This is a genomic window from Haloarcula rubra, assembly GCF_019599465.1.
Taxonomy (GTDB): domain Archaea; phylum Halobacteriota; class Halobacteria; order Halobacteriales; family Haloarculaceae; genus Haloarcula; species Haloarcula rubra.
The window spans coordinates 1-57243 of the sequence record NZ_RKLR01000006.1 but is presented as its reverse complement, the minus strand read 5'-3'; the positions used below and the strand labels follow the sequence as shown (position 1 = coordinate 57243).

At 62.7% G+C, this 57243-nt stretch carries 51 protein-coding genes and 5 pseudogenes (1 of these 56 only partly in view); 34 read left to right on the top strand and 22 right to left on the bottom strand.

Annotated features, from left to right (window positions below):
• From EGH21_RS14910 to EGH21_RS14885, 6 genes are all read left to right on the top strand, one after another.
• Window positions 1-936, top strand: partial view of a hypothetical protein gene (locus tag EGH21_RS14910; RefSeq protein ID WP_220619277.1) — the 3' portion only. The gene continues 507 nt to the left of window position 1, outside the view; 936 of the gene's 1443 nt are visible here — the last part of the coding sequence; the start codon falls outside the window, past its left edge; its stop codon occupies window positions 934-936.
• 60 nt (window positions 937-996) lie between these two features.
• Entirely contained in the window at window positions 997-1914 is a 918-nt protein-coding gene (locus tag EGH21_RS14905; RefSeq protein WP_220619276.1) for a glycosyltransferase family 2 protein, read from the top strand.
• A 94-nt stretch (window positions 1915-2008) separates the two neighbouring features.
• Window positions 2009-3007 (top strand): DUF1616 domain-containing protein, encoded by a 999-nt coding sequence (locus tag EGH21_RS14900; protein ID WP_220619275.1) that lies wholly within the window; start codon window positions 2009-2011, stop codon window positions 3005-3007.
• Window positions 3008-3105: 98 nt separating this feature from the next.
• On the top strand, window positions 3106-3681 hold the full coding sequence (locus EGH21_RS14895; protein WP_220619274.1) for a metal-dependent hydrolase: 576 nt from the start codon (window positions 3106-3108) through the stop codon (window positions 3679-3681).
• Between the two features lie 187 nt (window positions 3682-3868).
• On the top strand, window positions 3869-4543 hold the full coding sequence (locus EGH21_RS14890; RefSeq protein WP_220619273.1) for an alpha/beta fold hydrolase: 675 nt from the start codon (window positions 3869-3871) through the stop codon (window positions 4541-4543).
• A 45-nt stretch (window positions 4544-4588) separates the two neighbouring features.
• Window positions 4589-5635: an NAD-dependent epimerase/dehydratase family protein gene (locus EGH21_RS14885; protein ID WP_220619272.1), complete on the top strand. Its 1047-nt coding sequence runs from the start codon at window positions 4589-4591 to the stop codon at window positions 5633-5635.
• A 21-nt stretch (window positions 5636-5656) separates the two neighbouring features.
• Here EGH21_RS14885 and EGH21_RS14880 read toward each other — a convergent pair whose 3' ends face one another.
• The 6 genes from EGH21_RS14880 to EGH21_RS14855 form a co-directional block, all read right to left on the bottom strand.
• A complete protein-coding gene (locus EGH21_RS14880) occupies window positions 5657-7645 on the bottom strand; it encodes a DUF2206 domain-containing protein (protein WP_220619271.1) in 1989 nt (662 codons plus the stop codon).
• Window positions 7642-8574 (bottom strand): glycosyltransferase, encoded by a 933-nt coding sequence (locus EGH21_RS14875; protein ID WP_220619270.1) that lies wholly within the window; start codon window positions 8572-8574, stop codon window positions 7642-7644. The genes EGH21_RS14880 and EGH21_RS14875 overlap by 4 nt, the downstream gene beginning before the upstream one ends.
• A 4-nt stretch (window positions 8575-8578) precedes the next feature.
• Window positions 8579-9655 carry a DUF354 domain-containing protein gene (locus tag EGH21_RS14870; protein WP_220619269.1) on the bottom strand — a complete coding sequence of 359 codons (1077 nt, stop codon included), beginning with the start codon at window positions 9653-9655 and terminating at the stop codon, window positions 8579-8581.
• Window positions 9652-10680, bottom strand: a complete 1029-nt coding sequence (locus EGH21_RS14865) for a glycosyltransferase family 2 protein (RefSeq protein ID WP_220619268.1) — start codon at window positions 10678-10680, stop codon at window positions 9652-9654. Before EGH21_RS14865 ends, EGH21_RS14870 begins: the two co-directional genes overlap by 4 nt.
• Window position 10681: 1 nt before the next feature.
• The gene (locus EGH21_RS14860; RefSeq protein WP_220619267.1) at window positions 10682-12034 is read right to left on the bottom strand and encodes a nucleotide sugar dehydrogenase; all 1353 of its coding nucleotides are present in this window, start codon (window positions 12032-12034) and stop codon (window positions 10682-10684) included.
• A gap of 398 nt (window positions 12035-12432) precedes the next feature.
• Window positions 12433-13275, bottom strand: coding sequence for a DsbA family protein (locus tag EGH21_RS14855; protein WP_220619266.1), 843 nt, complete (start codon window positions 13273-13275; stop codon window positions 12433-12435).
• Between the two features lie 326 nt (window positions 13276-13601).
• Here EGH21_RS14855 and glmS point away from each other — a divergent pair, with 326 nt between their 5' ends.
• From glmS to EGH21_RS14830, 5 genes are all read left to right on the top strand, one after another.
• The gene (glmS, locus tag EGH21_RS14850; protein WP_220619265.1) at window positions 13602-15419 is read left to right on the top strand and encodes a glutamine--fructose-6-phosphate transaminase (isomerizing); all 1818 of its coding nucleotides are present in this window, start codon (window positions 13602-13604) and stop codon (window positions 15417-15419) included.
• An 11-nt stretch (window positions 15420-15430) separates the two neighbouring features.
• On the top strand, window positions 15431-17188 hold the full coding sequence (locus EGH21_RS14845; protein WP_220619264.1) for an asparagine synthase-related protein: 1758 nt from the start codon (window positions 15431-15433) through the stop codon (window positions 17186-17188).
• A gap of 307 nt (window positions 17189-17495) precedes the next feature.
• Entirely contained in the window at window positions 17496-19283 is a 1788-nt protein-coding gene (locus EGH21_RS14840) for a helix-turn-helix transcriptional regulator (RefSeq protein WP_220619263.1), read from the top strand.
• 492 nt (window positions 19284-19775) lie between these two features.
• Window positions 19776-20504 carry a DUF7344 domain-containing protein gene (locus EGH21_RS14835; RefSeq protein WP_220619262.1) on the top strand — a complete coding sequence of 243 codons (729 nt, stop codon included), beginning with the start codon at window positions 19776-19778 and terminating at the stop codon, window positions 20502-20504.
• Window positions 20505-20577: 73 nt separating this feature from the next.
• Window positions 20578-21147, top strand: coding sequence for a DUF7344 domain-containing protein (locus tag EGH21_RS14830; protein WP_220619261.1), 570 nt, complete (start codon window positions 20578-20580; stop codon window positions 21145-21147).
• Between the two features lie 115 nt (window positions 21148-21262).
• On the opposite strand, the gene EGH21_RS14825 is transcribed toward EGH21_RS14830, so the two are convergent.
• The 3 genes from EGH21_RS14825 to EGH21_RS14815 form a co-directional block, all read right to left on the bottom strand.
• Window positions 21263-21577 (bottom strand): HalOD1 output domain-containing protein, encoded by a 315-nt coding sequence (locus tag EGH21_RS14825; protein ID WP_220619260.1) that lies wholly within the window; start codon window positions 21575-21577, stop codon window positions 21263-21265.
• 86 nt (window positions 21578-21663) lie between these two features.
• Window positions 21664-23802: a bacterio-opsin activator domain-containing protein gene (locus EGH21_RS14820; protein ID WP_220619259.1), complete on the bottom strand. Its 2139-nt coding sequence runs from the start codon at window positions 23800-23802 to the stop codon at window positions 21664-21666.
• Between the two features lie 121 nt (window positions 23803-23923).
• Complete coding sequence (locus tag EGH21_RS14815) at window positions 23924-24904, bottom strand: hypothetical protein (RefSeq protein WP_220619258.1); 981 nt, start codon at window positions 24902-24904, stop codon at window positions 23924-23926.
• A gap of 228 nt (window positions 24905-25132) precedes the next feature.
• Here EGH21_RS14815 and EGH21_RS14810 point away from each other — a divergent pair, with 228 nt between their 5' ends.
• The 4 genes from EGH21_RS14810 to EGH21_RS14795 are packed head-to-tail and all read left to right on the top strand — an operon-like array spanning window position 25133 to window position 28566.
• Window positions 25133-25975: a DUF4129 domain-containing protein gene (locus EGH21_RS14810; RefSeq protein ID WP_220619257.1), complete on the top strand. Its 843-nt coding sequence runs from the start codon at window positions 25133-25135 to the stop codon at window positions 25973-25975.
• Complete coding sequence (locus EGH21_RS14805) at window positions 25968-26606, top strand: DUF7269 family protein (protein ID WP_220619256.1); 639 nt, start codon at window positions 25968-25970, stop codon at window positions 26604-26606. The genes EGH21_RS14810 and EGH21_RS14805 overlap by 8 nt, the downstream gene beginning before the upstream one ends.
• Window positions 26603-27874, top strand: a complete 1272-nt coding sequence (locus tag EGH21_RS14800; protein ID WP_220619255.1) for a DUF58 domain-containing protein — start codon at window positions 26603-26605, stop codon at window positions 27872-27874. Before EGH21_RS14805 ends, EGH21_RS14800 begins: the two co-directional genes overlap by 4 nt.
• Window positions 27871-28566, top strand: coding sequence for a DUF7519 family protein (locus tag EGH21_RS14795; protein ID WP_220619254.1), 696 nt, complete (start codon window positions 27871-27873; stop codon window positions 28564-28566). Before EGH21_RS14800 ends, EGH21_RS14795 begins: the two co-directional genes overlap by 4 nt.
• A 21-nt stretch (window positions 28567-28587) precedes the next feature.
• Here the strand turns inward: EGH21_RS14795 and EGH21_RS14790 are convergent, their stop codons facing one another.
• Window positions 28588-29547 (bottom strand): AAA family ATPase, encoded by a 960-nt coding sequence (locus EGH21_RS14790; RefSeq protein WP_220619253.1) that lies wholly within the window; start codon window positions 29545-29547, stop codon window positions 28588-28590.
• 359 nt (window positions 29548-29906) lie between these two features.
• Here EGH21_RS14790 and EGH21_RS14785 point away from each other — a divergent pair, with 359 nt between their 5' ends.
• Together EGH21_RS14785 and EGH21_RS14780 are read left to right on the top strand one after the other, a co-directional pair.
• Window positions 29907-30839, top strand: coding sequence for a hypothetical protein (locus tag EGH21_RS14785; protein WP_220619252.1), 933 nt, complete (start codon window positions 29907-29909; stop codon window positions 30837-30839).
• A 346-nt stretch (window positions 30840-31185) separates the two neighbouring features.
• On the top strand, window positions 31186-31332 hold the full coding sequence (locus EGH21_RS14780) for a hypothetical protein (protein WP_220619251.1): 147 nt from the start codon (window positions 31186-31188) through the stop codon (window positions 31330-31332).
• A gap of 110 nt (window positions 31333-31442) precedes the next feature.
• Here the strand turns inward: EGH21_RS14780 and EGH21_RS14775 are convergent, their stop codons facing one another.
• Window positions 31443-32078 carry a helix-turn-helix domain-containing protein gene (locus EGH21_RS14775; protein WP_220619250.1) on the bottom strand — a complete coding sequence of 212 codons (636 nt, stop codon included), beginning with the start codon at window positions 32076-32078 and terminating at the stop codon, window positions 31443-31445.
• An 82-nt stretch (window positions 32079-32160) separates the two neighbouring features.
• Here EGH21_RS14775 and EGH21_RS14770 point away from each other — a divergent pair, with 82 nt between their 5' ends.
• Window positions 32161-33054 (top strand): alpha/beta fold hydrolase, encoded by an 894-nt coding sequence (locus tag EGH21_RS14770; protein WP_220619249.1) that lies wholly within the window; start codon window positions 32161-32163, stop codon window positions 33052-33054.
• A gap of 1714 nt (window positions 33055-34768) precedes the next feature.
• Here EGH21_RS14770 and EGH21_RS14765 read toward each other — a convergent pair.
• Entirely contained in the window at window positions 34769-35635 is an 867-nt protein-coding gene (locus tag EGH21_RS14765; protein ID WP_236035581.1) for an SDR family NAD(P)-dependent oxidoreductase, read from the bottom strand.
• A gap of 285 nt (window positions 35636-35920) precedes the next feature.
• On the opposite strand from EGH21_RS14765, the gene EGH21_RS14760 reads away from it, so the two are divergent.
• The 3 genes and pseudogenes from EGH21_RS14760 to EGH21_RS14750 all read left to right on the top strand — a co-directional run bounded on the left by EGH21_RS14760 (window position 35921) and on the right by EGH21_RS14750 (window position 38220).
• The gene (locus EGH21_RS14760; RefSeq protein ID WP_220619248.1) at window positions 35921-36187 is read left to right on the top strand and encodes a HalOD1 output domain-containing protein; all 267 of its coding nucleotides are present in this window, start codon (window positions 35921-35923) and stop codon (window positions 36185-36187) included.
• Window positions 36188-36742: 555 nt separating this feature from the next.
• Window positions 36743-36961: pseudogene (locus EGH21_RS24705) on the top strand (hypothetical protein); the annotation flags it as partial.
• 110 nt (window positions 36962-37071) lie between these two features.
• Window positions 37072-38220 carry a tyrosine-type recombinase/integrase gene (locus EGH21_RS14750; RefSeq protein ID WP_220619247.1) on the top strand — a complete coding sequence of 383 codons (1149 nt, stop codon included), beginning with the start codon at window positions 37072-37074 and terminating at the stop codon, window positions 38218-38220.
• Between the two features lie 86 nt (window positions 38221-38306).
• Here EGH21_RS14750 and EGH21_RS14745 read toward each other — a convergent pair whose 3' ends face one another.
• Window positions 38307-38678: a DUF6788 family protein gene (locus EGH21_RS14745; RefSeq protein WP_220619426.1), complete on the bottom strand. Its 372-nt coding sequence runs from the start codon at window positions 38676-38678 to the stop codon at window positions 38307-38309.
• Window positions 38679-39080: 402 nt separating this feature from the next.
• Between EGH21_RS14745 and EGH21_RS14740 the strand changes: the two genes are divergently transcribed.
• The 4 genes from EGH21_RS14740 (at window position 39081) to EGH21_RS14725 (ending at window position 42764) form a co-directional block, all read left to right on the top strand.
• Window positions 39081-39920 (top strand): ParA family protein, encoded by an 840-nt coding sequence (locus EGH21_RS14740; protein WP_220619246.1) that lies wholly within the window; start codon window positions 39081-39083, stop codon window positions 39918-39920.
• Complete coding sequence (locus tag EGH21_RS14735; protein ID WP_220619245.1) at window positions 39917-40345, top strand: DUF7970 domain-containing protein; 429 nt, start codon at window positions 39917-39919, stop codon at window positions 40343-40345. The genes EGH21_RS14740 and EGH21_RS14735 overlap by 4 nt, the downstream gene beginning before the upstream one ends.
• An 888-nt stretch (window positions 40346-41233) precedes the next feature.
• Window positions 41234-41383, top strand: a complete 150-nt coding sequence (locus EGH21_RS14730) for a hypothetical protein (protein WP_220619244.1) — start codon at window positions 41234-41236, stop codon at window positions 41381-41383.
• 7 nt (window positions 41384-41390) lie between these two features.
• Window positions 41391-42764, top strand: coding sequence for a glycine cleavage T C-terminal barrel domain-containing protein (locus tag EGH21_RS14725; RefSeq protein WP_220619243.1), 1374 nt, complete (start codon window positions 41391-41393; stop codon window positions 42762-42764).
• 431 nt (window positions 42765-43195) lie between these two features.
• On the opposite strand, the gene EGH21_RS14720 is transcribed toward EGH21_RS14725, so the two are convergent.
• The 4 genes from EGH21_RS14720 to EGH21_RS14705 all read right to left on the bottom strand — a co-directional run bounded on the left by EGH21_RS14720 (window position 43196) and on the right by EGH21_RS14705 (window position 47343).
• Entirely contained in the window at window positions 43196-44431 is a 1236-nt protein-coding gene (locus EGH21_RS14720; RefSeq protein ID WP_220619242.1) for an MFS transporter, read from the bottom strand.
• Window positions 44415-45080 carry a helix-turn-helix domain-containing protein gene (locus EGH21_RS14715; RefSeq protein WP_220619241.1) on the bottom strand — a complete coding sequence of 222 codons (666 nt, stop codon included), beginning with the start codon at window positions 45078-45080 and terminating at the stop codon, window positions 44415-44417. Before EGH21_RS14715 ends, EGH21_RS14720 begins: the two co-directional genes overlap by 17 nt.
• A 728-nt stretch (window positions 45081-45808) precedes the next feature.
• Window positions 45809-46126, bottom strand: a complete 318-nt coding sequence (locus tag EGH21_RS24055; RefSeq protein WP_236035568.1) for a hypothetical protein — start codon at window positions 46124-46126, stop codon at window positions 45809-45811.
• An 809-nt stretch (window positions 46127-46935) separates the two neighbouring features.
• On the bottom strand, window positions 46936-47343 hold the full coding sequence (locus EGH21_RS14705; protein ID WP_220619240.1) for a helix-turn-helix domain-containing protein: 408 nt from the start codon (window positions 47341-47343) through the stop codon (window positions 46936-46938).
• Window positions 47344-47471: 128 nt separating this feature from the next.
• On the opposite strand from EGH21_RS14705, the pseudogene EGH21_RS14700 reads away from it, so the two are divergent.
• Window positions 47472-48020, top strand: a pseudogene (locus tag EGH21_RS14700) (DUF8170 family protein).
• A 36-nt stretch (window positions 48021-48056) separates the two neighbouring features.
• Here EGH21_RS14700 and EGH21_RS14695 read toward each other — a convergent pair.
• Window positions 48057-49030: pseudogene (locus tag EGH21_RS14695) on the bottom strand (IS1595 family transposase); the annotation flags it as partial.
• 65 nt (window positions 49031-49095) lie between these two features.
• Here EGH21_RS14695 and EGH21_RS14690 point away from each other — a divergent pair.
• A pseudogene (locus EGH21_RS14690) lies at window positions 49096-49614 on the top strand (site-specific integrase); the annotation flags it as partial.
• 154 nt (window positions 49615-49768) lie between these two features.
• On the opposite strand, the gene merB reads toward EGH21_RS14690, so the two are convergent.
• From merB to EGH21_RS14675, 3 genes are read right to left on the bottom strand one after another with little or no spacing between them, the layout of a single operon-like run.
• A complete protein-coding gene (merB, locus tag EGH21_RS14685) occupies window positions 49769-50293 on the bottom strand; it encodes an organomercurial lyase (RefSeq protein ID WP_220619239.1) in 525 nt (174 codons plus the stop codon).
• Window positions 50241-50864: a hypothetical protein gene (locus tag EGH21_RS14680; RefSeq protein ID WP_220619238.1), complete on the bottom strand. Its 624-nt coding sequence runs from the start codon at window positions 50862-50864 to the stop codon at window positions 50241-50243. Before EGH21_RS14680 ends, merB begins: the two co-directional genes overlap by 53 nt.
• Window positions 50865-50878: 14 nt before the next feature.
• On the bottom strand, window positions 50879-51250 hold the full coding sequence (locus EGH21_RS14675) for an SHOCT domain-containing protein (protein ID WP_220619237.1): 372 nt from the start codon (window positions 51248-51250) through the stop codon (window positions 50879-50881).
• 222 nt (window positions 51251-51472) lie between these two features.
• Between EGH21_RS14675 and EGH21_RS24050 the strand changes: the two genes are divergently transcribed.
• The 7 genes and pseudogenes from EGH21_RS24050 to EGH21_RS14650 all read left to right on the top strand — a co-directional run bounded on the left by EGH21_RS24050 (window position 51473) and on the right by EGH21_RS14650 (window position 57016).
• Entirely contained in the window at window positions 51473-51694 is a 222-nt protein-coding gene (locus EGH21_RS24050; RefSeq protein WP_236035566.1) for a hypothetical protein, read from the top strand.
• Between the two features lie 194 nt (window positions 51695-51888).
• Entirely contained in the window at window positions 51889-53904 is a 2016-nt protein-coding gene (locus tag EGH21_RS14670) for a heavy metal translocating P-type ATPase (RefSeq protein ID WP_236035579.1), read from the top strand.
• Between the two features lie 104 nt (window positions 53905-54008).
• Window positions 54009-54176, top strand: coding sequence for a DNA-binding protein (locus EGH21_RS14665; RefSeq protein ID WP_004048632.1), 168 nt, complete (start codon window positions 54009-54011; stop codon window positions 54174-54176).
• Between the two features lie 74 nt (window positions 54177-54250).
• A complete protein-coding gene (locus tag EGH21_RS14660) occupies window positions 54251-54814 on the top strand; it encodes an exodeoxyribonuclease VII large subunit (protein WP_236035565.1) in 564 nt (187 codons plus the stop codon).
• Window positions 54815-55029: 215 nt separating this feature from the next.
• Window positions 55030-55722 (top strand): annotated as a pseudogene (locus EGH21_RS24560) (PQQ-binding-like beta-propeller repeat protein); the annotation flags it as partial.
• Between the two features lie 21 nt (window positions 55723-55743).
• The gene (locus EGH21_RS24555) at window positions 55744-56076 is read left to right on the top strand and encodes an outer membrane protein assembly factor BamB family protein (RefSeq protein WP_328765664.1); all 333 of its coding nucleotides are present in this window, start codon (window positions 55744-55746) and stop codon (window positions 56074-56076) included.
• A 115-nt stretch (window positions 56077-56191) separates the two neighbouring features.
• Window positions 56192-57016, top strand: a complete 825-nt coding sequence (locus EGH21_RS14650; protein ID WP_220619235.1) for a helix-turn-helix transcriptional regulator — start codon at window positions 56192-56194, stop codon at window positions 57014-57016.
• A 109-nt stretch (window positions 57017-57125) separates the two neighbouring features.
• On the opposite strand, the gene EGH21_RS14645 is transcribed toward EGH21_RS14650, so the two are convergent.
• Window positions 57126-57243 (bottom strand): integrase core domain-containing protein (locus EGH21_RS14645; protein ID WP_220618984.1); only part of this gene is annotated, 118 nt, incomplete at its 5' end.

Below are 57243 nucleotides of genomic sequence, written 5' to 3'. Positions count from 1 at the left end.
AACGGATTCCGTCTCTCCGACGGCGCCGACTGGCAGACCCAGACGCCGGGTGACCTCTGGCGCGGTCCGACCGGTATCCTCGTCAACAACCACTCGGGGTCGCTGCGACTGGAACACTGCATCGTCCGGAACTATCCCGACAACGGGCTGTACGTCACCGGCGACGGTTCCGTCTCGGTCGTCAGGGGACTGTTCCAGAACAGCGGGCCGGTGAACGTCCGCATCGGGGCCGACCGGGCAACCGTCGCGGGAACGGAGTTCGTCACGGACCAGCGCTCACCGAACTACCTCGCGCAGATTCCGCTCCGCTTCGACTACGCGAACCACGTCGAGGTTCGTGACGTCTCCGTCGACCTGACGGCGCCGAACGGTGACGCGATTCAGTTCCTCGACGACGTCGACGACGCCACCGTCAGCGATACGGACATCGACATCGCCGATGTCCCCGCCGCCGGTATCGTCGCCAAGTCGGGGTCGGGCCCACTCGCTATCGTCGACGTAGAAATCGATATCGACTGTAGTGCGAACGCGCTCCGCTTGTTGGGGAACGGGGGCTCGGTCGTAGTACAGGACAGCCGTATCGCCGGTGGGGCTTCGGGGGAGGAGCTCCGTCACGCGGTTCGGTGCGAGCGAGACGACTGTGAGTTCCGGGCGCTGACTGTCGACCAGTGGGGCGGCGGCAAACGCCGCGGACTCGCACTCCTCGGTGAGGACTACACCGTCTACAAATGTCGCATCCGCTGTTCAGACCGCCCGGTGTCCGCCTACGGGGACGACATCTGGATCGAGGACAACTACCTCGACTCCTACAGCGGCGACGAGTCGATTCGCATCGGGCCGGACGCCACCTCCGTCCGCATCAAGAACAACGAACTCCCCGACGGGATTCAGGACGCCGGCGGCAGTGACGTCTCCGTCACCGGGACGACCTACTGAGACGACGGGTTCCGGCTTATCGGGTGGGTAATAAACTCCCCCCGGTGTGTTCGCTCGGACATGCCGACCGTAAGCGTCGTCATTCCGACGTATAACCGCTCTGACGTGCTGCCCCGCGCCGTCGACAGCGTCCTCGACCAGACCTACGAGGACTTCGAGTTGGTCGTCGTCGACGACGGGTCCGACGACGGGACGCTCTCACTCCTCGACAGCTACGACGACCCACGGCTCAGGGTGGTCACCCACGGGACCAACCGGGGCGCGAACGTCGCACGGAACACCGGTATCGAACACGTGAACGGTGAGTTCGTCGCGTTCCTCGACTCGGACGACGAGTGGCACCCCGAGAAACTGGGCCGCCAACTGGCCCGCTACCAGTCCGCTCCCGACGAGTGTGTCGCGGTCTACTGCGATTTCGAGTACGACCTCGACGGGACCAGAGGACAACTGTTGTCCGCGGCCGCGTCGGTCCTCTCGAGAGCCGACGACGACGGCCGCCCGAAGGAAGGCGGCAAAGAGCTCTCTGGCGAGATTCTCGCCGACTATCTCCACTCCGGCGCCGGGTCGACCCTCCTCGTCGAGACGTCCGTCGCACGTGCCATCGACGGGTTCGACGAGGAACTGGACCGCTTCCAGGACCCCGATTTCCTCCTTCGGGTCATCCAGGAGGGGTACCTCGGATACGTCGACCGACCGCTCGTGACGCGCCACGAGACCGGCTCTCCGCCCGCCGAGACGGTCGAACGCGCCGACGAACAGTTCATCGCGAAGCACGCCTCGCTGGTCCGAGCCGCAGAGCGGGACGGCTACGACGTACAGGCGGCCCACGACCTCCTCCTGACGAAGCTCTACTTACAGGAAGGCGACTTCGTCGACGCCGCGCGGCACCTCAAGAACGCTCGCCTCGAACCCCGACACCTCCCCGGCGTCCTCTGGAGTGCCGGGTCGGGTCTCAAGGACGCGGCGAGTTCGGCGTAGTGCGCGGGTACCTGTCAGTCGTCCGTCTCGCGATTCGGGTGTATTGGCCTTATCCGACGAATAATAAGGGCCCGTTGGAGTGTACGACGTAGCAATGTCACCGCTGGACCGATGGTACGTCGACCTCTCCTTGGTCGCGTTCGCGACAGGGCTGGCAGTACTCACGGTCGCGTTCGGCGTGACCGGAGTACTCCGGACCGCCGTCGTCGTACCGCTCGTAACTGTCTTGCCCGGATACGCCTTCGTCTCGTTTCTCTACCCAGCCGCGGGGAACTCGGCCGTACGGACCTTCGACGAGAACCAACGCGGGTTGCGTAATCCGCTCCCGACGAAGGAGGGTATCGACGCCCTCGAACGGTTCGTCTTCGCCGTCGTCACGACGCTGTTCATCGTGCCGCTGGTGGCCGTCGTCGCCAACTTCACCCCGTGGGGTATCACGCTGTACCCACTGCTGTTCGGGACGACTGGCCTCACGCTCCTGCTGACGGTGGGTGGCCTGATACGACGGTACCGACTGCCGGCCGAGCGGCGCTACACGCCGCAGATTTCCGAGTTCCTCTCGAACGTCACGTACTCCGACGCGAGCAACGCCTTCGGGACGGCGGACAGCAGACGCCGCCTGTTCAACGTCGCCCTCGGTGTGAGTCTGCTCTTGCTGGTGTCGAGCGTCGGGTACGCTGCGGTCAACCCGCCACAGCAGGACGGGTTCACGGAGTTCTACGTCAACACCGACAACGTGACGGGCGACACCCAATCGATGTACCCCGCCCAGTTCGTCGCTGGCGAGACGCGCACCCTCTCGGTCAACGTCACCAACCAGGAGCACGAACAGATGCAGTACGAGGCGGTGGTCCACGTCCAGCGCACCAACGGGACCGGCGCCGACGCGCAAGTGGTAGAGAGCAACCGCGTGGCCGCACAGTCCGTGACCGTCGACCACGCCGAGACGCGTACGGTAAACTTCGAGGTGTCGCCCTCCATGCGGGGGTCCGACCAGCGGATGGTCGTCTATCTCTACCGCGGACAGGCTCCCGACGACCCGACGATGGAGTCGGCCTACCAGTCGCTCCGACTGCCGATTACAGTCGCCTGAACTCCAATGACGATACTACCTACTCGATACGACGACGCGATACATGACGCTTCGACGCCGACGACTGCACTGCCAACACCGGCCCTGGCCTGACCACGATGTGGCCATGGGAACACGTCGCCGTCGGTTACCTGCTGTACTCGGGCTACGTCCACCTCCGGTACGGCGAGTCGCCGGGGACGCTGCCGGCGCTCGCCGTCGGGTTCGGCGCACTGTTTCCGGATCTCGTCGACAAACCGCTCGCGTGGACGTTCGAGCTATTCCCGAGCGGCGTCTCCGTCGCCCACTCCGTCTTCACCGCGACGGCGCTGTCGCTCGCCGTCGTCGTCCTCCTCGGCAAACTGGGGCACAGGGCGGTCGGAACCGGGTTCAGCGTCGCCTACCTCGCCCACATCCCCGCCGACGCCATGTATCAAGTCGTCGTCGGGAACCCGCTCCGTCTGGAGGCCTACCTGTGGCCGCTCGTGACCATCCAGAGCTCCGGGCAGGGGGGATTCCTAGACAACGCGCTCTACTACTTCGTCCGCTTCCTCTTCTTCCTCGGGACGCCGCGGGGACTGCTCTTCCTCTCGCTGGAGGTCGCGCTGCTCGGCACGACGCTGCTGGTCTGGTGGGCCGACGACTGTCCCGGACTCGGGATTCTCCCGTTGCCGGAGCGTCCGTCCGTCGACTGACCGGCGACGGCCTCCGGTACGCCTCCGTTAGCGCGACGCTCTCCGAGTCGGCTGGGCCGCACGGACGCATTATCGGCAAGATAAGTAATCACACACTCGCCGAACCGTGGTTGTGGACACACCACTATCTCGCCGTCAGTTGCTCGCCGCGGCCGGTGTCACGCTGACGGGAGCGACTGCGGGGTGTATGGGACCGGATGGCTCGAACGAGGGCGCTTCACCCACCACCACCGAAACGACGAGTGACGCGACGGCGTCGTCGTCGGCTACCGAATCGACGACGACCACTGGCTCAAGCGACGTCTCGTTCGACACGTCCGGCGGGGCGACAGTCGAGGGGACGCTCTACGGGGCTGGCGACTGTGGGGTCGTCCTCGTCCCGCAGATCAACCTCGACCGGGAGAGTTGGCGACCGCAGGCAGAGCGACTGGCCTCGAACGGATGGCTGGCGCTCGCCATCGACGAGGGCGAACAACGGGTGGCCGCCGTCAGGGCCGCCGTCGAGTTCTTGCGGTCCGAACGGGCGGTGTCGTCCGTCGTCCTCGTCGGTGCGAGTACCGGCGGCGCCGCTATCGTCGGTGCCGCCGCCGAGATACCAGACCGCGTCGACGGTGTGGTGACCCTCTCTGCGGCCGGCGGGGCAGAGCGGGCCGGCGCGCTGACCGGGCAGAAACTGTTCGTGGTCAGCGAGGGTGACGAGCAGCGGTTCGTCGACATCGCCACCCGACTCCACGACGATGCGTCCGACCCCAAACGACTGCTGACCTTCGACGGGGCCGCACACGGGCAGCGACTGTTCGAGAGCGAGCACTCGGCGGCCGTCTGGTCGGCGATGTTCGACCTGCTGGGAGACGCCTGTTGACAGTGACGGAGCTATCGTTATGTTGGTGTAGATACAACTTCTCGCATGGTTTCCGCGCTCGTCGTGGGCGGAACCGGCTTCGTCGGCCGCCACACGGTAGCCGAACTGCTCGACCACGGGTACGACGTGACGGCGTTCAGCCGTCGTCGCCGGGCCGAATCGGCCGATAACTTAGACGCCGTCACACACGTCACGGTCGACCGAACGGACACCGAAGCGTTCCGGTCGGCAGTCGACCGGACCGACCCGGACGTCGTCGTCGACTGCGCGCTGTTCCACCCGGAGGACGCCCGGGTCGCCGTGGAGACGTTCGCCGACGTCGACGCCTACGTCTACGTCTCCAGTGGCGGGGTATACGCCCGAAAGGACATCCCGAAACGTGAATCTGACACGCCGCTCCACTCGTATTCTCCGACACACGGCGACGACGACACGATGGCTAGCTACGGCCCCAGAAAGGCCGAGTGTGACCGTATCGTTACCCGTGCGGCCGAGGACGGCGTGGCCGCCACCAGCGTCCGACCGACGATGGTGTACGGCCCGAAATCACTCGACGGCTGGGACGGGTCCGTCTCGTGGGCACCCGACCGACCGGGCATCCAGAACCACCACGAGTACTGGATACACCGCGTCGCCGACTACGACCGCGTCGTCGTGCCGGGTGACGGGACCGCCATCTGGCACCGCGTCTACGTCGAAGACGTCGCGAGTGCCCTCCGCGTCGTGGCCGAGGACGGCACCCCCGGCGAGGCGTACAACGTCGCCGACCGACTCGTCCTCACGATGGAGGACGTCGTCGATCTCGTCGCCGAAACGCTCGACACGTCCGTCGACGTGGTCCACGCGAGTCGCCGCGAACTCGAAGCGGTCGGGCTCACGCCGGACGATTTCGTCCTCTATCACCACCTCGGACACAACTACCCCCACGTGCTGTCGACGTGCAAACTCGCCGCGCTCGGCTGGGAGTCGACGCCCGTCGAAGAAGCCATGGAACGGACTGTCGAGGACGCACTCGCGAGCGAGCGCGACGGCAGCGCCTTCGATCCCGGCCGAGCGGCGGAAGAACGGTTGCTGGACGCTGTCGCGGAGTGATCGGGCGCGAAAATTGGTCCGTCAGGCGTCAGTCGCCGGCGACGTGACGCACATCTCGACGGCAGAGTTGCTGTAGATGACGGCCTGATTCGATCGGCAGATTCGCTGCTGGGGGATGTTTCGAATCTCGCCGATACCGTTGCTGTTGATGAAGTAGGTGGCCGCCTCCGTCTGCTCCTGCCGGTAGACGGTGATGTCGTGCGTGACCGGTTCGCTGTCGTTTATCCGGGCGGTGTCGGCCGGATACGACCCAGTCCGCATGAACAGCGTCTGATAGGGGTGGTCCGTGAACACGACTTGGTCCGGACGGAGGTTGTCCCCGTCGGGGGACCCCGTCATCTCGCCGATGGTGTACGCGGCGTCTATCTCGGCCTCGGTGTAGGACAACTGCGCCTCCTGATTCTCGAAGACGGGGTTGTCGATGGTCCCGTTGCTGGACATGACCATCACGCTGGGGAACACGAGGACGAAGATGAGTACCACGACGGCCACCGTTCGCCTGTCGAGTTCGATGGCGAGGTGCCTGAGTCCGATAGCCGTCAGCAGGGCCAGCGGTGCGTACAGGAATGCGAACCACCGCTGTGGGATGAAGTTTCGGATGCCGAACATCGGAAGCCCGAGGACGAACACGAGCATTATCGCCGAGGCCGCCAGGAGCGTGAACACGGATTGCTGTGCGCGCTGGCGGTTGACGACGTACAGACATCCGACGAAGGTCCCGAACAGCAACAGCAGGAATCCGATGGTGTCGACGTACGTCGCGACGGTCTCGATGAGCGTCGGCCCCTGACTCGCTGCCGCCGCGCCCGCGCTCCCACCGGACGGTCCGGCGAGGTTCAGGACGCCCGCGCTGGAGGCGAGTGTCTCCTGCAGATAGCTGAGCACCGTCACGAGGAACGAGTTCCCGTTGTACGGCGTGAACGACCAGAGGAAGGTGATGAACCCGGCGTCGAACGCCAGCAACCCGGCGATGTTCAGCGGATTCCGCACTCTGAACACGTCCGGGTCGAGCGGCGACCGGCTGAAGATGCTCAGTTTGAGCACCAGATACGCGGCGAGTCCGGCACCGAGGAGTACCAGCATGATGAACGACGACACCTGGTGGGTGAGGATGACCGCGGTGGTGAACAGCACCAGCAGGCCGAACTCCCTGAGTCCGTAGTCCGTCCGCATGACCCGGACCAGCCAGTACAGCACGCCGAGGAACAGTATCAGTCCCATGCTGGTCGGGATGATGTGGATGCCCCACTCGATGACGTAGTCACCGAACGAGAACAGGGCCGTGGCCAGGGCCGCCCACCGTGGCTCGACGAGCAGGTTCGCGATAGTGAAAACGACCAGAATCGCCACCGGCATCGCGAGGCCGAGCGAGAGGTACAGGGCCAAGCGCAAGGGCACGTCTGCAAGCAGCGACGTAGCGACCACCAGCAGGTGGTACAGCGGCGACGTGTAGTGCTTGTTGTCCGCGATAGCTTCGAGCGTGCCAGCGGCCTTGATGTTCCCGGCCAGTTGGGTGATGTGGGTCCAGATGTCGATGCCGATGAGCCCCGGCGTCACGTACAGCGCACTCAGGCGGAGGACGGCCGCGAGCAGGACGATTTGGAGCAGTATCTGAGTCCGGTTGAAGGACTTCTTCCCCGAGAACGCTATCTGTGCCAGCAACAGGGTCCCGGCGACGCCGGCGACGTCGAAGAACAACACCGACCGCTCGCCGTGTTCGACGGCGATGACGACCATGGCGGCCGAACTGACGACGACGAGTATCGGGAGCAGTCGCAGGACGTCCCGTGACAACGTCGGGAGACCGTTGACCGTGCTGTCGTCGCGGACGCTCGCGATGAGGTAGAGGATACAGGCCGACCCGAGCACGAGCGGAATCGTCTTGATGTATATCTGAGACGCGAAAAAGCGGAGCGGGAACAGGGCGATGGCCATGAGTAGCCCCGCGACGGCGGCCCCAGTGTCGAGACGCGACGGGAGCCATCGCCGGACGGTCTGCTGAGCGTTCATGCGGTCCCCTCCGTCCGGTCGATGACCGACGCGTACGTCTGCTCGAGTCGCTGTCCGAACCCGGCCGGGTCGAGTTGGTCCAGTTGTTCGCGCGCGTCCGGTCGCTGCTCGGTCGAGAGAATGATTTCGAGCGAGCCGGCGAGTTCGATGTCGGAGCCACAGACGGCCGACTGGCCGACGTCTTCGAGCGTCTCTCGGACGAACCCGACGTCCGTCGAGACGACCGGGACGTTACACGCCGCGGCCTCTCGGACTACCATCGGCCCGCTCTCGCGTTTCGAGGTGACGAGCACCGTGTCGCTCGCGTTCAGGTAGTACGGCATCTCGTCGTACGGCTTGCCGGTCAGCGTCCGCAGGTCGGCGTCGACGTCGGCCGCGTCGACGACCTTCTCGGCCCGGTCGTAGTCCTTCTCGGGCCGACTCGGGTCGTACGGGAACAGCACGATAGTCTCGTCTTGGTCCCAGCCGACGTGGGCACGCGCTTCGGCCTTGTCCATCGGTTGGAACCGTTCCGTGTCGACGGGGAACGGCATGTGCGTGTAGTCACAGTCGACGTAGTCGGACATCCTGTGGCTCGGGAGTATCACACGGTCGGCCCGTTTCGCGCTGTACTGTCCGACCTTCGATACCCAGCCGTGGTCGCCCATTAGGTCGCTGCCCCAGAACGTGACGACGACGGGACGGGTCGGTTGTGCGAGCGCGAACGGCGCCGTGAGGCCGTTGTTCGCGTGGACGAGGTCGTACTCGTCGAGTCCGTGTTCGAGTACCTGTGGGTAGTACTTCAGATAGTCGGTCACGCTCCGGGGGTCGTCGGCTGCGTAGTCGCCCGGCACGTTCAGTACCGTACAGTCGATGCCGTGAGAGCGCAGTGCCTCGACTTGCTGTTCGAAGAACGACCGCCGACCAGTCGTCAGGTGCAGTATCCGCATCTCATCACCCGACGTTCTTCGGCGGTGTTTCGACAGCCTCTGTGCCCCGCCGTGGGGCACTCGGGTCGCCTGTGAGTTGTTCGAGTATGACATCGGTCGGATTTACTTTCTCAGTCAAGAGGTGCATTCGTCGTTGCTGGAACTCCGTTTCTGGCTCCGCGAGCATCGACCGGGCTGCCTCGGCGGCCGTGTCGGTACCCTCGTCTCCGGCACAGTTGATCACGAGGCCGTACCGCGATTCGAGTTCGTCGAGGTAGCCGAGCGTGAGGTCGCTGACGTAGACGGCGGGCGTGCCGAGCGTGGCGCACTCGGCGGCCGTCGTCCCGCCTTCGCCGACGTAGAGGTCGATGGCCGCCAGCAGGTCGTGGAAGCGGTCGGGTTCGAGGTCGAACCCACGCGAGGTGAGTCCGTCGGGCAGGTCACCTTCGGTGCTGAGTAGCACCTCGGCCCCGTCGGCCTCCAACTGCTCGACGAGGGCCACGGGGTCGTCGATACCGCTCACACCGACGTCGTGAGAGGAACTCCAGTCCCCGAGACGGACGAGTACGACGTCGTCGTCCGTCTCCAGTCCGACGTCTTCGAGGACCGACTCGTCCGGGTCGAAGTGGTCCGGGTGGAGGTAGGCGAGTTCGTGATAGGCGGGGTAGCGGACCTGCTTCGAACCGACGTTGTCGCGGAAGCAGTCCGGCGTACACACCGTGTCGGCGAAGGGGAACGCCAGCCGTCGGATGAGTGTAGCGTGCTCGGTATCGTAGAAGACGACGCTCCGTGCGCCGACCAGCGACGCGACGTGGGAGACGGCGACGCCACCGATGGCCGTCATGACGTCCGGCTCGAACGCCATCGCCCGACGCAACAGACGCGCCTCGTAGGTCGCTTGCGCCGTGGCGAGCGACAGGAGCGAGTCGGAAGACCCTGCGAGGACTTCGTAGTCGATGTCGCAGCACTCCAGTAGTTCGATAGAGGCCTCGTTGTCACGGGCGAACACCCGGACGTCGTGGCCGCGCCGCGTCAGTTCGTCGATGGCGTGCTTGAAGAAGTGCACGTGGCCGGCGTGCTGGACGGTCACGACGACGTTCATTCCCGAATCACCTCGGCGTCGGTCTGTCGCTCCGTGCCGACGGCGAGCGTGAGCGCGACCACGCCACCGAGGATAGCGAACAGCGACTTCGGCCAACTGGCCGAGAACGCGTCGGGGAGCAGCGCCGACAGGGCGCTACTGACCGCCGCGAGCAGACCGACGACCACACCCACTGCGCCGACCGAGTAGAGCCCCGAGAGGTGGGCGCGGCCCTGCTTGCCCTCGGTGCCGAGCCGCCAGAGGAACGCCGCCAGTATCGTCGTCGACGTTCGCTTGACGAACTCCGAGAACTCGATGGTGCTCTCCTCGTCGCCGTATATCGCCGCCATCGGCACGTCGGCGACGCGGACGCCCGCGGCGTTCAGGCGCGCGAGGAGGTCGTTCGGGTAGTCGTGGTCGTCGGGGATGGCCTCGATTTCGACGGCGTCGAGCGCCTCCTTCGAAATCGCGGTGTAACCGTTCTGCGGGTCGCGAAGCCGCCAGTAGCCGCTCGCGGGCTTCATCATCAGCGTCAGCAGCCAGTTGCCGAGCAACCGGAACGGTGGCATCCCGCCCGCGGCGTCGGTGTCGGCCAGCCGGTTCCCCTTCGAGAAGCCTGCACGCCCCTCGACGATGGGGTCGAGCAAGCGGTCCATCTCGTCCGGGTCCATCTGTCCGTCCGCGTCGATGGTGACCGTCGCGTCCATGCCGTCGCGCGCAGCGAGGAGGTACCCGGTCTTGAGTGTCCCGCCAGCGCCCTGATTCACGGTGTGCTGGACCGGGACGACGTCGGGAACCCTACCACCGTGGCCGTCGGGCAACATCACTTCCTCGGTAGCGTCCGCGCTGGCGGCCGCGACCTGCTGGGTCGTCTGGTCGCTCGTAGTCGCGTACTCGCGAATCACGTCCCACGTCTCGTCGGTCGAGCAGTCGTCGATGGCGTACACGCGGTCGACGTACGCGGGGAGCGACTCGATGACCGACCCGACGTGTTCGGCCTCGTTGTACGCCGGCAACACGACGCCGACCGTCTGGCCACGGTACATCTCAGACCCTCCTGTAGGCGACCCCGTCGGGAAGGTCCCCCTCGTCGAAGGCGCGGTTCACGTCGACGATGGCCGGCGGGTCCGAAAGCTCCGCCGCGACGATGTTCGGGTTGAGGTTCTCCAGTTCGTCGTGGGCCGCCCCGAGAAGGAGGCCGTCGAACCCGTCGAAGTTCAGTTTCTCTTGGGTCTCGATGTCGAGGTAGTCCGTGATGGTCTCGTCGTCGAGGAGCGGGTCGTAGCCGACGATTTCGATGCCGAACTCCTGCAGTTCCTCGAGGACAGCGGCTATCTTCGCGTTCCGGATGTCGGCCACGTCGGCCTTGTAGGTCAGCCCGGCGGCCAGAACCCGACAGTCCGCGAGCGGTCGGCCCGCCTCGGTCAGCGCCTTCACCATGAGGTCGGCGACGTGCTTGGGCATGGACTCGTTGACCGACCGGCTGGCTTCGACGAGTTCCGGCGACCGACCCTCCTGGCTCGCGCGGTGGATGAGGAAGTACGGGTCGACGGGGATGCAGTGTCCGCTGACCAGCCCCGGACTGTAATCGTGGAAGTTCCACTTCGTCCCGGCGGCGTCGAGGACGGCCTCGGTGTCGATGTCCATCTGCTCGAAGGTCATCGCGAGGTCGTTCACGAGGCCGATGTTCACGTCCCGCTGGACGTTCTCGACGACCTTCGCCGCCTCCGCGACCTCCATCGTGGGCGCGAGGTGGACGCCGGCGTCGATGACGTGGTCGTACAGCGCCTTGACGTTCTGGCCCACGGCCTCGTCCTGTCCGCTGACGATCTTCATGACGTTCTGAAGACCGTGTTCCTCGTCGCCGGGGACGGCCCGTTCGGGCGAGTAGCCGACGTAGAAGTCCTCGCCGCAGTCGAGTCCGGAGGCGTCTTCGAGCGCGGGCACCATCACTTCCCTCGTCGCACCCGGATAGACGGTCGATTCGAGAATGACAGTGGTCCCGGGCGTCATCTGGCGACCGACAGTCTCGGCCGCGCCCTCGACGAAGTCCATCTTGGGGTCCCGGTTCTCGTCGATAGGAGTCGGGACGGTGACGAGAACGTAGGAAGCCTCGGCGATGCTTCCGGGTTCGGTGGTGAACGATACCTCGCCGTCCTCGATGGCCTCGTCACCGAGGTCACCAGTGGTGTCGTTGCCGTCCGAGAGCCGTGCCACCGTCTCCTCCGAGATGTCGTAGCCGATTACGTCGTAGCCCGACTGATCGAAGCCGACCGCGAGCGGGAGCCCGACGTAGCCGAGACCGACGACACAGACCGTCGTCTCTCGGGGTGTAACGTCCTGAGGTACCTGTGTCGGGCTTATACCGTCGATTGCGTCGTTGCTTGGGAGCGAATTCATAGATATCACCGGTTCACCAGCCCTGTGCGACCTATACGGGCTGTTCTCGTTCACACAACGACGCCGTGGGGGCATTCCTATGGGCCCGCTAAGTACGATAGCGCCTAATTCGCGTGAAATAAAACAGACGACGGCGTGACGGCGACGAATCGTGTCGCCCGAGTGGACTGCTTCGCAGGTGCCTAAGGTTCCGACCGCGGACTGTGGTCTATTCACACGGCTGGCGTCTCACGCCGCGCGTCCGCGTGTCCGGCGCAGCGCGCGTCTACACGCGAGAAACGAGCTGATGCGAATGCCGACGACGGAGTGCCGACGCCTCGCGACCGCTTAAATCTCCATTAAAACAGGCTCTGCGGGTCGATGGCTCCTCCGAGTGAGGCTGCCACCGTCTCCGTCGACTACTCGTCGGCCGCCGCTTCGAACTGCTCGCGCGTGCTCTCGGCGTCGAGTGTCGGCGCCGTCACCTCGCCGTCGTAGACGACACGGGGAACGGTCCAGATATCGTTCTCGTCCGCGTCCGTGAGTGTCTGCTCGATGCGAGACTCGTAGGCGCTCTCGTCCGACGCCGCCTGCCGGATTTCGGACGGGTCGGACACGTCTGCGGCACCGGCAAAGCGCGTGAGCAGTGCGGGCTTGCCCCAGCGATACCGTTCCTGTGGCTGGTTGGCGAAGACGTAGGTGAAGTACTCCCAGAAGGACTCGGGGTCGGTCTCCCACACGGCGAGTCCCGCGCGAGTCGACCGCGGTGCGTCGACGCCGAGGAACGGTTCGCCGCCGCGATAGGCGACGGACCGGAATTGCACCGAGACGTCACCGGAACGCACGAACTCGTCGACGAGGCTCGGGAACTGGGTCAGTACGAACTCGCGCGTGTAGGGGCACTTCCAACTTCCGTAGACGGTCAGCGTCTCGTCGGCGTCGCCCATCGTCGGGTACGCGACATCGTCTTCGGGGAGCGTGACAGAGGAGAGTGAGACGGACGGTTCCGATATCGTCACCTCGTCTATCGACCACTGCTCTTCGGTCTCGGTCTCTTCTGCGGCGCTCGTCCCGTTCGCCGTCTGCGTCGGCTCCGGCGTCGATTGTGACGCGTTCGATACTGGCACCTCGCCGCTTTCTGTCGGCGTCTCGCCGCCAGATCCGTTGACACTCTCTACGACACTCGCACAGCCAGAGACGGTGATTGCCGACCCAGCCGCCAGCGCAGCCAGGAACTTTCTCCGAGAAGGTCTCTCAGGCATTAACGGTCATTAGTCCGGTCACCGGTTCATTATTTAGCTGGTAAACTATCCGGGAACGCTGGCGTTCATCGGACAGTCACCCGGCTGGAGTGCCGTAATCACCGTGTCCCACCCCAGTGTTGCGCTTAGACCCTGTATAGGAATGGCCCGTAAAGCCGTGGATACCAACGAGTCCTTCCCGTCGAATCGGGACCAGGGTGAGAACACATGTACGCACGAACACTGTCCTCGACTACGATTGACCCCACGAACGGACCGCCCACCTCGACTGCAGTAGCCCCCTCCTCTACCTCCATCTCTACTGGCCGCCACGAGGTGTCCCACTGATGTGTGGTATCATTGCACATGCTGGGGCGGACGACGCAGTGGGGACGCTCATCGACGGGTTGGAACGGCTCGAGTATCGCGGCTACGACTCTGCCGGCATCGCCGTCCAGAACGGCTCCGGCATCGCCGTCCACAAGCGCGCCGGTGACGTCTCGGAGGTCCGCGACGAGATTCAGACCGCCGCGTCGTCAGGCGACGTCGGTATCGGCCACACGCGCTGGAGTACCCACGGCCCGCCCACCGACGAGAACGCCCACCCACACACCAGCGACACCGACAACGTCGCCGTCGTTCACAACGGTATCATCGAGAACCACGCGGAACTGCGCGAGTTCCTCTCGGACGAGGGATACGAGTTCACGAGCGACACCGACACCGAAGTCATCCCGCACCTCTTCGAACACTTCCGAAAGCAAGAGTCGGAGACTATCGCGGCCTTCCGTCGCGCAGTCGAGGAACTGGAAGGCAGTTACGCTATCGCCGCCCTCGTCCGAGACGAGGGTCGCGTGTACGCGGCCCGGGCCGGGTCGCCGCTCGTCCTCGGCCTCGACGACGGCCAGTACTACCTCGCTAGCGACATCCCCGCGTTCATCGAGCACACGCGCGACGTCGTCTATCTCGAAGACGGCGACGTGGTGATCCTCGAACCCGACGAGGCCCACATCTTCGACGAGAACGGGCTCTCTGTCGACCGGAGCGGCGAGCGCGTCGACTGGAACCCAGAGGACGTCGGGAAGGGCGCGTTCGACCACTACATGCTCAAGGAGATTCACAACCAGTCTACCTCACTCTCGAAGACGATTCGTGGTCGGGTCGACCCCGACGAAGGGAAGGTCGCCCTCGACGAACTCGACCCCGAGATTCTGGACGGCGTCGAGAACGTCCACCTCGTCGCGTGCGGGACGTCGTACCACGCCGCGCTCTTCGGAGCGCGAATGCTCACCGACGCCGGCGTTCGTGCCCGCGTGTTCCGAGCCAGCGAGTACGCGAAGATGGCGGGCCCCACGTCTGACGGGACGCTCGTCATCCCGGTGACCCAGAGCGGGGAGACGGCGGACACGCTCTCGGCACTCCGCACGGCCACCGAGCGCGACGCGTCGACGGTGACCGTCACGAACGTCGTCGGATCCACCGCCGCCCGGGAGGCCGACGAGAGCGTGTTCATCCGCGCCGGCCCCGAGATAGGGGTCGCTGCGACGAAGACGTTCACGTCACAGGTCGTCACGCTGATTCTGCTCTCGCAGAAGATAGCGGCCGAACTCCCGGACGCGTCGCCACGCGAAGACCTCTCGGAACTGCTCGCCGCGCTGGAGCAGATTCCGAACCACATCGACCACGTCGTCGAGACCAGCCGTGCTGAGGAACTGGCCTCACGGCTCCTGGAGTACGACGCGTACTTCTTCATCGGACGGGGGATGAGTCGCCCCGTCGCGCTCGAAGGCGCGCTGAAGTTCAAGGAGATTACCTACGAACACGCTGAGGGCTTCGCCTCGGGACAGCTGAAACATGGCCCGCTGGCACTCGTCACCTCTCAGACGCCCGTCTTCGGCCTCTTTACCGGTGAAGACGCCGAGAAGACGGTTACGAACGCGAAGGAGGCACAGACTCGGGGGGCCGAGATTATCGGTGTCGGACCGGCGGACGGTCCCGGTGTCGCGGAGTCCGACGCCTACCTCGAAGTCCCCGACACGCATCCGGTGTGTCAGAACCTCCTCGCCAACATCCAGCTCCAGCTCGTCTCGTATCACACGGCGAAGCAACTCGACAGGGCCATAGACAAACCACGCAACCTCGCGAAGAGTGTGACAGTCCAGTAATGTCTCTCCAGATGCAACAGGTCGACCGGGACGTCCGCCCGATGAACAAGGAACTGTTCGGGGTGTTCGGTGACGAGAGCACGTTCGAACAGTACCGGTCGCCGGACGAGTTCGATAGAGTCGTCTCGGGTCCCGACCTCACGTTCGGCGTACGGAGTTCGGAACTCGACATTCCCGGTCGAACTACCGTCTACGAGAACGAGGAAGGCGTCTGTGCCGTCTGGGGAGAGGCCTATCCTCGCTCCATCGACGGCACGGACCCCGCCGAGTGGGCGCTCTCGGAGTACGCAGCGCACGGCACTGACGCGCTGACCGGATTCAACGGCTCGTTCATCGCCGTCGCTGACCACGAGAACCAGTCCGGCGTCGTCGCGACCGACAGCGTCCGGAGTCGGGAGTGCTACTACGCGGACACGGACGGGACGCGCGTGTTCGGGACCGACCCGGCGACTGTCGCCGCCACGGTCTCCAGCCCGCGAGTCGACTACGAACCGCTGCTCGAGTTCTTGCACTTCGGCGTCGTCTTCGACGACAGAACGGCGCTCCAACAGGTCAGTCGTATTCCCTTCGACAGTTGGCTGACTGCCACAGATACCCACGAGTTCGGTCGGTTCGTCTACGAGTCCCGTGAGTTCGACTACGCGGCCGAACTGGCCGAGCGGATGCGTCGCGCGCTCGAACGCCGCAGCGGACTCCCCGGACGCAAGGGGGTCCTGCTGAGCGGTGGGTACGACTCACGGACGATTCTCGCTGGCATCTCCGACCTCGACGCCGCCTACACAGTCGGGGAGTCCGATAGCTCCGAACTCACCGTCGCAGAGCAACTCGCCACGCAGTACGGGATTCCTCACCAGACGCTCTCCGTCGACGAGCGGTACCTGAACACGGACCTCGAGACCGTCAAGTACGGGCACGGTATCATGGAGTCCCTCCACATCCACCACGCGGGGTACATGGACCAGATGGACGTGGACACCATCTACCACGGCGGCCTCGCCGACACGATGTTGCGCGGGCACTTCCAGCCGATTACCGGCGTTGAGGTGTTCGACCGGAAGTGTCCACCGTATCGCATGGACCCCGACCCGGACATCGCGAACCACTTCGCCGAGAAGTTCGGCTACCTCCCCGCCTCCGAGATGCTCTCTCGGGACACCACGATGTTCGACGAGTCCGGCAAGGAGTTCCTCCGTCGTCGGGTCGACGAGGTTCTGGACCGCTGGGACCATCGCTTCGACAGACTCTACAACGGGATGGCGCTGTTCGGGATACTCAACCAACCCTCGCGGCCGTTCCGGTTCCAGTTGAGCGACAAGTTCGTCGAGTCCTGTGTCTCACTCGACGCGGAACTCGTCGAGTGGCACCTCGCCACACCGCCAGAGCACCGGAACACGCAGACGTACCTGCGTGCCCTCCGCAAACTCGACGACGACATACTCCACCACCGACCCCCGGACCGGCCGTACGACTCCTACACCTTCAACCAGATAGACAACTTCCTCAGACGAGCGATGCCGTTCGTTTCCGGCTATCAGGGACCGTGGCCCGACCGAGCGGAGCTGTACGACCAGTGCGGGCTCGACGAGAAGATATTCTCGGATTCGCCGGGCGTCCAGGAACTCCCCTGGCGCCTCAAACTCCGTGTCAACGACGTCACCACCTGGCTCGATTCGACCACAGACGACACCTCTACCTCTATAGACCCTTCGGACCTCGTACAGCCCCAAGAGGACCCTCAGGCGGCGTCCGCACCGTACGGGCATAACTGAACAGTACGTTATGGACACCGTTCGGAGCGTAAACCCCTATTAATATTTCTGGAACGGTCTGTCGCGAACCAGTATCGGTCGGTATCGACCGGGTCGTCCAGAGGTGTATGATTAATTACTGATGGCGAGTCACCTCGCCGGCAAAATTGACTAATCGGTCCCAGCTCCCTCGCTTAAGATGAAATTAACTGAACGAAGCGGCTTTTTTGACAAAATTTGGCTAGTACCTCTGTTGGGTTTAAAACGTGTGACTAACGTCTGACGAGCCAAAAAGGCTATCAGTTATTGCGTTCTTTGCTCGCGCAACATGGACAAGCGTCAGTTATCGTGCGCAATCAGGGTTATCCTCGCTTTAACGACGGTGATAGCGTTCTCTGCCGGCGTTGCAGCGGGCGCGGCCCCCGCAAGTGACAGCGAGGGAACGGCATCGGCCACCATCGCCGACGTGCGCCAGACACACGCTGCCGGTTCTGTTGGGAACACGACATATGTCTGGGGACACACGGCCCAAGGTCAGCCTGTCGACGCCTATCTCGTCAGTGTGGAGACGTCCTCGGCAGGACCGCAGACCGAACTCTGTCTCGAAACGAACGGTACTACGACGTGCACGTCGCTCGCGAACACCTCTTCACCGACTCTCTCCTATCCTTCTGACTCGAACGCGACCGAGACGACGCTGAACCTGACGCTCCGAGACACCGAGACTGGCACCGTTCTCGATACGCACTCTATCACGGTCCAGCAGATTCCCCGAAGTGGCGACCTCGACGGCGACGGCCTGAACAACGAGAACGAGGTCGAGGCCGGGACGAACGTGAGCAACAGCGACACCGACGGTGATGGGCTGTCCGACGGCGCAGAGGTGCACGAACACGGGACGTCGCCGACGACGGCCGACACCGACGGGGACGGCCTCGGGGACCGAGTCGAACTCAGCGTCGGCGCCGACCCGACGGTGGCGGACACGGACGGTGACGGGCTCTCGGACCACCGTGAACTGGAACTCGGCACCGACCCGACCGCCTCCGATACGGACGACGACGGCCTCTCTGACAGCGTCGAACTATCAGAGGGTACCAACCCGACGGTCGCGGACACGGACGGTGACGGCGTCACGGACAGTCGTGAACTCGCACAGGGGACTGACCCGACGGTCGCGGACACGGACGGTGACGGGCTCTCCGACGGCAAAGAACTGGAGTTGGGTACCGACCCGCTCACGGCGGACACGGACGGCGACGGCCTCGCAGACAGCAAGGAAGTCTCTCTCGGCACTGACCCGACGGTCGCGGACACGGACGGTGACGGACTCACGGACAAGGAGGAAGTGACCGAAGGGACGAACCCGACGGTTGCTGACACTGACGACGACGGCCTCGCCGACGGAGCGGAGCTAGAGGCCGGCGCCGACCCGACGGTGGCGGACACGGACGGTGACGGCCTCGAAGACGGACGCGAAGTCCACCGAGCGGGGACCGACCCGACCAGCGCGGACACGGACGGCGACCTGATGGGCGACAAGCTAGAGACCACTCTGGGGACGGACCCGACGAGTCAACTCACGCCCGCGTGGCTGACGAGTACGTTCCTCGGGTTCGTCGTCGGTATCGGACTCAGTATCACCGCCATCCGAGGTGGGTTCGTCATCGACGTCGTCGATAGGGTTCGAGCCGTCCAGAGGGGCCTCCTCCGGTCCGAAGACCGGGCGCTCGAGATGACCGACGGCGCTATCGAGTCGGGTTCGACGTCGGACGCCGACGGCGACGCAGAGCCGATAGCCGACTCCGCGGACGCCGTCGTCGCAGACCGTGACGACGACCTCGTCGCCGACGACGAACTGGTGTTAGAGATGTTGCGCGCCGAGGCCGGGCGAATGAAACAGAGTGACATCGTCGCCGTCACCGACTGGTCGAAGGCGAAGGTGAGTCGGCTACTCTCCGGCATGGACGAGGACGACGACATCGTGAAGCTCCGCATCGGGCGCGAGAACCTCATCTGCCTCGAAGAGGCCAAGCCGCCTCAGATGCAACTGGAGCGAGAGCGGGACGACCGCTCCGGGCCAGTCGACCGTCCCGGTTCCGGCACAGTCTGCTGACCACCGCTGTGGTCGGCACTGTCGAGCGAGCACGCGGTCGATAGCCGTGGGACTGTTCGTCCCATCGAGATTGTCGCGTCAGTCGTCGCTCGCGGCGGCCTTCCACCTCTCCGATAGCCACTTCTGACCGCTCGAGCACTCTCGCCAACGTGACTGTCGCCCCGATTCTTCCCGGTAAGGTGGCCTTATCGACGCACTAACTGGCCTCAGAGAGGCTGCAACGGTAGACATCGACCTGAACCCGTAGGGAGAGCTACACGGCTCCGAGGCCGCTCTCGGGCGAGTCCGACGGTGAGTGTACGCAATCAGCCGGGTTCAGGACCCGCTTACTGGCGTTTTCGACCCCTCGGAACGAACCATTCCACTGGACGTGAACGGTGTTTAACGACGTTTTAGACTCTTGCCGGACCGTGTGAAACAGTTATTGACGGTGGAAAGGACCGGAACAACCGGCGCTTTATATGGGGAAATGGGTTCAAGCCGGAATCGAACATGCCCGAAGCTACACTCCGAAACGAGACGTCAGACAGCACCTCCGACGAGACGGAATCCGCGTCCGACTCTGATTCCGACTCGGAACCGGAGTTGACGCGCGACGACATCTTCCACGTCCTCCAGTGTCGCCGTCGTCGCCTCGTCCTCAAGTATCTCCAGGAGTACGACGGCGACGAGCCGGCGCGCATGGGCGACATCGCAGAGCACATCGCGGCCCTGGAACACGACACGACCATCGACGCGCTCCGTTCCCAGCAGCGACAGCGCGTGTACATCGCACTCTATCAGTCCCATCTGCCGAAGATGGACAAGGCGGGCGTCCTCGAGTACAACCAGAGTCGGGGCTACGTCGAGACGACGGAGCTGGCCTCGCGATTCGACGCCTACCTCGCCAGCGAACCCTCGCTCCTACAAGACGAGGAACCGGGGACGGATGCCGAGGCTTCCGCCGACACTCCGGCACCGGAGATGGATGGCGACGACCAGACGGGCGCTGACGTCGACGTAAGCTGGCACAAACGCTATCTCTACGCTGCCGGTGGCAGTCTGTTCGTCGCGTCTGCGCTCTCTAGTGGGCTCATGTCCGCGGCGCTCCCGTCACAAATCGGTGTGGGGATTCTGGTGAGCGCGCTGTTCACACTGCTCGCCGTGAGCCACTGGATGACCGAGTCGTCCTGGTCGGGATTCGGGTTGACCGACCCGGACGCGAGCAACTGGAACCAGTGAGTCGATTCGATGTTCGATCACCCGACGTGGACCTCTCTCGATACATAATAGACTATTGAGGGAAAATACACTAATGGTACTATCGAAATTATCTGCGCGCCCGTCGTGGCTCTCGTCCGACGAGGACGAGACATCAGGCCCGGACCGGGAGGTTCCGAAACTCGACGAGGATGCGGTGTACGACCTCCTTGGTAACGAACGTCGGCGCGTGTGTCTCAAACTGCTGTCCCAGTCCGACGAGGTCTGGGACGTCAGCGACCTGAGCGAACGAGTCGCGGAGATCGTATCAGACCCGTCGAAATCTCCGGACGACATCTACAACAGCGTGTACATCTCGCTGTGTCAGAACCACTTGCCGAAACTGGACGAGGTCGGTCTCGTCGAATACGACTCGGAGACGAAGACGATACAAATCGGTCCGGCCTTCGACGACATCGGCCGTCACTGGTTGGCCGACGATCAAAAGCAAGACACCTCGCCACCTGCGTTTCGCCTGACGCTCGCCGCCAGCGTCATCACGGTAGTCGCCCTCGGCACGACCCTATCGCTGGGTCCAGCACTGACGTCGTTCGTCCTGCCCGCCCTACTCGCGCTCCATCTCGTGGTGCTGGTAGTGGAAGCGGGCATCCGACAGTTCTCCTGAGCAGTCCGTCTCGCGAAGTGGCCAGCACATGACGTTCTAGTAGCGTGTCTCGTGAGCGAGTGCCGGTCTATAGTCGCAGCGATCTACCGCCACCTGTCGGGGCGCGCTTCACCGCTCACTCCGGCGCGGAGACGACGATAGACTGCTTCTCGTCGACCGTCACCTCACACCCCGCGAACGGAAACGTCACGCGACACGCACCGTCGCACGTGCGCTCACCGATGTCCGGGTCGAAGAACATGTCCAGCGCGTCAGAGTCTATCTGCTCTTCGAGCGGTTCGAGCTCCGTCGGTTCCCTGCCGACTGCCTGTGCGACCGCGGCGACCACCGCAGTGCTCGTGTTCGTCTCGCAGTGCTCCCGTCGCTGAAACCGGTACGTGTTACTCCGGGCGTCGTACTCGACGTCGGCTCCCAGGTCGCAGTGGATCATCGTCACCTCGGTATCATATCTGAAGGTATGAACTTATCTTGTGGCTAAGGAGCGCTACAGAGAGCAAACGACCCGACCGGTGGTCGCTACTCCTCGTCGACGTCGAACAGTAACTCCAGCAGCTTCTTGAGCGAAACTCGAAGGTGGCGGTTGAACGTCGGCTGGGAGATGTCCAGCAAACTCGCCACCTCCTCGGCAGTGTGCTCGCGCGGCCACTCGAAGTAGCCGCTCAGTAGCGCCGTCCGAAGCGCCTCTAACTGCCGGTCGGTCAGGCGCTGTTCGAACTCGACCCGGAACGGTTGGTCCCGACGGGACGGGCGCGTCCGCTGAGTCCGGGAGTGCAACCGTACGTCCGGAGCGACCTGTTCGAGTGACTCGACGAACCGCCGAACGTCCGTCTCGGCTGGCAGAGTTACCAGCAGGCGCGTCGTGTCGCCGTCGGCGGTGAGGTCACGCAGTGTTCCGCCCGAACTCAGTATCTCGCTCACGAGGGAGACGGACTCAAGTTCTATCTCGTACAGTTCGCCGTCGCCGTGCGGGACGTGGTCGACGGCGTCGACCAGCGGTGCCGACTCGAAGGCACGTTCGACCGCTGCCGGCTCCGCGTCGGTGACGACGAGGAACAGGACCGCGCTGTTGTCTCGGGCGAGCACCCCCTCGAAGTCGAGTGTGGCGCCCGTCTCACGGGCCACGCGGCTGAAGAGGTCGGTCCCGTCCGTCAGCGTCAACTCGAGGTCTATCACCGTGTCCGAGAGTAGCGAGCGTTTGCGCTCGACGACGCTGATACCGTTCGAGATGGCGCTGGCGATGTCGTCGAACGCGCCGGCGACCTCGTCGTCGAACGCGTCGGCGTCGGTCGCGTGGACGGTCAGCGTCCCCCAGAGTCGGTCGTCCCGATAGAGCGGGACACTCAACACCGACTGGTACCCGCGGGTCAGTGCTTCCTCGCGCCACGTGTCGTCCCGGAGTCCGGTCGTGATGTCGTCGACGACGAGCGTCGACCGGGTCCGGGCGGCCCGAACTGCGGGCTCCTGAACACTCTCGTCGAGCCGGAGGTCGACCGCGTCGAGGTAGCCGCGTTCCGCGCCCGCCCACGTCCGAGGTTCGAGTCGGTCACGCTGACTCCCGACTCGCTCGATGCGGACGAACGCGAACTGGCCGGTGTCTGCCAGACCGTTCACGACCCGCTGCTCCAGTTCGTCCTGCGACTCGGCCTCGATTGCCGCTCGCTGCACGGTAGACAGGGCGTCGACGAGAGTGCGACGCCGTTCGAGACGACCGGCACGCTCGTCGAGTTCCGCCGCCTGCCGTTGCAGTGACTGCGACTCGGCTATCTGCTCGAGCGCCGCCGTCGCTGCCGTCGCGAGATTCGTCAGTTGCTCGCCGGCACCGACGGCTTCGTCGTCGGGGCCGTCCACGGCGACGTCCAACACGCCGAACTCGCCGATCGGGAGCGTCACCGAAGCGCCGTCGGCACCGGTCTCCTGCCCCACGGACGCACCACGGTGTCTGTGCACGTCTCCGGTAACGAACGTCTCCCAGAGTCGCGTCCCTTGGCCGGCACGCACCGGTCCTTCGCTGTCGTCGTCCACCGGTGCCGCGGCGACGCGCCGGAGGTGCTGGCCGTCGCTATCCAGCAGGTACACCGCTGCGTATCTGTTGTCCAGCGTCTTCGTGGCCGACTCGACGACGGCCTCCGCGACGGCCTCCCGCGTCGACGCCTCGAACAGTCTGCGAATCGTCTCGCTGGTGCCACCCAGCAGTCTGGGGGCGTCGCTCCTGTCGGCGACTCGTGGGCGCTCCCGTGGTCTCGACCCTTCGAGTGCACGCCTGACGCGGGCCCGTAAGACACCGTCGCCGGACGAATCTGCCGGGTCGAGACGAACGACGTCGGTCGCCCCTGCTTCTATCGCCGTCCGCTCGTCGGTCACGGTCACGTCCGCGCCGGCCAGCACGAACGGGAGGTCGGGGTACGCCTCCGTGACGTGTCGGAGTAAGTCGACGCCACTCCCGCTGTCGAGGGCCTTCGTGCTCACGATAACGTCCGCGTCGCCACCGTCTTCGAGACTGGTCAGCGCCGCTCGCGGCGACTTGAACGACACCACGCGTGCGCCATCGTGCTCAGCAGTGAGTGCTTCGAGTGCGGCCTCGACTCGTTCGCTCTCGCCGACGACGACGACGGTGGCTGGCCAGTCGAGCGTCACGTGACTAACGTCAGAAGCCATTACGCTGTTGACGGCGTCGGCCTCGTCTGACGATGCGCTGGCCTGCCCACCGCAGGACGACTCGACACTGTGGGCGTCTGCCGGGGCGGCCTGTCGTACGTAGGCGGGCGAGCCGTCATCGTCAGCCCTCCGTTCGCTCGATGGTAATCTGGACGTCGTCGCCGTCTTTCAGGTAGTACTCGCTCGGCTGGACCGACTCGCCGTCGACCTCGATAGAGATGGTCGTGCCGGAGTCGCTGCTGTCGTAGGTCGTCCCGTTGAACGTAATCGTGTCCTCGGTGACGTTGACGCCGTTGAGCGAGTCCAGCGCGTAGTTGAGGGTGACGTTCGAGGAGTGCGAGTGCCAGTACTCGCCCTCACCGCCCTCGAAGTGGAAGTAACGGTCGTTGGACTGGTACTTCGAACGGCTGAAGTCGACTTCCTCGCCGTCGACGGTGACGGTCATGTCACCGTGGATGTGCTGCTGTTCGTTGTCGATGTAGTTACCGGGTACCGAGGCGTTCATGTCGGCCGTCTCGACGGTGACCCACACCTGATCCCCGTCTTCCAGCGTGACGGTCGTCGGGTCGACCTCCTCACCGTTCACGCGGTAGTATATCTCCGTCCCGTCGGTCGATTCGTCGTAGGTGGTCCCGTCGACGGAGAGCGAGTTCGCCTGCGCGTCGACGTCGAACCGTGAGAGCGATTCGGCGAGCGTCACGTTCGAGTCGGTGACCCACGTGTGAGGGTCGTTAGCGATATCGAAGCCGTCGCCCGACTCGTCGCGGTCCTGCAAGTCGAGTTCGTCAGCGGCGACGACGACGGTCATCTTTCCGGTCGTCGTCGCGTCGGTCCCGTCAGCGTCCGAGGCCGACGACGGTGTCGACGTCTCCTCGTCGCCGTGACTGTGGTTGTGGCCGTCGTCCTCGCTCCCGCTCTGCGTCGATGCCGCCGTCGTCTCCGCCTCGGTCGTCGCGACCGTCGTCTCCTCGGCTGTCGCCGTGGTCGTCGCTGTCGCGTTAGATCCGCCTTCGCTCGCACCGAGGCCGGCACAGCCGGCCCCCAGTACGAGCAGTCCCGCGACGAGTAGTGCAAGTAAGCGCCGGTTCGGAATGCCAAACATCAGTATCGAGTATACAAAGGGGTGGAGGGCGGTTTATTACCGTCCCGATAGAACCGCTTATCTGGTGTATAATAACGCCGTTAAGGGCAGTTTCGTCACACAGACAATGCGTTCTACGTCAGCGACTATCTGGAACTGGCTCGATATCGCCAGTGTATCGCCACGAGCAAACCACCATCCTGCGGCCGGCCGTCTGTACCCGAACGGTGACTGGCTCGTCGGGGAGCAATGAATCAGCAGCACGTCATCACCATCCTGTTCGCCGGCTGTTGTCTGTTCGCCGCGGTGAGTATGGCGGCGTCCCTCGAAACGTCGGTCCCCGGGAACCCCGACGACGTCGTCGACGTCGACACCGAATCCCTCCCGCTGCCGTCGGAGCAAGCCGATCAGGTGAAAAACGCGCTCCAGTCGGGTGGACAGAGCGACACAGAGGGGAACTCGGGAACGACGAGCCAGCCCTCTTCGGACGGTAGCCAACAGGGTCGTGAGCCGAGTCGTGCCGACAGCGGGGCAAAGGACTCGATGTCGGACACCACCGACGGCACCGGTCAGAGTTCGGGCGGAACCGCCGATTCCGAGGGCGGTCAGAGCGGGCTGACCAAACAGGCTGGTCTCGGACCGGGTGGACCGGTCGACAGTCTGCTCGACCTGCTCCGCCAACTGTTCGAGCGACTGCTCGCCGTCGTCGCCGTTCTGGCGGTGCTCGGGATGCTCGCGCTCGCCGGCTACAAGCGTGACCTGTTACTCGACCGCCTCCGTGAGTACGTCGGCCGTGAGACGACGGCCGACGTGCGGGCGGCCACGACGAAACTCCCGAATCGCGAACCGCGAAACGAGATAGAGCGTACGTGGCTGGAGATGGTCTCCAGTGCAGGGGCCGCCGACGACCCCTCTCTGACGCCGCGCGAACGCGCGGAAGCGGTCGCACAGACCGGGTTGCGGAGTGAACCCGTTCGAGAACTCACCGACCTGTTCGAGGACGTCCGGTACGGTGACCGACCCGTGACGACCAGCGAAGTACGAGAAGCGTCGGCGTACCTTCGGCGCTCGATGGGGCAGCGCGATGACTGAGGCGACCGACGTCGGCCTCGACGGCCTCGGCGACCTCCCGTGGGCCCGAATCCTGCTCGGTGGGGTCGGGTTTCTCGTCATGGTCGGCGCGTTCGTCACGGCGGGTGACCTCGCTGCCGGGGTCGTCTCGTCGCTCCGTGCGGGCGTCGAGAACGACTACCTCCTCGTGATGGCGTTCGGCGGCGTCGCCGTGGCACTCGCGTCGCTAGTGTTTCTCACGAGCAGTGACAGCGTGGAGGTCCGCGAGATGCCGGCGGTCGAAGGGCCGACGCCGGCGCCCGAACCGGGCGAGCGCTTCGACGAGCGACTCGATGGATGGCGGACCGTGGTCCCTGTCGTCGGGCGGGACGTCCGTGAAACGGTCAGGGATCGCCTGCGAAAGGCGGCTATCCGGACCGTCGCGGCCGAACGCGGGTGGCCCGAAGCGAAGGCATCGTCGGCAGTCGCCGATGGGTCGTGGACCGACGACCCGGTCGCGGCCCGGTTTCTGGCCACCGGTGGCAGTCGGGACACGGTCGGCACCGGACTCCGGGCACTCGCACACGGCGAGACGCCCGTTCGGTACCGTGCTCGACGGACCATGGCCGCCATAGTCGAGTGCCACGAGCGCACTGGGGGGCGTTCCCGATGAGTGACGCCCGGCGGACGCATCGCTGGCGCGGCGTCCTCGTCCTCACGCTCGGGGCCGCCGGCGTCGGCCTGCTCGCGAAGCGGCCTCTGTTGCTCATGTTGTCGGCGCTCGGGGTCGTGTACGCGGTGTACCCGCGCCTGTCGTCGGTTTCTGAGCCCCGACTCGACATCGACCGTCGCGTGAGCGAGGAGAACCCGCAGGCCGGCACGAGCGTCGAGGTGACGACGACCGTCCAGAACGTCGGCGACCGACCGATATTCGACCTCCGCGTCGTCGACGGTGTGCCCCCGGCGCTGGCCGTGACGGACGGGACGCCGCGTTTCGGGACCGCGCTCCGGCCGGGAGAGCGCGCCTCGTTCTCGTACACGATGACGGCAAAGCGGGGTCGCCACCGGTTCGAGGCGGCGACGGCTATCGCTCGCGACCCGAGCGGCGGCCACGAAGTCGAGGTGGAAGTCGAGACAGACACCGAAGTCGACTGTACGACGGACGTCGGCACGGCCCCGCTCCGGTCACAGACGCTCGACGTGACCGGACAGAACCCCGCCGACTCCGGCGGGAGCGGGACCGAGTTCCACCAGACACGCGCGTACCGACGGGGCGACCCGGTCGGACGCGTCGACTGGAACCGCTACGCCCGGACCGGCGAACTGACGACGATAGAGTTCCGCGAGGAACAGACCGCGAGCGTCGTCGTCGTCGTCGACGCGACGCCGGGGGCTTACCGGGGCCGCGAGGGCGAGCCACACGCGGTGGTCGCGGCTGTCGGCGCGGCCCAGCAACTCGCCGAGACGGTCCTCGACGGGCAGAACCACGTCGGCCTGTCGGTGCTCGGGACCGACGACCTCTGGTTGGCGCCCAGTAGCGGCCGTCGCCATCGGCTCCGGCTTCAGGAACTCCTCGCGACGCACTCGGCGTTCGAGGCACGCCCTCCCGAACCGGAGACGACGGTCGACGTCGAGGCGCAGGTCGAGACGCTGTTGGCGCGTCTCGAGGACAACACGCAACTGCTGGTCGTCTCCCCGCTACTCGACGACGACGTCGTCGAGGCGGTCCAACGGTTCGAGGCCGAACGGCACCGGGTGACGCTCGTCTCGCCGGACGTGACGGTCAGCGACGCCGGCGCGGGTGGCCGCACGCTGGCGGCCATCGAGCGGGACAGTCGCCTCCGACGACTGCGACAGTCGGACGTCACCGCGGTCGACTGGGAGACGACGGAGCCGCTCTCTGCGACGCTCCACCGCCGAACGGAGGCCATGCACGGATGAACGCGACCCACTCGAACTCGCGACCGACGCTCGTCAGTAGCGCCCTCGCGGTGACCGCTGCCGCGGCCGTTCTCCTCGCACTCGCGGGCGATGCGACTGGCGTCGGCACGTGGTTGGTGGTCGAACTCGTCGGTCTGGGAATCGTCGGCCTCGGCGCCGCCGCCTACCGAACCGGCTACCGCGTCGTCGGTCTCCCGCTCGGACTCGTCGGGGCCGCCGTCTGTGCCGTCGCCATCGGTGGGTTCGGAAGCCAAGGCGGCCCACTGAGCGAGTTACTCCGCCTGGTTCCGGGGTTCCTCGGACTCGCCGTCCTCGCCGCCGCACTCGTGCCGGTACGGGGCGACGGGTCGCGCTCACTCGTCAAACTGGGTGCCGGCGGTCTCTTCGCCTGCGTGGTCCTCGCCGGGTTGTTCCAGACGGCGGACCTGACGCTGTTGCTCGGGACCGCTGTCGGGACAATCGTCGCGTGGGACGCTGGCGAACACGCGATTGGCGTCGGCGAACATCTCGGCCGCGGGGCCACGACGTGGCGCCTCGAAGCGAGCCACGTCCTCGCCACGACGCTGGTCGGTGCCGTGGGCGCCGCCGTCGTCCTCTTTGCCCGCGGGTTCGCGAACGACGGGTTGTCGTTGGCCTCGTTCGCGATGGTGTTCGTCGCCCTCGTGTTGCTGACCGTGGCGTTGCGCTGGTAGCCCGGCGCGTCGCCGCTACTCCTATTCGTAGCCGACGCTCGGGACGGGCACGTCGTCGAGAACGTCGTCGACCACGTCGCTGCTGGTGGTCTGGTCGATAGTGGCGTCGGCGGTCAGCACGATGCGATGTGCCAGTACCGGGTCGGAGACGGCTTTCACGTCGTCCGGGGTGACGTACTTCCGCCCTTGCAGGCTGGCGTAGCCTCGAGCGACTTCGAACAACCGCTGACAGCCACGGGGGGAGATACCGACTTCGACACGGGGGTCCATCCGCGTCTCGCGCACCACTTCGACGATGTAGTCTTTGAGGTCGCCGTGGACGGTGATCCGTTCGGGGACCTGCTGCCACTCCCTGACCGCCGCCGTCGTCAGCACCTGCTGGGCGCTCGGCGTCTGGTCGTCGCGGGCGTCACGCCGGTCTAGCAGCTCCCGTTCGCCGGCCTTCGGCGGGTAGCCGAGACTCGTCTTCACGAGGAAGCGGTCCTTCTGTGCCTCCGGCAGTGGGAAGGTTCCCTCGCCGCTCTCGACTGGGTTCTGCGTCGCGATGACGAAGAAGGGTTCGGGCAGGTCGTGTGTCTCCCCTTCCATCGTCACCTGCCCCTCCTCCATCGCCTCCAGCAGGGCCGCCTGCGTCTTCGGCGAGGCGCGGTTTATCTCGTCGGCGAGGATGACGTTCGCGAAGATGGGGCCGCTGCTGAACTCGAACTCCCGGGTCTTCTCGTTGAACATGTACGTCCCGGTGATGTCCGTCGGCAGGAGGTCGGGCGTGAACTGGATGCGATTGAAGCTCAGGCCCAGCGTGGTCGCGAAACTCCGGGCGGTCAGTGTCTTGCCGGTCCCGGGAACGTCTTCGAGGAGGACGTGTCCACGAGAGACGACTCCGGTCAGAATCATCCGCAACACGTTCTCGTCGACGACGACGGCGTTCGATACTTCGTTCAACACGGCCGTGGCTCTGTCCCCGGCCTCGGTGACGTTCATACTCTGTGGTCGGCCACACGGGCAATTACTAACTGAGTGCTAATGGTGGGTGTCGACCTGTCACAAAACCCCCGTGTGTCCGCTCGCCCCTCCTGTACGACAGACTTCGCTGGACCTCCGTGGAGTACTGATTGGCCGTTCCGCGACCGTTTCGCTGGCAGTGAGACCGTCGATACGAGATAGGATTCCGTTACGCCGTTTCGAACCCTTCGTTAAAACCTTGTGGCCCCGAGAACGAGCGGCTTGCCGCCAGCCTGCGGTTTCCCGGTTTTATCACACTGCTATGTTCTGTGGCCTGACGTTTATATAGGATTTACCGCCCGAGTAATAAGGGACTCAACGGACCGAGTCAGAGTCGCATGCCACTCAAGCTGTCGCGTTCACAGATTACCGCGGTCCTCGCCGCACTGCTGGTGCTGCTCGCCGGGTGTTCGTCACTCGGCGGGTCCGGCGGCGAGACGCCGACGGAGACGGACGCTACGACCGAAGAGGAGACGATGAGCGACGAGACGACCGAATCGGAGATGGACACCAACACGACGAGCGGGGACAGCGAGTCCGAACTCTCCGGGCGGATGCTCGTCGTCGTCGAAGGCCAAGAGAAGCACCTCGACACCGAACCGGGGGCGAAGTTCTCCTTCAACGAGACCAACGAACACACGTGGACGGTCGAGGAGCCGATGACCCTCGCCGAAGCGCTCGAGACGGCCAACGTCACGGCCGAACCGGACTCGTTGACCATCGACGGTGAGACGTACAACGAGAGCGATACGAACACGACCATCACGTATCAGGTCGCCGGCACGGAAATCGAGGATCCCAGCGAGTACACGCTGGAGGACATGAACCCCGCGCACGAACTCGTCGTCCGCGTCGACGACCACGACCAGGAGGTTCCCGGTCGCCTCGTCGAACAGTCCCACCCTCACCCGCACGGTCGACTGAACATGACGGTCGACGGCGAACCCGTCGACTTCACGCAGGAAAAGTACGTCATGGCCGAGGAAGCCTTCCACTTCCACGGTGACGAGAACGCGGCTCGCTGGCACGGTCACTCGCTGAACCTCACCGCCGCGTACGCACTCTCGACGTTCCCCGGCATGAACGTCTCCGAGGACGCGATGACGTACAACGGGACGACGTACATGGAGAACGGGAGCGAGACGTCCTTCACCGTCACCGTCGACGGCGAGGAGGTCGACCCGAACACCTACGTCCTGAAAGACGGTGACTCCATCGAGGTCACGCTGAACGAATCCGACGACTCGACGGTCAACGAGGCGTCCAACTGACGACGCGATTAGTGACTCGTGCCCAGACCTGACGGGCACGCACCCGACGACCACCGATATTTCTCACTGCCTGTCACGAAGCAGTAGCCACACGAGCACAGCGAGTGCTCCCGACTCGCTGTCAGCGGCGTCCACGGTCGAACGGACCGCTGTCAGCAGACTCCGTCGTCCGAGACGACGGGAGTCGACGCTCTACACTATTCGCCGCCGACGATTTCCGACAGATTCGACTCTGCACACTCTCTCAGTCGGATTTCGCTAGTTTAGTTCACAGGCCGTTAATTCACTCGGGGGAACGACGTCGACAGTAGTTAAGGACTGCATAGTGAGGTGTCCCCGTGCCTGTATGGACGATATGGTCGATTACTTCACCATGCAGAAAGCGATTCGTGCGACGAAAGAGGACGGCGAGGTCGCCCTCGACCAGTTCGAGCGCCGGTCAGACGCTGACCCGTGGCACGAGGCGTCCCATCGCGTAGAGGACGCCCGCTAACTATCGGCGCACGTCTCTCGCCCGCCCGAGACCCCGTCGGTTGCGGGCCGATACTGTCTGGGGGACACGGATCACTCTCACCAACTCCGAACAGTCGGACGACTGTCCTCTTACCGTGCATACGGCACCAAGGCGGCCGCTTCCGCTCTCCGAAGTAGTTCCCCGGCAGTACTGTGGGCACAGTCCAGTTCGTCCGCGATGTCCTCGACTGACCCCGTCCGCGGAACCTCGTAGTAACCGACGCTGTGGGCGGCTTCCAGCGCCGCTCGCTGTCGGGATGTGAGTCGTGCGTTCGAGCGCACACGGTCGAAGGCACTCACTTGCGCTATCGTCACGTCGCCCAGCGCTCGCAGGTCGTCGTAGAGGCGGCTCAGTCCACTCGCGTCTCCGACGGCCTCGAACTCGACTGTACCGGACGCTTCGAACACGACAGGTGGCAGGAAGACGACGCTCGCGTCGGCGACGACGGCCATCACCGAGTCGTCGAACTCGAACGCCCGTTGCTCGACGAACGCGTAGGTACCCTCCACGCTGGTGACGAGCGACGTCGTGACAGGCTCGACGGCGTCAAGTATCGTTCGCACGTCGGATTTCGGCCCGTCGTACCAACAGAGGGTCGTGACCTCCGCCGTCGGCCCCCACATCAACAGTTCCGCGCGAGATACGTCGGTAGTCTCCATTATCCGGGCGTGCATCGGATGCCGCAGGTCGGCCGGATAGTCGACCCTGAACGTCGTCTGCTTCATACGGACGAACGCACACCCTGATAAATAAAACCAGACTAATCCGGCGAATATTATTCCCGACCCGACTCTGTATCGGCAGACAATGACAGAACACGCTTCGAAACCGGTCGGGCGTCGGGACCCCGACGCGGACTCACGTACGCGGACCACGTCCGTCTCCGGTGACCGTACTGTCGCGTACGCGGAGTACGGAGTGAGCGACGGTACCCCGGTGGTCTTCCTCCACGGGACGCCGGGGTCGCGTCTCCTCGGCGAACTGTTCCACGACGCTGCTCGCCAGGCAGGGGTACGGCTTCTCGCTCCCGACAGGCCCGGGTTCGGTCGGTCGTCGCCGTGGCCGACGCGCACGCTGTCCGACACTGGCTCGTTTGTAGCGGCTATTCTCGACGACGCAGGCGTCTCCGAGGCCGGCATCGTAGGTTTCTCCGGCGGCGGCCCGCACGCCCTCGCCACCGCGTCGACGCTCGGCGACCGAGTCACTCGCACCGACGTCGTCGCCAGTCCGACGCCACCCACGCTCCGGACGCAGACGCCACTGGTACAGCGCACGCTGGCCGCACTCGCGAATCACACCCCGACGGCGCTCTCGATGCTGTTCGGGGTACAGGCCCGTCTGGCGGCGCGGTTCGACCCGTCATTCGTGGTCGAGCAGTACACGGCCGACGACGCCACGGGCACTGTCCCCGACGACGTCGCAACGGTCGTCTACCGTGACTTCCTCGAAGCGTTCGCCACCCACCGACGTGGGGCCGTCCACGAGTTCCACCTCGTCAACAGCCCTTGGGCCGACGGTGTGGACTCGTTCGATGGCCCTGTCGGGATCTGGCACGGGGCACGAGATACGAACGTCCCGGTCGACGGTGTTCGGCGTCTCTGTGACCGGTTACCGAACGCCCGACTGACAGTGTTCGATGAGGCAGACCACCTTCGGTCCCTGCTCCGGAGTCGTTCACCGGTTCTGGGTCAGCACCACTGACTCGCTATTCCTGTCACGTTCACATGTCCGATGGACGTAGCGAACGGATTGTACTCTCTCCAGTCTCGCTCCCACGGCGATATCCTGTCGGAGGCCGGCCGCTGCCCGCCACGACGACTGCATCGATGTCGGAAGCACGCTTATGTCGCACCTCCCCGGGTTCCAACTGCGACTTTAGGTGATGGATATGCGCTCCGCTCGACCGACGATACTCACTGGTAGCTAGGTCCGAGGTGGTCGCTGCCGATGTCGTGTGCGTGAGAACTCGACGAATGGTGACTTTCCCCCGACTGGTCCGGAGGCCGTCTGCGCGCGGCACGTCTTCGAGGGCCGGTGACGTCTGACCGTCGACCCTCGAGTACTCGGTCCGTGAACGCAGCGGCTGTGCTTTCGATCAGAGCTTTCACTTACTGGCGACCACCCTACGCTCGTCGACGATTCGAACTGCGACCACTGTCGCTTGGCCGCATCAATCTATCGGCAGACCACAGATACCGGCAATGTGGTCCCAATCGGACGTAAGCGACCGCAACGTAGTTTTCGGGTTGCCATCAACCTCGGCCAATTAGTCGCGATACGAGAGCCGAACTACATCGTCGGTGTCGACGTAGCCGGTATCCTGACTCTTTACTCTCCGATTCAGTCCTGTCCTTCGGTTACGCACGGCTGCATACCGCCATTGTCGCGGTACTCCCCAGCTACAGTCTCGGTGATGTCGTTCGCTTTTTCTCGTCGTTCGTGTCGGGTGAAGGTGGCTTCTGGTTCGATTCGCCATGTCGGCCTTTGCTATCCACCGCGGGGCCGATGTACTCACACTCGTACTTATGTTATTCTGCTTGCGTTATCAACGTTGTCTGGTGACGCAACTCTCGAACTGGTGTCTGCGGCCCGGGTTACCTCGACTGGTCGATTTCGAACGGGTGATTCTGAACGGCGCTGGCGATCCGTGTCTTCGTCGCTGGTCAGCCGTCACCTAAGGCCACCCAAGTGGTTCACTGACCACGAGTGACGTGAGTGGGTGAAAACGAAAGAGAGAATGACGAATGAATCGGTTTTCGGGACGGGAAGACGGTTCAGACTGAGAAGACTGGTATCCAGAACTCTCCGAGTACAAAGGCATTACCGAGATCTGATGAGTAGCGGAAATTGAAGTTGGCCCTGACATGCCACGTCTGTTCGGTGTCGACCTGGCGGATATCGCTCTTCTCGAAGACGTCGACGACAGTAGTAGTGCGTTTCTCATCGTCGATAGCACGTACGACGTAGTTACTTCGGCGAAAAGACACCTGAAATATAAACATCGACCGTGCCTTCGACGGCATCGACGTACGAAAATTCAATCTCTCTCGCTGATGGCCCCTCTGAACTGTCTCCGTATCGTCTCGACGTCGAAGCCCACTGTATGTGAATGAACCGGGGCTGTCATTCCTTAGGGTTAGTATCGCCATTCGAAGCTGTCATCGATATGTCGCCGCGTCGTCGACCAGGGAGCCGGCGAGCGACGGCCAAGGCAGCGACACCGACGATGGTGCCGAGAGTTGCGCCAAAAACGAATTGCCGGCTGGGTCGCCTACTATCTGACTTGGTGTCGGCATCCTTCTCGGTACTGGACGTCGGTGGAAGCCGTTCTTTCGCCTTTTGTAAATACGGCGTGAAAACCACTGGCATAGCCCAGTCTATATCGTCCACGTACTTAGCTTCCACATACTGCATGTCAGTACGTGAGGCTCATACCACCTTCGTGGGTCATATCGCCGCCGTTGAGATGCTTGCTGTGTTGTGAACAACCTATAACGAACAGATTCGCCACCTCGTAGGGCTCCATCATTTCCTTTACGCGGGTTCGTTCGAGCATCACCTCCTCGACGACCTCGTCGACAGTCATCCCACGACGGTCGGCGGTATCGGGAAGCTGTTTGGCGACCAACGCAGTCTTGACGTAGGCAGTGCTGACGGTGAAGGCACGAACCTTCCCGTCCCCCTCGGCAGCTGTCGACTGCGTCAGCCCACGGAGTCCGAACTTCGTCGTATTGTACGCGACCTTGTCTCTGGTCACGATATGGCCATGGACAGAGCACATGTTGCCGATTACCCCACGACCGTCGTCGGTGGCCCGAAAGTGTGGGAGACAGTGTTTGGTGAGTATCAACGGCGCTCGCTGCATGATGTCATGCATTAAATCATACTTTTCGATAGGGAATGAATCGATAGGAGAGACGGTCTGGATGCCGGCGTTATTGATGAGATATCGGAGCGAGCCTTGTTCTGTGGCAGTTTCGACGATGCGTTGGAGATCATCATCGTCCGTCAGATTCGCCGTCACAGTAACGACCTCACCTGGTAGTGAAAGCTCCCTAGCTTCGGTTTGGACGGCGTCGAGTCCCTCCGAATCTCGGTCAGTCGCTACGACTGTGAGGCCGTTCGCAGCGAATGCCAGTGCGGTCGCACGGCCGATACCCGCACCGCCACCTGTGACGATTACGACGTTTTCGGCTGTGTAGTTCGCGTCGTCTATCGTCAACAGGTCATCCCGCGTCAACTCACTGGGACCGTACTTTGCCATCGCCTCGTCGACAGTCATGTCAGCCATAGCACCACCGTTGTGCCACTACGGGGAATAGTTATTGGACGACAGTGCGCCGATACTTAGCTGATTCCCGTGCTTAGGATACGCATCGCCAGGATCGTGATCGTTGCTTGATTCGCGAATCCGGAGATTCACTCCCGTACCGAATCTGTGTCCACGGCTCGAGCACTATCAACAGCACCATGAACAAGAATGCGGGGGCGTCTGTTCAGGACGAATACTGAATCATACCTTTCAGTTCACGTGGGTTTATATGTGTATCTCATATGTGGGTAACACATGGTCGAAGGGGCTGTAGAGGGTGTGGTCAAAGCAGTTGCAAGCGCAAGAGATGTCCCACCAAAGCAACTGGACGTAACACTCCAAAATCATATCTCTGGAGATGCGATTCGCCGGCTCACCAACCACTCGAGTACTCCGTGGCAGTTATCGTTCGAACTCCCAGAGCATGATATAACTATCGAGAGTGATGGTGGGATATTCGTCGACGGAGAACTAGAGTATAATCGATTCGACGAAGAATCTGAGGACTCCGGGCTACCCTGATGGTGGCTTTGGCGGTACGTACAATCACTCCGAATAAGATGAGCTCATAGAACAGTTGGCAAACCACAACTGTCCCTCCGAAAATCGCGCGGTACAGAGACCGGACTCGCTTCGTACTAGTGGCCGAGGGCGTTATCGGACCCAACAGTCGACGACAACGCGGCTATCGCGCATGGGTTTCATTTTATCGACCGGGACACCAGTCGAGTCGTCACCTTCGACGTCGATAAGCCGAGGCACTTCGTCGACGGTCTCGTCTGGGTGGACTTGCTCGACACTGTTCGCTGTGAATATCGTGTCCGGGGTGCTGGCTTCAGTGGGCTCATCGTCGTAACAGAGATACAGACCGGTCTCCCGGATACACACGGCTGCAAACTCGTGTTCGGAATTCGTGTCGGTGATGAGACGAACCACGTTCAGTTACCGTTGTTCCCGATCGCCTCTCTGCGCTCTTGGATGGCAATCTCTCTGGCATCAGCCACCAGCCCGTGGGTATCACCAAACGCATCGCTATCCAGCGCCACTGCCGTCCCGACGCCGTCCTCGATGACGAAATTCATCTCGATAACATTCTCGAAGGACTACCGCGTGCGGTTGTTCTACTTCGTGTTCGCGGTGCTGCTGTACAATATCTGGCGGCTCACGGACTTCCTGCTCAAAGCGGGCGTCGACGACGAGATGGACTACGCGCCCGTGTTGACTACAGGTGAGTGTACCGAACTCGTGGTGGGGAAGACAACGAGATCATTCTGTATAGCGGTATGTAATTTATAACAAACAAAATCAACCGCTGTCTTGCGATTATGGGGGAAATAAGCTTACTGTGCATTAATCAAGTAATGTGTACTGGTTTTACTAGCCCCCACGCCGTACGGTGGGTACGAATGGTACAGCCCGACCAGCCGCCGTCGACTGACGGGCGACAGCCCCTCTCGACGGCCATCGACCACTTCGTCGCCGACAAGGAGAAACTCGACGGTTCCGGGAATTACGCCGACATGGCCGGCCGCGTCGTGCGAAAGTGGGCCGACCAGCACTGTGACCGCGTCGAGTACGTCGACGAAGTCGAACCTCGTCACATGGAGAGCTACGCCGACTACCTCGCCAGACGTGCACAGGCTCGAGCCGCCGACCCCCAGGGAGAGGCGGGCATCACCGGTCGCACGGCCCAGCAGTACTACTCGTTAGTCCGTGCATTCCTCACGCACTGCCAGAAGTGGGAGTGGATCAGTGACAACCCCGCTATCGTAGAACGGGTGACCGACAAGCTACCGGAGCGGAGCCTCGGCGAGACCGACACCCAGCAGTTCTGGTCGCCGGCCGAACGGCGCGAACTGTGTGCCTTCGCCGACGAACGGGCCCGCGAGGCCATCGACGAGGTGGGTCTCGAGGCCCGCACGGCGGCCCGTGACCGGGCGTTAGTGTACATTCTCGCGTACACGGGCGCTCGCGTGGGCGAACTGGTCCGCGATAGCCGTGACCGACGTCGCAACGGCATCACGTGGAGCGACGTGGACCTCGCAGACAACAGGATTCAGGTCCTCGGGAAGGATCAGCAACGAGAACACGTCCCCCTTCCAGAGCAAGCGCATCCCGCTATCGAACAGTGGGAGCGTATTCTCGACCCACCAGTCGACTCTTGGCCGGTGTTTCCGACGCTCCACGCCCCGTCGCTCCATGCCCAAATTCCGGACAACGTGACGGTCGAGGAAGACGTACTCGACACCGTACGTGCGTCGGACGCTCGACCCCCTTCGATATCCGTCAACGGCGTTCGAAACGTTCTCAAGCGGCTCTGTGAGGACGGAAACATCACTGTCGAAGGCGATAAAGAGTATCTGACCCCACACGGGGCCCGACGCGGCGTCGGGGAGTTTCTCTACCGAAACGTCGGCTTCGAGGCCGCTCAACGGGCACTCAGGCACGAAGACCCGGGCACTACCTCGCAGATGTACTCCCACATCGAGGCCAGTGAACTCGCAGACGTGACGGGCGACGCCTTCGAAAACCACGACAGCAACCGGGATGGGTAGCCGTGCGCTACTGAGCGGTATACTGCGCGTGTTGGTCCGCCGGAGAGTTCTTTCGTGGACAGTATTCTCGTGTGACTCCGGACCGCTTAGGCCGGGTTCACCGGGCCGATGTATTGACTTTTGACTGCATCGCCGTCGCGCCACTGGAGATAGTAGTACTCGCGTTCGTCGATAGTCTTCGTCGTTATCGTCCCCTTGGAGCGACCGATTCCCGCTTTCTCGTGGGCCGATTCCAGCGCTTCCTCCCACGTCTCCTCGTCTTCCCAACTATCCGGTTTCGACCGTGGTTGCTCGTTGTGTTCCTCTCTGTCCGTGTCTCCCGATAACTGCTCTATCAACCGTTCAACCGCCCGAACTGCTTCACGGTGGCTCTTTCGGACGTCGTCCCCTTCCAGCTGGTCGACGTCGATGTCCCGCAACCGGCCTCGCGCTTCGAGCGCTCGGTCTCTATCCCCCATTGCACTAACTGTTCCGTCGCACCCACTTAGCGGTTTAGCCCCGTCGGGTTCCGTGACGCGCTACTAGACTACCCACTACGAGAGCAGTGGTCTGCCACCGAACCAGCTTCTCGGTCCCACTGACACACCCAGTTGACTGTGCCATTTGGCCGATCTACTAAGCTCTCCGAGCTAACAAGTTGGACTGACTGCCTCAGCTACAACGTTTGGCTGGGCTGTCTGGGTATTCTATCCAGCGACACCTAACAGCCATACTATTCAGATATACAATGCAGCTGTATTGTTTAGCCAGAAAGCTTGGCTAAACTATCTAGATATATGGTATAGCTATACCGTACGGCTATTTTATGTAGCTATACCGTCTGACTGAGTTTTATAGTCCGTCGGTCTAACGGTACTGCTATGCTGGCCTTCACGACGTATTCCGAAGCTGGCGGCGTCGGAAAATCGACACTCGCAGCGAGTTTGGCTGTCGCCGACGCCCGCGATGGACGCGACGTTCTCGTCATCGACCTCGACCCTCAGGAGGCCTCCCTCTCGTACTTGCTCGACGTCGACGACGACCGAGACGACAGTTCGGCAGATTCGCTCGTTCGGCACCTCGTCGAGCGTCCCCGTGGGGAGTTCGACGACCTTATCGAGACGAGCGAGGGCGTCGACGTCATTCCCGCCCACAACAGCCTCTCGATGCTGGGGAAACATCTCCAACGGCGTGAGGAGGAGGCCAACGACTTCGGTGAGAACTGGAACCGGAACGTCCAGTTGCTGCGGGTGCTCCGAGAGAACGACGTTCAGGACCGCTACGACACGCTCATCATCGATCCACCCGCGACGGCCGACGTCAAACTCTACAACGCGATCCACGCCACGCGCTCGCTGGTTGTCCCGTTCGAACCCAGCGGTAAGGGCTTCAAGAGCGTCCACGGGCTCGAAGACCTCGTCCCCGGACTCGAAGAGAACCTCGGCATCAATGTCGGCGTACTCGCCATCGTCCCGAACAACTTCTCGGGGACGAACGACCAGCGGGATATGCTCGAGGAGATTCGGAACAAGGGGTACGACGTCCCAGTGGTGCTGAACGAGCGGGGGTCACTGTTCGAGGGGTGTTGGCGCCAGCAGTGCTCAGCGTTCAAGTACATCGAGGAACACCGGAATCGAGAGCGGGACTACGAACTCGAGACGCTGGAGAAGCTCCGATCCCTGAGTAGAGAACTGCACGGGACCGTGGAGGCGACAGCATGAAGTCCGGCACCGGTGACGACCCGTTCGCCGACGACCCGGCCGAGGACGACGAGGAACCGGCAGACGAGCACGTTGAGTCGTCGTCCGGCACCGAAATCAGCGCCGATTCTCGCCCCGCCAGCGACATCGGCCAGTCTACGGCGACAACGCCCGACACAGACCGCGGAAGGTCGGTGGATACTGTCTCGGAGCTTCCGTACAAATATCGCCGTGACAGCGTCAAGGAGGCCAGAACGCAACAGCCGATGTTCCTGCAGGAGACCACCGAAGACCTCATCGAAGACACTGTCGACGAGATGGAGACCGAATTCGACGAGGACGTCTACAAGACCGACGTCGTGGAAGCGTTGCTCGTTGCCGGCGCAGAAGGGTCGACACCTGCGGCCGTCCTTCGTCGGTGGGGCTACGGAATGAAGAACAGCTAGCTTAGGCTCTCAACCTGTTGCAGATGGGAGTATCGGATCATCTACTCTCCTCCTCATAAACTCTTGAGTGCTATACGTATCGTACAGTGCTGTAGTTGCGAATAACCCCGAAGTTGTGCATGGAATCTGGCCAGTTCTCTCCTCTCGAGGGGTCAAAGTCCGATCTGACCGATTACGTCGGCGCCAGAAGGTGACGAGTCAGGAGATTCCGGGGATCAGCACCTCGAACGACGGCAAAAAGGAAATATAGTTTGAAGATGTCTCTATCGACGAGCTAACCCGCTGGGCGACTGCTACAGGAGTGCGCTCACCCGCCGGTCGAGGAAGCCACGGAACCGCGTGGCCGTTATCCGGGACTTCGACCGCACCTCCCTCCATCGAGACCTGCACGGACTGGGCGACTTCGCGACGTGAACGTCGGGCTGAAACACCCGACGCCGTGAGGGGTTGGGGTGCTGTGGAACGCGGACATCTGAGAGTAGGGCTCTGACAATGTCCGCACCAGCGGCTATCGGTCGGTGCCAATTAGATTTTCTCTCTAGATGAGTAAACCGAGCAACGACGTCAGCGGTCGGCAGTCGTGTCGCCGTCGACGTACTCGATCCCGGAGACCAACTCGCACAGCCACTGATAGCGATTAGCAAATCAATCCATAGTTTTGCAGCAGACTTGCTCGAGGGTTGTCAGAAAGGGCGTTCGAGATACACAGCGCGTATGCAGCAGTCGGGACCACCCGTTGGTGGGTGACATATCCTCTCCTCGCTGTCTTGACCGCATCGAGCGAGCGATGGACGGGTCAAGAGGACACGGAATCGCTCACCGCTATATAAGCGTGTTAAGCGAATAAGACACAGACCGATTACCATCACGGCTGTGCTAGTCGATGGTATGACACCGCAACACAGTACCGGCGACCGAGCCAGAACTGCGATAGCACGTACCCATCACCCCGACGGCGGTATCACGACGGCCGACGCCAGTCGACTCAGGCGTACCTGGACGGCGCTGTTCGGCGAGCGCGCTGGACTACCGGAATAGACCGACCATGACGAGTAATCACCATCCGAACCACCCCGATGTCGACCAATCGGATCGTACCATCCCCAGAAATCTCCGGCAGACGGGGGACGCGGACGTCGACCTCCTGATCTCCACCCGAGTCCGGCAGTCACCGTTCTGGCATCTCTCCATCGAGGCGGGGTGTCGGCAGGCGACGGTGTACAACCACATGTACCACCCACGGTCGTACATCGACCCCGACGAGGGCGGGCTGGACGCCGAGTACGACTTGCTCGTCAACGAGGTGACGCTGATGGACGTCGCCGTCGAGCGTCAGACCCGTGTCAAGGGACCCGATGCCGAGGCGTTCGTCAACTACGTCATCACGCGAGACGCGACCGAGATCGAGCCGATGCGTGGGAAGTACGCCATCTGCTGTGACCAAGACGGCGGGATTCTCAACGACTTCGTCCTGTTGCGCCTCGCAGACGACGAGTTCTGGTTCTCCATCGCAGACGGCGACCTGAAACAGTGGCTGCAAGGTGTCACCGTCAACTCCGAGTTCGAGGTCGACATCGACGAGATCGACGTCTCGCCGATGCAGGTTCAGGGCCCGAAATCGCCCGCCGTGATGGAGTCGCTCATCGGGGACGTGGTCGAAGACATCCCGTACTACGGACTGATGGAAGCCACGGTCAACGACATCCCGGTACTGGTGAGTCAGACCGGCTTCTCGGGAGAGGCGGGATTCGAGATATACGTCCGTGAGGCGACGACGAACGCCGAAGCGGTGTGGAACCCGGTCCTCGAGGCGGTCGAAGCCCACGGCGGTACGACGACGGGGATCTCCCATCAGCGACGTATCGCCGCTGGCATCATGTCGCTGGGACAGGACATGGACCAGGAGACGTCGCCGTTCCAGGTGAACCTCGGCTATCAGGTTCCCGACGACAAGGACGCCGATTACATCGGGAAGACCGAACTCGAAAGACAGCAAGAAGCTATCGAGAACGGCGAGTTCCCGTTCACGCACAAACTGGTCGGCCTGAAGATGGCTGGCGAACCGATCCGGGACTACGCCTCCGACTTCTGGATCGTCTCGGATCCGGAGACCGGCGAGGAGTGTGGCTACCTGACGTCAGCGTGGTGGAACCCGGAACTCGATACCAACATCGGCCTCGGGTTCGTGCCGGCGGCGAAGCTACAGGCCGCCACCGACGTGCCGCTCGACGACTCGATATACGACGCAGACGTCGACGTGGAATTCGAAGTCCATCTCCCGGACGAGTACGCCGAGGAGGCCGGCGAGCCTGTCTACGCAACGGTGGCGAAGGTCCCATTCAAGGAGTCGGTCAATCCCAGCGCTCGCGAGCAGGCCAAGATCCACGCCCGGGACGATATGGACGATTCAGGGTCTTAGGATTCGAAATTCGCCACAGCGGAGCGCTCGAGACCGGAGACGACCCCCTGACAGAGCCAGTCGACGTGTCGGTCGGTATCTCGCCGATCGGCCGCACGCACCTCCTGTACCACGGCTGGGCCTCGGTCGCGGTCGACCCGGAGACTGACTGGCCGTTTTACGTCTTCGGGCCGCGGCGGGCCCGCTGTTCGAGAGATGTGGTGACGAGCGAGCAGAGACAGACGTGCTGAACAGGTGCTCCGTATCGCTCGTGACAGCTGACGGAACCAGAACGTTCCCACGACTCTGCCGGTGACAGGCAACAGACTCAGCCTCGACCAGTCGGTCACTGGCAGCTGGATAGGTCGTCCGGGACAGGTAACCGACGGCCTATTCCGATACGCACGTACTCGGAACCCGTCACCGATTCCCAGTCGGATGGCGGGATGTAATCAGGCCAGTGCCGGAGACTCGCCGGACTCGGCCATCCGCCAGACTGTGAGGCCGCCGGCCACACCGAGGCCGACCGCGAACACGAACAGCACGGCGTCCACTCCGGTGGTGGTGACCAGCTCTCCGGCCACTACCGGTGCGACGAACGACCCCAGCCAGCCGGCCACGCTCGCCAGGGATACGGCCGTCCCGGCAGCCTGAGGCGCAACGAACTCTTGGACCGACTGGTACATGAGCCCGATCTGTAGCTGGACGACCACCCCTGCGAGAACGAGTATTGCGACCAGCACCATGATCGTCGTGCTGTAGAACATCGCGACCGCGAGTACGGTGGCTCCGACGAACGAGGTGGCGAAGACGGGCCTCCGTCGCTGGCCGAGCACCGCGTCCGAGAGCCATCCCCCGATCGGCCGGGCGAGGATCCCGACCGCGGGAAACAGTGCGACGAACGTGCCACTCTCCGCCAGCGAGACGCCGAACCGTCGGGCGATGTACGTCGGCATCCACGAATTGAACACCATGTATAGCGAGTAGCCCAGAACAGTGACGACGAGGACCGCCCAAACGTTCCGGTTCCGGATCACCCCCCTGAAAACGAGTGGCGTCATTGGGTCCGTCGACCGCTGGAACCGCGTTACGCGCCCGACGGCGACGTAGAACGCGACCGACATCACCAGTACCGCGACGCCAAATGCCGGGAACACCTTCGGCCAGCCCACGACCGCGGCGACGCGTGGCGCACCCAGCTGTCCGAGCGCGTACCCTGCCGGATAGCCGGAGATAATCACCGACGTCGCCGTTGCCCGCCTGCTCGGTCGAAACGTACTCGCCGCGACGTTGATACACGTCACCCACAGCACGAACATCCCGGCGCCGGCAAGTAGTCGCGAACCGATCAACAGCGAGACGCTCCCCTCGCTCGCGGCGAACCAGTCGCCGGTACTGCCGATGAGGAGCAACGTCGCTGCAGCCGGAACCGTCGCGCGGGTCTCAACGCGGTCGAGATAGATACCGACCGGGATACCGATAACCGTTGCAGCGACCTGTGGCATCGAGACGAGTGCGGCTGCTGTGGCCTCGGTGATGCCGAGGTCGCTCATCACCAGCGGGAGGATGCTGGCCGGCGAGATCAGGTACGCACCGACAAACAGGAGCAACAGCCACCCGGTCGTGATGGTCGTCCCGCGCCACGCTGAACCGTCGGCGGGGGTCCCCTCGTCAGTCGGTTCGTTCACTGTCCTCCATCAGCGACGAGACGATGAGTCGCTTGATTCCACGTCGAAGGAGACCGCCGGCCGCCGGCTGAGAGATGTCCAGATCGGCGGCGACCTCGCCGAGTGTCGCGTTCCGCGGTTCCTCGAAGTAGCCCTCCTCGAACGCGACGAGGAGTGCCTTCCGTTGACTGTCGGTCAATCCGGAGTCGGTGTCACCCAGACCGGCGTACTCGTTTACGCGCAGTAACTCGATATCGATCTCCTCCCGCCGTGCGTTGTCCCAGAGGTCCGCCAAGTGGGTCCGCTCGGGCATCCAGACTGTGAATATCCAGACGTCCCCGTCGTTCTCCATATCGAGCACGACACCGTTTGCGGTGGAGACGACCGGCGAGAAGATCTTCGCCTCGTCCGTATATTGGAAGCTGTAGATCGCTTTCCCTTCTCTGGTCTCGATTACTCGTTCGAACTCTCCGACGGTGTGATCGTTCCGCAGTCCGTCCTCGAACCGCTGGAAGTCCGCCGACTCTACGTGATAAAAGAACTTACCCGATGTCGGGTCGGTCCCTGCTTCAGACACCGACCTGACGTCCGACGTTGGGTCGTGAGCGACTGTCTTCGTGAGCACTACGTCGGGATGCTCGATACGCACAGCCGCCGTTATATCGCTCATTGTTTCGTGATATGACTGATTTGAGTATATGACTATTCGCAATCGGTCGTTTTTGCACTGTTCGGTGCCAGCTTTCAGCCTTACCGCCCAGCGACACCCCGCCTCGACCGAGAGACGCCAGACCGGTGACCGCCGGAGTCCGGGCCGAGGTGAGGAGGTCGACGTCGGAGTCGTCTGTTTACCCCAGGTCTCCGGGACCGGTGCGGTTCGGGTGAGTGGCGCAGGGATGGCTCTGCTGGCGGTTATCTACGGATATTCCGCTCTATCTCGGCGGTTCTACCCAGTGATTGAACAGCCGTTCCCATAGACGCTCAAGTCAACTGGTTTCGACCGGTGGGGCGACCCCGGCGGGGAGATAGAGGTCCGAGTCGGTCGCCCTGGCTCGATCATCAGAAGGGGTTCTCGTTGTCATGCAACCGAACGAAGGGCCTGTAACCGCATCGGCGTGTAGCTTATTCGTATAACCGTTTTATATGCGGTGTGGAAGATTCCGTGAATCCCTCACTCCGGATCCACTTCGCTAGGTGACTGCAGTGTGGTTAGCGAGCGGCGAAAACCGAGACCACCGTCGCCACAGGGACTACCGCGAGAGAGTGCTGACGCGCCCGATCTTCGTTCCGACCCAGTGTGTCAAATACCTGATGACCACACGCTCATCCTGCCTCTCCATCAGGGACCCACAGGGCGGTACCCAACTGCTCGATACACACCCTGTCTTGGTCATACCGTTACTGACGAGGGCTGAGCAGGAGGGAAGCGTGTTGCTGCACGGAGGGCGCGAGTCTTGCACGTGGCATCGTGCTCGGGATCGGTGCCGTCTTCGTCGGGATCGCCTTCCAGCCGTTCGTCGAGTTCCCGACGTCCTCGTCGATCGCCAACACCGCCGCTTGGCGCTGCAGTACTGGCGTGTCGACGTGCATCGGAACTGTCTGGAAGTCGTCGCCGAACCCGCCGACGTCGGCACCCTGGTCGGCCAGGATCGCACCGAACAACGCACCGATCTCCTTCAGTCGGAGCGTGCTGTTCGCGGACAACGGATGATCCATCGATCCCGACAGGTCGACCGCGACAAAGGTATCTCCGAATCCGCCAGGTACCGTCTCGACTGCGACATCAATTGCGTTTTCGAGCCACTGCTCGACCGTCGGTGCCTGGACATCCGCGTCTTGCAGCGCGGTGTAGGCCTGGTAGTACCGGAACGGGTACAGCGGCGCGTGTCGGACTGCCTCTAGGTCGAGGTGATATAGACCGATAGCGCATACCTCCGTCTCAGGCGGAGGTCAAGCGGTAGGCTTGGCGCAACAGCCGTCGTCGGTGGCCGAGCCGGATTTCCCACCAAAATCATTTTGCTGTGGCCCCGTGTAGCATGGACTGCTACGGAATCGGTGAGAGGCCGTCCCCGAACCACAAGGGGTGGTGAACCAACCGTGGTTCACACGGCGATGACACGGATTCCGATGGGGCCTCATTGGCCGGGCCACAGCCCTACGAGGGAGACAAACGAGAGTTCCTCCGGTGTGTCGCCGGTTCACTCTGAGTGCGGGTTGGAACCTCGAACGCCACACCTGGCGGAAATCCGGTGGTCGGATTCTCCGCGTTCACGCGTAGGAGGAGGTCAATCGGAGACGATACTCACTGTCGTCGCTTCCCTGTTCGCTTCGCGTTGGGTTGAGTTGCGGATACCCACTCGTTTTCCACGTCTGCGACGTTCACGGCGGTGCCTTCGATGTACCTCGACTCGTAGCCGAAGAATTTGATCTTGAGCGGAGCGGCTACGTCCGTGAAGTCGGTCAGTCAGTGGCTAACCTCCGGGACTAACGGCAGACTATCGCTCCCTATGCTCTGACAACTACTCCTAATCTGGACGGGGCGCGTTCTCGTACTTGACCATCTTCTCGGGCTTATCGGCGATGGTGTCGTAGATCTGCTGGAGCGTCTCCTCCGCAGCGAGCAGGTTATGCTCCTCCAGGAACTTTCGACCCTCTTCGGTCAGGCCGTAGAACTTCCAGGGATAGCCCTGCCGGCGCTGGTCGTCGTCCAGGGCGACCTCCTTGACGATGCCGGCGTCGATGAGTTTCTGGATATGCTTGTAGACGGTGGCATCACTCACGCTGGGGTTGAGCTCCTCGAGTTCGTACATCGAGGGCAGCTGGTCGGGGTGCTGGAGGATGTTGTTGATCAGCGCGAACCGCGTCTGTTGGGTGACGAAGTGGACGAGTTCGCGGGATTCCATCCCATCAGCAGTCCCCAGGTCGGTGCTCATACGACACGATACACGGCCTGGTGGCAAGTAGTTTACCCTTGAGTAAACCACTCTGGAGTAAACCACACCTGACTAAGCTGGTGATTTACTCGATAAACCATATCGCACGACGCTGAGAGGAATCGTGTTTGTCCGACGAAGAGCCGCCCGTCCCCGAGGAAGTCCTCACCAGTGCGAAGGACCAACTCGACGACGAAGAGATCTCGCTGGCGGACAACGAGGAGATCATCCACGCACTGAGCGAACTGACCCCCGTCTACGAAAATGAGCGCTCGTACTTCGTGCTGGGGAACTACGACCGGGAACCGATTCGACGGTTGAACCTCGTGGTCGACCGCCTCAACCGCCGGCAGGACGCCTACGCCTTCCGGATGGTCGACATCCGTGGCGAGTGGGACAACAGCATCCAGAAGTTCTGCCTGATCGCCGACATCGTGACCTACCTCGTTGGCGTCGCCGAGAAGGAACCGAGTGACTTTCTCGTCGAGCAGGGGCTTCTCGTCGGCACGACGGAGTTCTTCGCGAAGAGTCACGTCCTCAAGCGGGTGTACGGGGACGAGGAGTACCCCTTCGGCTGGATGCAGGACGGCGTCTTCGAGCTGTTCGACTAGGAGGGGCGACTGTATCGCTGGCAGACCGAGGAGGAGCTCGTCGACGTGACAGACGACCTCCCGTGAAGGCGGAAGGCGAAAGCGACTGCCTCGTGGCTCTTGTGTAGAACTGCGGAAAGCCCCGATAACGAGACAATCAACGATTGAATCGGTGGATTCACCAGCCAAAGTGAGTGAGCGAACGATGCCGAAGGTGTGAGCGGCCTGTTGCAAGCCCTGCTTGGACAGGCCGCGGAACTTCCGCAGCCACGGCTGGACGAGCGAAAACAGGCACTCAGCTTGGTTAATGTGGACCCCCTCGGGCGATACGTACGTCTCTTTGTGCACGACCGTTCGGTGGTCACGCTCCATCTTTCGGTAGGCTTGGAGTCCGTCGGTCCAGACCTCTCCCAGTGGCTGGGAGAGGTCTTCAGCCTCCTGGATTACTGGTTCAAGATCGCCGCTGTAGTCGATACCGAGTTGGCCGCGGATCACACGAAGCGAGTCGCGGGATGCCACGACGAGCGTCAGTTGACCACCGTGACGTCCTCGCCAGCGTGAGCGGCCAGACTGGGACGAGCCGCCGCGAGAACGGCTGTTCCGCGGCGGCTCTTGGCCTTTGTAGCCCGAACAGACCTGGCCTGATTCGTCGACTTGTGTCGGCCCATCGATGGTCTGGCCGAGGAGGCTCCAGACGACGGGGAAGACACGCTGAACCGCGGCTTCCCCCTCACGGATCGCCGCGTGAACGGTTCTGTAGGCCCGACCGAGGAACGGCGCGATCTGGTTGATGCTGAGCAACGTATCGGCGTAGAGCGTGAACGCGAGAAGCACCTCACCGCAGGAGAGGTGCTTCTCGTGGAACGGCGTTCCGTAGGTGAAAACCGGCTTAAAATTGCAATCACGGCACTAGATTCGGTCGATTTCTTTCCAGGTCACGATGCTCTGGTGGCCGCACCGTGGACAGGACGTATCTCCCAAAATTCCTTGAGTCGCCGCTCGATGCGGGCATCGAGCGGCACCGTATTGACTTCGACAACGCCCAGCTCAATCAGCTGCCGAAACATCCCGCCGAACGCTGGCTGAGCAGAAGACATATCGCCAAACTAGCGTCGGATCAGTGTAACTATACGGTCTTTCCGCAGCTTTGCATAAGAGCGATCGGAAAAAACAGCAGTGGGACGCTGCCTCTCTCCCCGACCCCGTTATCCCGCCGCTACGGAGCTACCGAAAACTATTGGATCCGCCGACAGAGCGATGGCCGGTGTTTCCGACGTTCGACCAGCGGACGCTCGCAACTCGCGTCCGAGAAGAACTCGCTGACCGCGGACTCCGTCCTGATGAAGTCGATGAGCGACGTGGCGAGTACGCCCGTGACCTCTTGCTGGCTCTTGATGCTGACATTCGGTCGCCCTCGATTACGACAGATGGGCCGCGGTCGATCCTTCGGCAATTGACCGCCTCCGCCGAGATCTAGATCGACCATCCGAAACACGACTATCTTGCACCGCACGGCGGTCGCCGCGGGATGGGTGAGGTTCTTTTCCGGGCATTTGGGTACACGGTGGCAGCACGGTATCTCGACAATTCAGAAAAGCTGGTTCGTGAACGCTACTCACACATCGAAGCCGGTGAGTTAGGTGATATCGCGACTGAGGCCCTCGACGAAATTGACGGATGAACTAAGTCCCGCGAATTCTTGTCCCGGTCACGCTTGTCTTGATGTCAATATGGCGTGGCTACGATGTCCTTTGACTTCTGGACGTAACGACTTCCTTGGAGTACGTTCGTATGGAACTAGGGCAAGGCCAACGTGCATTCATCACCACCGGATCTCAGGTGGACATCGGGAGGTCTGAGTCGGGGACGTGACGGGCCAGTTGATAGCCGACTTCTATCGGGAACGCCGTGGTGACTGCATCGGTCTGAGCGGCCCACTTCTCGTACTCCGCTTCGGTCGGGAACGCGTTCGCATACGGACAGAACCGCTCGTGAGCAAGTGACAGATCGAATTCGTCGGTATCCGGTGTATCGAAGTCGATGGCCGCTCCGAACGACATCACGGCGTCTGTCGGCTCGACGATAAGCGTGTCTCGCCCGGCCCGGATTTCGATGACGGTCCCGGAGACGGGGCTCTCGCTTCGGATTAAAACTGGTTTGTCGGCCTCGATCACGAACGGAACGACGAGGGCGTCGAGGACACAGTGGAAATGGTATGTGTCGCCGTCGATCGTCGCTCGATTCTCTGAATCGTGACAGAGACAACGGGCGAAACCGATCCACAATCTCAGGAATGATCGATCGAGATCAGGCTTTGCTCCGTGCTTGACGGTATCCCTGGTAAAGGGCCGGCAGTCCAAGTGGTAGTGCCAGTATGCCGAACCCCATGAGCGCGTACCCGCTCCGCCGTGTTCGCTGGAGTGCGAGGAACGTGGCGACGACGCCGAGGAGCGCGATTACGTAGGCTACGTTGCTCCAGACGGCGCCGTAGGTCGAACAGTACAGCCAGCAAGCGAACGTGTAGGCCGGGGCGTTCCAAGTCGGCGGATGGAGCTTCGGCCAGAAGAACCGACAGTACGTAGTCCAGCCCAGCATTGCGATCGTTGGCAATCCAGCGAGCCACACCGCTGGCCCACGATTCGATTCGCCGTATCGTCGATATCCCGCAAAGAAGAGGGCTGGAAAACAGAAAACCCAAAGCCAGATGCCGACCGTGTAGGTGACCGGCCAGTGTTCGATTCTCGGCTGCTGGAGCGGGAGTCTCAGCGATGGAGGAAGCGTGGCCCAGGGGAACGATGGGTCCGGGACGGGATTGGTGAAGAGAGCAACGAGACAGAAGATGGTGCCGAGCAGGAGTCCGTAGAGACCACCTGTCGTGTATTGCTCTACCGGCGCCGGAAGTGACGGTGCTGTCTCACCGGTGGTGACCATAGCTGGATTTCGAGTTAGGAGTCCCGTTCGAGTGCCTCTTTTCGTTGTTCGTACTCTTCGTCCGTGAGATTGCCACGAGCGTAGGCGAGCCGGAGTTCCTCGAGGGCTTGATCAGTCCCGCTATTGGAGGTGGCCACCGCGCGATAGATGAGGTACCCTGCGCCGACGATAGCAGCGATGAACAGCAGCTGCATCAGTAGTCCGACGAGGACCATCCATCCGGGGACTGTTCCGTCACCCCACATATGACCGCCCCACATTCCACCCATCATCGGGCCGAATCCCATCATCCCAAATCCCATGAAGAGGACGGGGAGAATGAGCAGGGCACCGAGGACGACCAAGACGACGGTGACGAGCTGGTTGTTGATTGAAGTAGTTGGCATAATTATCCCCTGAGAGTGTTCTCGGTCGAATATAGGGCCTCCTACTTGATGCTCGTTTCTCCTTATAAACCAAGGCTCAGAGGTGGTGACACTTTTGAAATATTGGATTCATACTACGGATTCCCACCGAAGGAGAGAGGCAACAGCGACCGGTCGAAGTCGCTGATACGTCAAACGAGCTCTCTACGAAACTCTTTCAGTAGCTCTCCCCCTAGTGGAGGTATGTCTACGACCGTCGCAACACCTGATGTGGACGAGATGTGTACGTACTGTGGGTCGCGTATTTTCGATCACAACCCCATCTGTGTCCGCGACTGTGACGACGACTGTGGCTCACCCGAGTACTTCTGCAACTATGCCTGTCTCTCGACGTATATCGACGAGAACGAGCTGACTACGGGGAATGCGTGTGCGTGGTCACCCGACGATAGTGATTGCTGTTAATCAAATTTCTTGCTGTGCTCTCGATCGGCGCAGGGATATTTCACACCCGGCCGAGTAGCTATGGGAGTAACCTGATGTGAGGTCTCACGATGGACTCTGATTCCCCTCCAAACCACTCGTCTGCCACGCACGAACACCACGACCACAGTACCGATTCTGGTGAACACGACCACCACAAGGGGGACCACGGTGGGATGCACGAAGGCCACGAACAGATGTTTCGACGTCGTTTCTTCGTCTCCACGCTCCTCTCGATTCCTGTCCTGCTCTACAGCCCGACCCTCCAGGAATGGCTGGGCTTCACCGTCCCAACGTTTCCCGGCAGCGAGTGGATTAACCCCGTCTTCGCGGTGATCGTCTTCGCATACGGTGGCGTTCCCTTCCTGCAGATGGCTGTCCCCGAAGTGCGAGACCGCTCGCCGGGGATGATGACGCTTATTTCGATGGCCATCACGGTCGCGTTCGTCTACAGCTTGGCGAGTGTCGTCTTCCCCACGCAGTCGGCATTCTTCTGGGAGCTCGTGACGCTGATCGACATCATGCTGCTGGGCCACTGGATCGAGATGCGGTCGGTCCGACGGGCCTCCAGCGCGCTCGACGAACTGGCGAAACTGATGCCAGATACCGCGGAACGAATCACCGACGACGGTGAGACTGAGGAGGTCCCCGTGAGCGACCTCGAGGAAGGTGACCTCGTCTTGGTGCGCCCGGGAGCAAGCGTCCCTGCCGACGGCGTCGTCGACGAAGGGGACTCCGATGTGAACGAGGCGATGATCACCGGCGAGTCAAAGCCCGTCTCAAAGGAGCCTGGCGACGAGGTCATCGGTGGGACAGTCAATGGCGACGGGAGTCTCCGGGTGCGCGTCGGTGCGACCGGCGAAGAGACGACGCTGGCCGGCATCATGCGACTCGTTGAGGAGGCCCAGCAGAGTAAATCGCGAACACAAGTTTTAGCCGACCGGGCAGCTGGCTGGCTGTTCTACGTTGCCGTCGGGGCGGCTGCCGTAACCGCCGTTGCCTGGACCGTCGCGACGACCTTCGACGCGACCGTCATCGAACGCGTGGTGACGGTCCTGGTTATCGCCTGCCCCCACGCGCTCGGCCTTGCGATTCCGCTCGTCGTTGCGATCAACACCTCGCTGGCGGCGCGTAATGGGATGCTCGTCCGCGACCGCATCGCGATGGAGGACGCACGGAAACTGGACGCCATCATCTTCGACAAGACGGGGACGCTCACCGAAGGCGAGCACGGTGTCGTGGATATGGCGACCGTCGAGGGCGTTGATGAGGACAACGCGCTCGCACTGGCGGCAGCTGTCGAGAGCGACTCCGAACACATGATCGCGCGAGCGATCCGTGAGGCCGCCGACGAGCGAGATCTATCCGCTCCTGACGCGACTGACTTCGAGGCGATCAAGGGCAGGGGCGTCCGCGCGAATGTCGATGGAGAGGAGGTGTACGTCGGCGGACCGAACCTCTTGACCCAACTCGACAGCGAGATACCTGACCATCTCGAGCGCTTCGCGGAGACGGCTGGGCAGAACGCCCAGACAGTGGTGTATCTCGTTCGCGAAGGGGAGTTGATAGCAGCGTTCGCGATGGCAGACGTGATCCGCGACGAAAGCTACGCCGTCGTCGACGCGCTCCACGAGCTGGGCATCGAGGTGGCGATGCTGACTGGCGACTCCCAGGATGTCGCCGACGCCGTCGCCGACGAACTGGGCATCGACACGGTGTTCGCGGAGGTCCTCCCCGAAGACAAGGACGAGAAAGTGCAGGAACTCCAGGATCAGGGGAAGCTCGTCGGGATGGTCGGCGACGGCGTGAACGATGCGCCTGCACTGACACGGGCGGACGTGGGGATCGCCATCGGCAGCGGCACCGACGTTGCGGTCCAGTCAGCGGATGTCATCCTCGTGCAGAACAATCCGATGGACGTCGTTCGCCTCGTGAAATTGAGCAAGGCGAGTTACCGGAAGATGCAGGAGAACATCGTCTGGGCCGCCGGCTACAACGTGTTCGCGATCCCGCTCGCAGCGGGTGTTCTTGCTCCGATCGGGATTCTCCTGTCGCCCGCCGTCGGTGCGCTCCTGATGTCGCTGAGTACGGTGATCGTTGCGATTAACGCGCAGTTGCTCCGACGTGTCGATCTGTCCCTCCCGGACCTGCCGGGTGTAGCACCCCCGACTGACTCACAGTCCGCTGGGTGAGGGCCTCTCTGATGTTCTAAGACCCATATTTGGCACTACGTGGCCGAATTTCTACGTGTTATCTTCGAACCTTTATATGGTGGACAAGAGAACTCCGCGATGGAATGTCTGACCTAATCGTCAAAGCAGCCGTGAAGGACGCACTCTCGGACCACAACGTCTCGGCAGATTTCTACGATGCCCTCAATGAAGAGGTCGCCGAACTGCTAGACGACGCCGCGGAGCGGGCTGAGGCCAACGACCGGAAGACGGTCCAGCCCCGCGACCTATAGCCTGAGGTCTCACAGCCAACCCGTCGCTCGAACGTAGCTTTTTGAGGTTCCTGCCCAGAAGTTAGAAAACGTGTATGGCGGAGGGACCGGATACTGAACGGCAGGCGGTCGAGCCTGAGGCAGGAGAAGTCCTCAGCGTGTCACAGCTGAACGATCGGATTGCGTCGGTCGTCGAGGACGCGCCTGCTCTCGACGGTGTCCGCTGTATTGGCGAAGTCACGGATCTCCATCAGAACAGTACGGCGCTCTATTTCACCCTCACTGACGGCGACGCCGAGCTCCCCTGCATGATCTGGGCGAACCGCTACCGGAACATGGACGCCGAACTCGAGGACGGGACCGAGGTCATCCTCGAAGGCGATATCGATTACTGGACTGAGGGTGGGAAAATCGACCTCAAGCCGTGGGAGGTGATCGTTGTCGGCGACGGCGACCAGGCAGCCGCTGTCGAGCGGCTGCAAAGCGAACTCGAAGAGCGTGGCTGGTTTGACGACGAGCAGAAACAGCGCCCGCCGGCGTTCCCGGAGCGGGTCGGTGTCGTGACCTCGCTCCGGGGCGACGCCCGGTACGACATCCAGAACGCAATCCACGGACAGGATCCTACCGTCGCCATCCTGGTAAAGGACGCAACCGCCTAGGGGCGGAGGCGCCGACGTCCATCGCGAACGGCACCCATCTTCAAACCCAGCCAGTGTAGTAGCTACTGAGGGCATTTGCCACGGTCTAGCGATACATGGTACAGGAGTGGTTCGTATATCTTAACGGATACATAATAATCCAACTCACACTAGACAGTGTTCCTTGATGCCGGACCACACACGGCGCTCCTTCATCGGCGCGGTCGGATTCGGAGGTTGGCTGGCGCTTCGACGCGGCGGGACCAGTACGGTCGGCTCTCGCCGTGGCCGACTCTACGGTGTTTGCAGCCGATACGACCGGCGCCTTCTACGCGATCGACGTCCAGAGTGGCGAAGCGCGGTGGCAGACCCTGGATGGGAGTGCGACTGCTGGACTCGGCATCGTCGCCGCCGGCGATCAGGTGATCACGATCAGCGACGGCCTCTCGGGCTTCGACGTCCAAACCGGCGCTACCCAGTGGTCCCTGGACGTTGGTGGTCGCCTCGCTCGGACTGCGGTTGACGGAACTGTCTACATCGCGCCGCCAACCAACGGAGCAAATGTCATGGCCATCGACGCAGGGACCGGAGACACCCGGTGGTCGTCTGCCGAGTTGGGTGTGTGCCCCTCACTGGAGGTCGCGGCGCCGCCGGTCGTCGCCGGTAACTCCGTCTACGTCGCGAGGAACTCTAGGGGAACTGGCCGGATCTTCGCGTTGGACCGTACCGACGGATCTCAAATCTGGACGACGAAAACGGACCAGGAGCTGACCTCGTTGGCGGCCGACAGCGACGGCGTCTACTACGGCCAAGAGGTCTCCGACTCGTCTGTCTACGCGCTGAACGGCGCCGACGGGTCGGTCCGGTGGGCGTTCGACCTGAGCGAACGGGCGCCACCGTGGCCCGACGAGACGCACCGCGTCAGGTCGCTCACTGCCACGGAGGACTCGGTGTACGCGACGAGCATCGAACGGAGCGAAGAGGAGACCGAGGACCCCGAATACACTGGCTTCCTCCACGCTTTCGACGCTAACGGGACCCGCCGCTGGTCGCTCACGATCGACTCCTCCTCTGCTCCCGTCGTGGATACGGCACCCGTCGTCGTCGACGACACAGTGTTCGCGACCGGGAACAGGCGGCTGTACGCGGTGAACGCCGCGGACGGCTCCGTCGTCGAGCGCTTCGAGACCACCGGCTCGATTCGTTCGACGCCGGCGGTATCGGGCGACAGCGCGTTCGTCGGCAGTGACGACGAGCTCCTCTACCGGTTCCGAAGGCCCTGAGTGCGCTGGTGCCGATCCCGTACTGGTGCGGCGAGGAACGAACTGACAGCGTACGGCGATTCGTCTCGGTCACGTGAACCGATATACGTAATATCGTGTTACGCATACTCACACCATGGATCCAGCCCTCGACGAGATTGATTTTCTCACCAGATCGAACCACCGCGTTGGTGTCATGGAGGAACTAACGGCTGGTGTCCGCGAACGACGGGAGCTACGCGCTGCGACGGGGGCCTCAACGCCGACTATGAGTCGGATTCTCACCGATTTCGAGGACCGACGGTGGATCGAACGGAGCGGGCCGAACTACGAATTGACACCGCTGGGGGAGTTCGTGGCCGAACGCTTCCTCGAGCTCCGGGAAGCGATGGCGATCGAACGCAAACTGCGCGACGTCTGGCAATGGCTCCCTCGTGAGATGGAGGAATTCTCCGTCGACTGCTTCGCCGATGCGGTAGTCTCCTATCCTGGGCCGGGCTATCCCTACGAGCCCATCGAGCGGTTAAGCCACCTCATCGAGGGGACCACGCGACTGCGAGGATTCGACAGTATCGTATTCAAGTCCATCAACAACGAGGCGGTCTGCCAGGCTGTTCTTGATGGCATGGAACTCGAGTACGTCTACTCGCCGACCGCCCTCGAGCAGACGCTCGCCTGGAACCCAGAGCGAGTCATGGAGGCCGCCTCTCGTGAACACTGCCACGTATACGTCCACGACGCACTCCCCGACAGGACCCGGTGCGGGCTCGGTATCGTCGACGACCGCGCCGGCATTTGCTGCCATGACCCGGAGACTGGGGCCCTGACAGCGGTCATCGATACGGACGCCCCAGCAGCTCGAGAGTGGGCCATCGCGACCTTCGAGCGCGTCCGCGATGAAGCGAGGCCAGTCGAGCCGCAGGCCTTCGAAACGCCGATGTCGTCGGACATCCACCCGTAATGCACATCTCTAGATGGCGGCAGATTCCAGATGTGTCGGTACTCTATCTCTTTCTTCATTGGATGAAAATTTTCACAAGACATTTACATATCTCTCCGCGGGGCACTGTCTAGTTCTGGATGACCTCACCTGGCGTTTTGCCGTCGAGTGCCTGGTTCGGTCGTTCGTGGTTGTAGTGGTGTCTGAAGCGTCGTAGCCACTGTTTCGCGCTGGATTGACTGCCCCTC

What these genes read in the sequence shown, in the direction of transcription:
- EGH21_RS14905 (WP_220619276.1), top strand. Translation starts at nt 997, where the DNA reads ATGCCGACCGTAAGCGTCGTCATTCCGACGTATAACCGCTCTGACGTG.
- EGH21_RS14900 (WP_220619275.1), top strand. Translation starts at nt 2,009, where the DNA reads ATGTCACCGCTGGACCGATGGTACGTCGACCTCTCCTTGGTCGCGTTC.
- EGH21_RS14895 (WP_220619274.1), top strand. Translation starts at nt 3,106, where the DNA reads ATGTGGCCATGGGAACACGTCGCCGTCGGTTACCTGCTGTACTCGGGC.
- EGH21_RS14890 (WP_220619273.1), top strand. Translation starts at nt 3,869, where the DNA reads ATGGGACCGGATGGCTCGAACGAGGGCGCTTCACCCACCACCACCGAA.
- EGH21_RS14885 (WP_220619272.1), top strand. Translation starts at nt 4,589, where the DNA reads ATGGTTTCCGCGCTCGTCGTGGGCGGAACCGGCTTCGTCGGCCGCCAC.
- EGH21_RS14880 (WP_220619271.1), bottom strand. Translation starts at nt 7,645, where the DNA reads ATGAACGCTCAGCAGACCGTCCGGCGATGGCTCCCGTCGCGTCTCGAC.
- EGH21_RS14875 (WP_220619270.1), bottom strand. Translation starts at nt 8,574, where the DNA reads ATGCGGATACTGCACCTGACGACTGGTCGGCGGTCGTTCTTCGAACAG.
- EGH21_RS14870 (WP_220619269.1), bottom strand. Translation starts at nt 9,655, where the DNA reads ATGAACGTCGTCGTGACCGTCCAGCACGCCGGCCACGTGCACTTCTTC.
- EGH21_RS14865 (WP_220619268.1), bottom strand. Translation starts at nt 10,680, where the DNA reads ATGTACCGTGGCCAGACGGTCGGCGTCGTGTTGCCGGCGTACAACGAG.
- EGH21_RS14860 (WP_220619267.1), bottom strand. Translation starts at nt 12,034, where the DNA reads ATGAATTCGCTCCCAAGCAACGACGCAATCGACGGTATAAGCCCGACA.
- EGH21_RS14855 (WP_220619266.1), bottom strand. Translation starts at nt 13,275, where the DNA reads ATGCCTGAGAGACCTTCTCGGAGAAAGTTCCTGGCTGCGCTGGCGGCT.
- glmS (WP_220619265.1), top strand. Translation starts at nt 13,602, where the DNA reads ATGTGTGGTATCATTGCACATGCTGGGGCGGACGACGCAGTGGGGACG.
- EGH21_RS14845 (WP_220619264.1), top strand. Translation starts at nt 15,431, where the DNA reads ATGCAACAGGTCGACCGGGACGTCCGCCCGATGAACAAGGAACTGTTC.
- EGH21_RS14840 (WP_220619263.1), top strand. Translation starts at nt 17,496, where the DNA reads ATGGACAAGCGTCAGTTATCGTGCGCAATCAGGGTTATCCTCGCTTTA.
- EGH21_RS14835 (WP_220619262.1), top strand. Translation starts at nt 19,776, where the DNA reads ATGCCCGAAGCTACACTCCGAAACGAGACGTCAGACAGCACCTCCGAC.
- EGH21_RS14830 (WP_220619261.1), top strand. Translation starts at nt 20,578, where the DNA reads ATGGTACTATCGAAATTATCTGCGCGCCCGTCGTGGCTCTCGTCCGAC.
- EGH21_RS14825 (WP_220619260.1), bottom strand. Translation starts at nt 21,577, where the DNA reads ATGATCCACTGCGACCTGGGAGCCGACGTCGAGTACGACGCCCGGAGT.
- EGH21_RS14820 (WP_220619259.1), bottom strand. Translation starts at nt 23,802, where the DNA reads ATGGCTTCTGACGTTAGTCACGTGACGCTCGACTGGCCAGCCACCGTC.
- EGH21_RS14815 (WP_220619258.1), bottom strand. Translation starts at nt 24,904, where the DNA reads ATGTTTGGCATTCCGAACCGGCGCTTACTTGCACTACTCGTCGCGGGA.
- EGH21_RS14810 (WP_220619257.1), top strand. Translation starts at nt 25,133, where the DNA reads ATGAATCAGCAGCACGTCATCACCATCCTGTTCGCCGGCTGTTGTCTG.
- EGH21_RS14805 (WP_220619256.1), top strand. Translation starts at nt 25,968, where the DNA reads ATGACTGAGGCGACCGACGTCGGCCTCGACGGCCTCGGCGACCTCCCG.
- EGH21_RS14800 (WP_220619255.1), top strand. Translation starts at nt 26,603, where the DNA reads ATGAGTGACGCCCGGCGGACGCATCGCTGGCGCGGCGTCCTCGTCCTC.
- EGH21_RS14795 (WP_220619254.1), top strand. Translation starts at nt 27,871, where the DNA reads ATGAACGCGACCCACTCGAACTCGCGACCGACGCTCGTCAGTAGCGCC.
- EGH21_RS14790 (WP_220619253.1), bottom strand. Translation starts at nt 29,547, where the DNA reads ATGAACGTCACCGAGGCCGGGGACAGAGCCACGGCCGTGTTGAACGAA.
- EGH21_RS14785 (WP_220619252.1), top strand. Translation starts at nt 29,907, where the DNA reads ATGCCACTCAAGCTGTCGCGTTCACAGATTACCGCGGTCCTCGCCGCA.
- EGH21_RS14780 (WP_220619251.1), top strand. Translation starts at nt 31,186, where the DNA reads ATGGACGATATGGTCGATTACTTCACCATGCAGAAAGCGATTCGTGCG.
- EGH21_RS14775 (WP_220619250.1), bottom strand. Translation starts at nt 32,078, where the DNA reads ATGAAGCAGACGACGTTCAGGGTCGACTATCCGGCCGACCTGCGGCAT.
- EGH21_RS14770 (WP_220619249.1), top strand. Translation starts at nt 32,161, where the DNA reads ATGACAGAACACGCTTCGAAACCGGTCGGGCGTCGGGACCCCGACGCG.
- EGH21_RS14765 (WP_236035581.1), bottom strand. Translation starts at nt 35,635, where the DNA reads ATGACTGTCGACGAGGCGATGGCAAAGTACGGTCCCAGTGAGTTGACG.
- EGH21_RS14760 (WP_220619248.1), top strand. Translation starts at nt 35,921, where the DNA reads ATGGTCGAAGGGGCTGTAGAGGGTGTGGTCAAAGCAGTTGCAAGCGCA.
- EGH21_RS14750 (WP_220619247.1), top strand. Translation starts at nt 37,072, where the DNA reads ATGGTACAGCCCGACCAGCCGCCGTCGACTGACGGGCGACAGCCCCTC.
- EGH21_RS14745 (WP_220619426.1), bottom strand. Translation starts at nt 38,678, where the DNA reads ATGGGGGATAGAGACCGAGCGCTCGAAGCGCGAGGCCGGTTGCGGGAC.
- EGH21_RS14740 (WP_220619246.1), top strand. Translation starts at nt 39,081, where the DNA reads ATGCTGGCCTTCACGACGTATTCCGAAGCTGGCGGCGTCGGAAAATCG.
- EGH21_RS14735 (WP_220619245.1), top strand. Translation starts at nt 39,917, where the DNA reads ATGAAGTCCGGCACCGGTGACGACCCGTTCGCCGACGACCCGGCCGAG.
- EGH21_RS14730 (WP_220619244.1), top strand. Translation starts at nt 41,234, where the DNA reads ATGACACCGCAACACAGTACCGGCGACCGAGCCAGAACTGCGATAGCA.
- EGH21_RS14725 (WP_220619243.1), top strand. Translation starts at nt 41,391, where the DNA reads ATGACGAGTAATCACCATCCGAACCACCCCGATGTCGACCAATCGGAT.
- EGH21_RS14715 (WP_220619241.1), bottom strand. Translation starts at nt 45,080, where the DNA reads ATGAGCGATATAACGGCGGCTGTGCGTATCGAGCATCCCGACGTAGTG.
- EGH21_RS24055 (WP_236035568.1), bottom strand. Translation starts at nt 46,126, where the DNA reads ATGGATCATCCGTTGTCCGCGAACAGCACGCTCCGACTGAAGGAGATC.
- EGH21_RS14705 (WP_220619240.1), bottom strand. Translation starts at nt 47,343, where the DNA reads ATGAGCACCGACCTGGGGACTGCTGATGGGATGGAATCCCGCGAACTC.
- EGH21_RS14680 (WP_220619238.1), bottom strand. Translation starts at nt 50,864, where the DNA reads ATGGTCACCACCGGTGAGACAGCACCGTCACTTCCGGCGCCGGTAGAG.
- EGH21_RS14675 (WP_220619237.1), bottom strand. Translation starts at nt 51,250, where the DNA reads ATGCCAACTACTTCAATCAACAACCAGCTCGTCACCGTCGTCTTGGTC.
- EGH21_RS24050 (WP_236035566.1), top strand. Translation starts at nt 51,473, where the DNA reads ATGTCTACGACCGTCGCAACACCTGATGTGGACGAGATGTGTACGTAC.
- EGH21_RS14670 (WP_236035579.1), top strand. Translation starts at nt 51,889, where the DNA reads ATGCACGAAGGCCACGAACAGATGTTTCGACGTCGTTTCTTCGTCTCC.
- EGH21_RS14665 (WP_004048632.1), top strand. Translation starts at nt 54,009, where the DNA reads ATGTCTGACCTAATCGTCAAAGCAGCCGTGAAGGACGCACTCTCGGAC.
- EGH21_RS14660 (WP_236035565.1), top strand. Translation starts at nt 54,251, where the DNA reads ATGGCGGAGGGACCGGATACTGAACGGCAGGCGGTCGAGCCTGAGGCA.
- EGH21_RS14650 (WP_220619235.1), top strand. Translation starts at nt 56,192, where the DNA reads ATGGATCCAGCCCTCGACGAGATTGATTTTCTCACCAGATCGAACCAC.